Below are 48,589 nucleotides of genomic sequence, written 5' to 3' on the forward strand. Positions count from 1 at the left end.
GCGGTGCGCGGCGCCCGGTGCGCCGGACCCGCGCGCGGGCCGGGGCGGGCGGCGCCCGGTGCCGCTCAGCGGCGCCAGACCAGCAGCACCGCGCGGTCGTCGTTGACGTGCTTGGCCACGCTGTCGATCAGTCGGACCGCGGCGCCCGAGCGCCCGGCCACCGGGGTGGTGGCGACCAGCCGGTCGGCCTCGCCCATCAGCCGGTCCATGCCCTCGCCCAGGTCCCGGCCGGGGATCTCCACCATGCCGTCGGTGCACAGCATCAGCACGTCCCCGGGGCCCAAAGTACCGCGCACGCCTTCGAACTTGGCGCCGTCGTAGACGCCGAGCAGCGGGCCCTCGGCCTCCTTGACCTCCCAGTGCCCGGCCCCGGCGAGCCGGTGCATGCCGGGGAGGTGGCCGGCCGACAGGAGCTCGTACTCGCCGCTGTCCAGGTCGACGACCAGGTGGACGGCGGTGGCGAAGCCCTCGGCCCAGTCCTGGCGCAGCAGGTAGCCGTTGGCGGCGGGCAGGAAGTCGTGGGCGGGCAGCGAGCCGAGCAGTCCGCCGAAGGCGCCGGAGAGCAGCAGGGCGCGGCTGCCCGCGTCCATGCCCTTGCCGGAGACGTCGGCGAGGACGACCTCCAGCACCCGGCCGCCGGGGCCGGTGCGGGCGGCGACCATGAAGTCGCCGGAGAAGGACTGGCCGCCGGCCGGGCGCAGCGCGGTGTCGGTGTGCCAGCCGTCGGGCAGGCCCGGGACGCGGCCCTGCACCCGGATCCGCTCGCGCAGGTCGAACAGCATGGTGGAGCCGCCGCGCCAGGGCACGCCGATCCGGCGGCGGAACTGGGCGACCAGCAGCCCGGCGACGCCGACCGCGCCGACCACCAGGGCCGCGCCGGGGGTGACGCCGTGCCGGTAGGCCGCGGGGAGGTCGCCAGCCAGCTGCTCGCCGGTGTGCACCACGGACTCGGTGATCAGGCCGCCGGCCGCGACGGCGTACAGCAGCACCAGGGTGCCGGGGCGCAGCAGCAGGGCGCCGGCCAGGACCGGCAGCACCAGGGCGGTGGGCGGGGCCCAGTCGGGGGCGACGATGTTGAGCAGCACCAGCAGCGGGACGGCCAGGGCGAGCGCGGCGAACGCCCACCAGTCGGCGCCGTCGCCGCGGAAGTAGTCGACGCCGGTGCGGCGCAGCCTGCGCCGGGCCCGGTACAGCGCCGCGCGCAGCCGGGCCGTCACGGGTTCGCGGGACGGTCGGCCGCCCCGGCCCGTCGCACTGGGACGCGCGCTGCCGGCCATGGGGACCGACCTTATCCACCGCCGGTGCCCGCGTCGACGGCCCGGGTGGCACCGGGTGCAGCGGAGGCCGGGTTTCGGCCGCCCGGGACACGTCAGGGCGGTGGCGTCATCGGCTCGCCGGGCGCGGGAGCCGGTGGTGGGCAGGCGGCATGACGATCCGACACCCCGGACTGGGCGTCCGGCCGCTGCGCGCCGAGGAGTGGGACACCTGGTACCGGACGTTGGAGGTGGCCTTCGGCGGCGACCAGGAGCCTGCGCAGGAGCGGGAGCTGTGGCGGCGGCTGATCGGCGTGGAACGCACCCCGGCCCTCTGGTCGAACGGTCAACTGGTGGGCGGGGGCGGCTCGTTCGACTTCCGGCTGGTGGTGCCGGGCGGGGCGGTGGTGCCGGCGGCCGGGCTGGGAGGCCGTCCCGGTGCTGGACGTGCCGTCCGGGCGGGGCGGCTTCTCGCCGCTGCGGTGCGTGCCGGCCGAGGACCCGGGGAGCGGTGAACTGCTGGGCTGCGCCCGGTACGCGGTGAAGTCGGAGTGGACCGACCGGGGCGCGGCCGGGGTGGTGCGGGTGCGGGTGGTGCAGGCCGGACGGCCGTGGGTGGCGGTCCGGCTGTGGGAGTTCCTGCTGGACCTGGACCTGACCGAGCGGGTGGAGGCGGACGACCTGCCGGTGGACGACGCGCTGCTGCACCTGGTGCCGGACGTCCGGCACCTGCTGCCGCGGATCGTGGACGGGATGTACCTGCGGCTGGTGGACCTGCCGGCGGCGCTGGAGGCGCGCGGGTACCCGGCGGCGGTGGACGTGGTGCTGGGGGTGACCGACGCGTTCTGCCCGTGGAACGCGGGGCGCCGGCGGCTGACGGCGGCGCCGGTGGGCCGGTCTCCTGCGCGCGCACCGGCGATCCGGCCGAACTGGAGCTGGACGTCCGCGAGTTGGCCTCGATGCACCTGGGCGGCGGTTCGCTGGCGGCGCTGGCCGCGGCGGGCCTGGTGCGCGAGCTGCGGCCGGGGGCGCCGGGGCCGGCCTCGGCGGCGTTCCGCCCGGACCTGGAGCCCCGGCTGCCGCACGGCTTCTGAGCGCGGCCGGGCGGGGGCGCCCGGACGGACGCCCCCGTCGGCTCAGCCCTGCGGGTGGTGGGCCGGGATCGGCGGGAGTTCGCCGGTGGTCTCGTACTCGGACAGCATGTCGATCCGGCGGGTGTGCCGCGGCTCGCCGCTGTACGGGGTGTTGAGGAAGATCTCGACGAACTTGGTGGACTCCTCGACGGTGTGCATCCGGCCGCCGATCGAGATCACGTTGGCGTTGTTGTGCTCGCGGCCGAGGGCGGCGGTCTGCTCGCTCCAGGCGAGGGCGGCCCGGACGCCCTTGACCTTGTTGGCGGCGATCGCCTCGCCGTTGCCGGAGCCGCCGATCACCACGCCCAGCGCCTCGGGGTCGGCGGCGGTGCGCTCGGCCGCCCGGAGGCAGAACGGCGGGTAGTCGTCCTCGGCGTCGTAGATGTGCGGGCCGCAGTCGACCGGTTCGTGCCCGGCCCCCTTCAGCCACTCGACGAGGTGGTTCTTCAGTTCGTATCCGGCGTGGTCGGAGCCCAGGTAGACGCGCATGACCACGAGTGTGACATGCCGCCGGGCCCGCTCCCCGACAGGGGCGCGGGCCCGGCGGTGGTGACGCTGCGTCAGCGGCGGCCGAGCAGCTTCCAGGTGAGCGGCAGGGCGCCCATGGCGAGCGCCATCTTGAGCGCGTCGCCGACCAGGTAGGGGTAGAGCCCGAGGTGGGCGGCCTTCGCCAGCGGGACGTCCAGGGCGAAGGCCAGGTAGGGCACGCCGACGGCGTAGATGGTGAGGCTGCCGAGCGCCATCGCGCCGGCGGTGCGCAGCGGGCTGCGGTCGGCGCCGCGGCGGGCCAGCGCGCCGGTCAGCGCGGCGGCCAGCACGAAGCCGATCACGTAGCCGAGGGTGGCCAGGCCGGCGCCCGAGCTGCCCTCGGCGAACCAGGGCAGACCGGCCGCGCCGGCCGCCAGGTAGAGGCCGAGCGCGGCGGCGCCGCGGCGGGCGCCGAGCGCGGTGCCGACCAGCAGCGCGGCGAAGGTCTGGCCGGTCACCGGCACCGGCGAGCCGGGCACGGGCACCGAGAGCTGCGCGGCCAGGCCGGTGAGCGCGGCGCCGCCGGCCACCAGGGCGAGGTCGCGGGCGCGGGCGCCGAGCCGGGTGGAGGCCTGCGGCAGCAGGTCGGCGAGGACGGCGGTGGACGGTATCGGTGCGGCGATGGCCACGGCTGCTCCCGGGGTTTCGTTGGCTCAGGTGCGGTGATCACCTGTGAACCTACGTGCTGTCAGGCGCTTCGCGCCGCGTCGGCCGTGACAAAAGCGGACCGTCCCGGCTTGTCGGATCCGGCCTGTGACCGGGCCCTCATCCGTGCGCCGCGCAGCCGGCCGGGCACTGGCGGTCACGGCCGCGTCCGGATGGCGGTACCGCTTGGGCGGCCCGCATCCCTTGTCGAATAGTGGACAGACCCCCCTGAACCTGACCAATCAGTCGAACAGTCTGGAATCGCCGCATGCCCCGCACCCCCTCCCCCGAGACCGCGCCCGCCCGGGAGCCGGCCGCCGAGGACGCGGGCCTGTCCCACGGCCTCAAGCAGCGCCACCTGTCGATGATCGCGCTCGGCGGTGTGATCGGCGCCGGGCTGTTCGTCGGCTCCGGCTCCGGGATCGCCGCGGCCGGGCCGTCCGTGGTGCTGGACTTCGCCGCCTCCGGGCTGCTGGTGATGCTGGTGATGCGGATGCTCGGCGAGATGTCCGCCGCCCGCCCCGCCTCCGGCTCCTTCTCGGTGCACGCCGAGCGGGAGGTCGGCGGCTGGGCCGGGTTCACCGTGGGCTGGCTGTTCTGGGTGCTGCTGTGCGTGGGCGTCGCGGTCGAGGCGATCGGCGCGGCCGGGATCGTCTCCGGCTGGCTGCCCGGGGTGCCGTCCTGGGCCTGGGTGGCGGTCTTCATGGCCTTCTTCTGCCTGACCAACCTGGCCGCCGTCCGCAACTTCGGCGAGTTCGAGTTCTGGTTCGCCGCGATCAAGGTGCTGGCCATCACCGCTTTCCTGGTGATCGGCGTGCTGGCGGTCTGCGGCCTGCTGCCGGGCACCCCCGCGCCCGGGCTGAGCAACCTCACCGGCCACGGCGGCTTCCTCCCGAACGGGGCGAGCGGCCTGGTCACCGGCCTGCTGGCCTCGGTCTTCGCGTACGGCGGCCTGGAGACCGTCACCATCGCGGCCGCCGAGTCCGAGGACCCGCGGCGCAGCGTGGCGATCGCGGTGCGCACCGCGATGTGGCGGATCGCGCTGTTCTACGTCGGCTCGATGGCGGTGATCGTCACGCTGGTGCCGTGGGACGACCCGGCGGTGGTCAGGCCGGGCCCGTACGTGGCCGTGCTGGACGCGCTGAACATCCCGGGCGCGGCCCAGCTGATGAACGTGGTGGTGCTGATCGCGCTGCTGTCGGCGATGAACGCCAACATCTACGGCTCCTCGCGGATGGCGCACTCGCTGATCGCCCGCGGCCACGGCCCGCGCGGGCTGTCCCGGATCTCCGGGGGCGTGCCGCGCCGGGCGGTGCTGGCCTCCTGCGGGTTCGGGTTCCTGGCGGTGCTGCTGTCGTACTGGTGGCCGGAGACGGTCTTCTCCTGGCTGCTGAACATGGTGGGCGCGGCGGTGCTGGTGGTCTGGGGGTTCATCTGCGTCGCCCAGCTGCGGGCCAGGCGGCACCTGTCGGCGGCCGAACTCCCGGTCCGGATGTGGGCGTTCCCGTACCTGACCTACCTGGCGCTGGCGGCGATCCTGGCGGTGCTGGTGCTGATGACACTGGACTCCGCCAACCGCGTGCAGCTGTACTTCACGGCCGGGCTGACGCTGCTGCTGGCGGTGGTGGGCGCGCTGCGCGGGCGCCGGCCGGCCGCGCCCTGACGGGCCCCGGACGCGGCGGGGCCCCGCTCCCCCGGTGGGGGCGCGGGGCTCCGGCGGGCGGGCGGCTACTCGAAGGACGGGCCGGCGGTGCGGGTGCGCTTGATCTCGTAAAAGCCGGGGGTGGAGGCGACCAGGACGGTGCCGTCCCAGAGCCGGGCGGCGGCCTCGCCGCGCGGGGTGGGCGTGACGACCGGGCCGAAGAAGGCGACGCGGTCGCCGTCCGGGCCGTCGACGGCGATCACCGGGGTGCCGACGTCCTCGCCGACCAGGCCGATGCCCTCGGCGTGCGAGGCGCGCAGCGCGTCGTCGTGCGCGTCGGTGTCGGCGGCGTCGGCCAGCTCCTCGGGCAGGTTCGCGGCGCGCAGCGCGGCGACGATGGTCTCCCGGGTGTTGGGCAGGCCCTGGTTGTGGAAGCGGGTGCCGAGCTCGGTGTAGAGCGGGCCGAGCACCTTGTCGCCGTGCGCCTGCGCGGCGGCGATCAGGACCCGGACCGGGCCCCAGCCGGCGGCCAGCAGCTCCCGGTACTGCTCGGGCAGGTCGTCCCGGTTCTCGTTGAGGACGGACAGGCTCATCACGTGCCAGCGGGTGTCCACCGGGCGGAGCTTCTCGACCTCCAGCATCCAGCGGGAGGTCATCCAGGCCCAGGGGCAGATCGGGTCGAACCAGAAGTCGGCGATCTTGCGGGAGTCTGCGGTCGTCACTGACGGCGTCCTTCGGGGTCGGCGGTCGGGATTTGTTCCCCGGGTGCAAACGGCGGGCGGTCCGGGTTGATTCCTCCTCCAGTGCAATGGCACAGGCCGGACGACGTGAAAGGATGCCCCCGACGGAGTGCCATGAACACTCCGAAAACCGTGTGTTCCGTACAGAGGAGTACCGACGTGCCGGGCAAGAACCTGAGCCGTGAGGAGGCCCGCGACCGGGCCGCGATCATCCGGGTGGAGAGCTACCGCGTCCACCTGGACGTCAGTGCGGCGGCCGACCCCGGCCGGCCCACCTTCCGTTCCACCACCCGGATCTCCTTCGACTGCGCCGAGCCGGGCGCGAGCAGCTTCGCCGACCTGCTGGCCCCCGAGGTGGTCTCGGTCGAGCTGAACGGCCTCGCGCTGGACCCGGCCGAGGTGTTCGACGGCACCCGGGTGGCGCTGCCGGTGCTGGCCGCGCACAACGAGCTGACCGTGGTCGCCGAGTGCGCGTACAGCCGCACCGGCGAGGGGCTGCACCGCTTCGTCGACCCGGCGGACGGCGAGACCTACCTGTACACCCACTACGAACCGGCCGACGCCCGCCGGGTCTTCGCGAACTTCGAACAGCCCGACCTGAAGGCCCCGTTCACCTTCACCGTGACCGCCCCCGCCGCCTGGGACGTGTACGCCAACGCGGTGCACGAGGAGATCACCGACGAGGGCGCCGCCCGCACCTGGCGGTTCGCCCCGACCCGGCCGATCTCCACCTACCTGACCGCCGTGGTGGCCGGCCCGTACCACGTGGTGCGCGACCACTACACCCGCGAACTCGCCGACGGCACGGTGCTGGAGATCCCGCTGGCCGCCACCTGCCGGCGCTCGCTCGCCCCGTACTTCGACGCCGAGGAGATCCTCACCGTCACCAAGCAGGGCCTGGACTTCTTCCACCGGGAGTTCGACTACCCGTACCCGTTCGGCAAGTACGACCAGTGCTTCGTCCCCGAGTACAACATCGGCGCGATGGAGAACCCGGGCTGCGTGACCTTCCGCGAGGAGTTCGTCTTCCGCTCGAAGGTCACCGAGGCCGCCTACGAGTCCCGGGCCAACGTGGTCCTGCACGAGATGGCCCACATGTGGTTCGGCGACCTGGTCACCATGAAGTGGTGGGACGACCTGTGGCTGAAGGAGTCGTTCGCCGACTTCATGGGCTCCTACGCGCAGATCGGCGCCGGCACCCGGTACCGCTCCGCCTGGATCACCTTCGCCAACCGCCGCAAGGCGTGGGCGTACCGGCAGGACCAGTTCCCCACCACCCACCCGATCACCGCGGACATCCGCGACCTGGAGGACGCCAAGCTCAACTTCGACGGCATCACCTACGCCAAGGGCGCCTCCGTCCTCAAGCAGCTGGTGGCCTACGTCGGCCGGGACGCCTTCTTCGAGGGCGCCCGCGCCTACTTCCGCAAGCACGCCTTCGGGAACACCGTGCTGGACGACCTGCTGGACGCCCTGGAGGAGACCAGCGGCCGCGACCTGCGCAGCTGGTCCGCCGCCTGGCTGCAGACCTCCGGCGTCAACACCCTGGCCCCCGAGCTGACCCACGACGCCGATGGCCGGATCACCGAACTGGCGGTCCGCCAGGACGGCGCGCCGCTGCGCCCGCACCGGATCGCGGTCGGCCTGTACGACCTGGACGCGGACGGCGCGCTGCTGCGCACCGACCGCTACGAGCTGGACGTCGCCGGGGAGCGCACCGTGGTCGCCGCCGCCACCGGGCGGCCGGTGCCCGCGCTGGTGCTGGTCAACGACGACGACCTGACGTACTGCAAGGTCCGGTTCGACGACCGCTCGCTGGAGACCCTGCGCACCGGCCTCGGCGGCCTCGCCGACCAGGCGGGCCCCGACGCGCCGAGCCTGGCCCGGGCACTGGCCTGGTCCGCGGTATGGAACCTGACCCGGGACGGCCTGATGCCCACCCGCGACTACCTCGACCTGGTGCAGCGCTTCGCCGGCCGGGAGTCCGACGTCGGCGTGCTGCAGTCGCTGCACCAGCAGGCCGCCACCGCGCTGGCGCTGTACGCCGCCCCGGCCGGGCGCGCCCAGTACGGCACCGCGCTCGCCGAGTGCGCGCTGCGCGAGCTGTCGCGGGCCGTCCCCGGCAGCGACCACCAGCTGGCCTGGGCCCGGTTCCTGGCCGACACCGCCGAGCGCGCCGACCACCTGCGGCTGCTGCGCGGACTGCTCGACGGCACCGGCCGGATCGACGGCCTGAGCGTCGACCAGGAGCTGCGCTGGACGTTCTGGCTGGCGCTGGCCGCGCACGGGGAGGCCACCGGCGCGGAGCTGGCCGCCGAGCTGGAGCGCGACAACACCGCCAGCGGCCGCCGCCAGCAGACCCACTGCCTGGCCGCCCTGCCCACCCCGGGCGCCAAGGCCGCCGCCTGGACCGCCGTGGTCGACTCCGACGAACTGCCCAACGCCCTGGTGGAGGCCCGGATCGCGGGCTTCAACCAGCCCGGCCAGCGGGAGCTGACCGCCGCCTACGCCGAGCCGTACTTCGCCCTGCTGGAGTCGGTCTGGGCGGAGCGCTCGATCGAGATCGCGATGCGGATCGTCGGCGGCTTCTTCCCGCGCTACCAGACCACCCCGGAGACCCTGGCGGCCACCGACGCCTGGCTGGCCGCCCACCCGGACGCCGCCCCGGCGCTGCGCCGGCTGGTGCTGGAGTGCCGGGACGACCTGGCCCGGGCGCTGCGGGCCCAGGAGTGCGACGCCCGGTAAAGCCGCGTGGGGCAACTCCCTCCTCCGGAGAGGGAGTTGCCCCACGTGCGAGGGTGCTGCGACTACTTCAGGGTGGCCGAGGTCAGGCCCGCCTGGACCTGGCGCTGGAAGGACAGGTACACCACCAGCACCGGCAGCATCGCGATCGTCATGCCGGCGAACAGGCCGGGGAAGTCGCTGGCGTAGCCGGACTGCTGGGCCAGGTTCATCAGGCCCTGGGCCAGCATCGAGCGGTCCGGGTCGCTGCTGCTCTGCTGCTGCATCAGGGTGAGCGGCAGCAGGTACTGGTTCCACTGGCCGAGCACGTTGAAGATGAACACGCTGATCAGGCCGGACTTCGCCATCGGCACCATGACCTGGAAGAACGCCCGGCTGTGCGAGCAGCCGTCGATCATCGCGGCCTCGTGGACGGCGCTGGGCAGCGACCGGAAGAACGAGTGCAGGAAGAACACGGTGAACGGCAGCGAGTAGGCGGTGTAGACCAGGATCAGGCCGGCGTACTGGTTCAGCCCGAGCCACGGGATGACGGTGCCGAGGTTCTTCATCATGAAGAACAGCGGGACGAGCGCCAGGTAGACCGGGAACATCGCGCCGGCCACGAAGAAGTAGTAGATGAGCCGGTTGCCGCGGAACTCGTAGCGGGCCAGCACGTAGGCGGCCATCGAGCCGAGCAGCATGGTCAGCGTGAGCGACCCCGCCAGCACGATCACGGTGCTGACGAAGAAGTCGCCGATGCCCTTGTCCCAGGCGCGGGTGAAGGCGTCGAAGCCCCAGTGCGAGGGCCAGCTCCACGCGCTGTCGCCGATCTCGGCGTTGTTCTTGAACGAGCCGAGGATGATCCAGGCCAGCGGGCCGATGATCAGGACCGCCCACAGGGCCAGGAAGCCGTGCGAGAAGACGTTGAGGACTCCCCCGCCGTCGGCGAAGCGCTGCTCCTTGACGGGCTTGCGCGGCTTGTCGTTCCCGCCGTTGCGCTGGGCCGGGATGCCGGTGGTCGCGTCGGTGTTGGTGCTCATGCCGGGGACCTCAGAACTCGATCTTCTCGCGCCGGGTGACCCGGAGCGAGACGACGGACAGGACCAGGGTGATGAAGAAGATCACCACACCCATGGCGCAGGCGTAACCGGCCTTGCCGAAGGTGATGAAGTTGCGCATCAGCAAGGTCGCCATGATCTCGCTGTGGTGGTCCGGGCCACCGCCGTAGTACGCGCCGGGGGTCATCGTGGAGACCAGGGCGAAGGCGTCCATCGCGGCGATCGCGAGGTAGACCCAGGCGGTCTGGATGCTCTCCCAGAGCAGCGGCAGCGTGATCTTGAAGAAGGTGGTGCCGCGCTTGGCGCCGTCCAGCATGGCGGCCTCGTAGATGTCCTTCGGGATGCTCTGCATCGCGGCCGAGAACAGCACCAGGTAGAAGCCGACGCCGGACCAGACGATCACGCCCATGATGCACCACAGGCCGAAGGTCGGGTTGGATGCGAAGTCCCAGGGGTGCTGCTCGTCGACGATGCCGAGCGCGATCAGGACGCCGTTGAGCAGGCCGCCCTTGTCGGTCCGGTAGACGCCCTGGAAGAGCACCGACAGGATGGCGACCGAGAGCACCTGCGGGAAGAAGAAGACGACCTTGTAGAAGGCCGAGCCGCGCACGCCCTGCACGCCGCCGGTGCTGCTCTTGCCGCCCACGTTGAGCATGAAGGCGAAGAACAGCGCCAGCAGGATGGTGGCCAGCGGCAGCACGATCAGCAGCAGCAGGTTGTGCTGCAGCGCGCCGAGGAAGGCGCTGTCCTGGAACAGCTTGGTGTAGTTGTCCAGTCCGATGAAGTTCATCTCGGACGAGGCGCCGGACCAGTCGGTCAGCGAGTAACCGAAGGTCTGCAGGTAGGGCCAGATGACCAGAAGGATGTACAGCGCGACGGGAACCACGAGGAACCCGAAGATGAACGGTGTTTTACGGTGTCGCATGGGAGCTGCTCCTGTCCGCCGACAGCCTGTGGTCAGACAGGCCTGGAACTGCGGTGTCGCGTGGAACGGCCGGGGTCCGCGCGCGGACCCCGGCCTTGCGGTGTCAGGCCGTCGGCCTACCGGGGGGTCAGACCTTCTTGGCGGTCGCGGCCTTGCCGCGGGCGACCCAGTCCGCCGGGCTGATGCGCTTGTTGACCAGCTCGTTGGTGGCGTTCTCGACCTCGGCGTCGAACGCGGTCTGCAGGTCCTGGAAGCTGAAGCTGAAGGTGACGTCGCCGGCCGCCTTGACCGCCACCGCCGAGGACTTGGTGCCCGGCTTGAGCTGGACGTCGGCGTTGACGCCGTCCTTCAGGACGGTCAGCGAGTTCGCGGTGGCCACGAACTTGGAGGAGCCGTCCTTGGTCAGCATCATGCGCAGGAACTCAAGGCCGCCGCCCTTGTTCTTGGCCTTGCTCGGAACCATGAAGGGCTCGCCGGCGCCGGCCCACAGGGCGGTGGCGGGCAGCTTGTCGCCGGGCAGCGACGGGACCGGCAGGAAGGCCATGTCGAAGTCGGCCGGGGTGGAGTCCAGCATCTCGTTCTCCAGCCAGGAGCCGGACGGGATGAAGGCGGCCTTGCCCTGGCACCAGGCGGTCTGCGACTCGGTGTGGGTCATGCCGTTGGTGCCGGGGAGGAGGTAGTCACCCTCCATGATCTTGTTGAACGCGGTGACGCCGGCCAGCACCGCCGGGTCGTCCCAGGCGGACGCGTCACAGGCGTTGATCTTCTTGACCAGGTCCTGGCCGCCCTGCTTGGCGATCAGGCTGAAGATGATGTAGTTCGCGTAGTAGGGGTACTTGCCCTGGTGCGCGAACGGGGCGATGCCGGCGGCCTTGATGGTGCCGCAGAGGGTGATGAACTCGTCCCAGGTCTTCGGGACGGCCCAGCCCTTGTCCTTGAAGAGCTTGGCGGAGTACCACAGGCCGAACACGGTGTAGACGTAGTTCAGCGAGTACATCTTGCCGTTGATGGTGCCCTGCTCGATGGTGCCCGGCAGCAGCACGTCGCGGATCTTCTTGGTCGGGTCGTCCAGGTACGGGGCGTCCAGCAGCACCGTCAGGTCGGTCAGCTGGTCCGCACTGACCAGGACGTCCGCCTTCATGGCCTGGGCGCCGGAGTTGTCGAAGACGTCCGGCGGGCTGCCGGCGTTGAAGCGCGGCTGCAGCTTGCCGCTGATCTCCTGGGTGCCGAGGTGCGAGACGTTCGCACCGGCGTACGCCTTCTTGTAGGCGTCCTCGAAGACCTTGGCGTAGTCGTCGCCGTAGCCGCCCTTGAAGATCACGACGTCGAGCGCGTCGCTGGCCTTCACGCCGAACGGGTTCTTGTTGTCGCTCCCGAGCGTCGGGGAGGCACCCGACTTGCTGTCACTGCTGCCGGAACCGCCGGCGCAGGCCGCGAGCAGCGAGGTGCCGCCCGCCGCGAGGACGGTGATCGCGGCCGCACGCTTGAACAGGTCGCGACGGTTGTACTCAGTTGCAGAGCCCATGAGTGCCCTAACCCCTCAGTTCCAGAAGAAGCGGACCGGAGCTGACGACACGTCAACTCCCGTAGCCCGGAAGGTGCCCAGCGGCGAAGATGCCGGTCAGAGGCGGTGTGATGATGCTGCAAAGGTATAGTCCACTGTTCACCCAGCGGCAATAGTCAGCGGGTCTGATAACAAACCTGACAGTCGAACCGTTGTCGGCGATGCAGCATGTGCAATGTGCAGGAACCCTGAAAATTACGGGTCCGCGCCACCCTCCGGATCCGGATCACGCTCGTTCATGCTCGTCCGGACGCGAAAACGCGCAGCTTCGCGCGGTACGGTGGGCCGAACCGTACCGCGCGAAGCTGCGCGCGAGCCGCCCCCGCAGGGCGGTTGACGGCGGGTCAGTCGTCCCGGAGACCCTTGTCCAGGGCGGCGACCAGGGTGCCCCGGGCGTCGTCGTTGTCGAGCGACCAGGCCATCACGCCGCCCAGGTCGTTCTCCTCGACGTACCGGGCCTTGCCGGTCAGCAGCTCCGGGGTGTCGTACGTCCAGAACTCGGTGCCGTCGTACTTCCAGGTCGCCCCGTGCGCGCGGTCGGTGAAGACCGTGCCCGGCAGGTCCTTGATCTGGTTGTAGGGCAGGTTGCCGCCCCGGGCCAGGCCGGTGGCGGACTGGTACAGCCCGTTCTTCTTCGGGCCGGCCGGCACGCCCGTCCAGCCGTAGCCGTAGAACGGGACGCCCACCACGGCCTTCTTGGCGGGCAGGCCGCGGTCCAGGTAGGTCCGCACCACCCGGTCGACGCTCAGCTTCAGCCCGGAGGCGTCCGCCTTGTCGGTGTACAGGTTGGCGTCGTGGTTGGTCGGCCCCTGGGCCTCCCACGGACCGTGCAGGTCGTAGGTCATCAGGTTCAGCCAGTCCACCGACTTGGCGACCTTCTTGACCTCGATCTGGTCGATCTTCGACTCGCCGGCCGGGACCGCCGCGGTGAGCAGGTAGTGCGGGCCCTTCTTGCCGGACAGCGCGTCCAGCTGGCGGCGGAACTCCTGCATCAGCAGGGTGTAGTTCCTGCCGTCCTCGGGCCGCACCACGTTGCCGCCGTCACCGCCGCCGCCCGGGTACTCCCAGTCGATGTCGATGCCGTCGAACACCCCGGTGCCCGCGCCCGCGCCGCCCTCGGCGGAGCCCAGCTGCGGCAGGTTCCCCTTGAGGTACAGGTCGATGCAGGAGGAGACGAACTTCTTCCGCGAGGCGTCGGTGAGCGCCGCGTCCGAGAAGTACTTGGACCAGCTCCAGCCGCCCAGCGAGATCACCGCGCGCAGTTGCGGGTTCTCCGCCTTGAGCTTGCGGATCTGGTTGAAGTTGCCCTTGAGCGGCTGGTCGGCGGTGTCCGCGACGCCGTCCACCGACTCCTCGGCGCCCACCGGGCGCTGGTAGTCGGCCCAGGCGTCGCCCACCCCGGCCGCGTTGGCCTCGAAGCAGGTGCCGTCGGCGGAGACGTTGCCGAAGGCGTAGTTGATCACGGTCAGCTTGCCCGCCTGGCCGCTGGTCTGGACGTTCTTGGCGGAGAAGCCGCTGTAGATGCCCCACTGGGTGAAGTAGCCGACCCGCTGGCCCTCCAGCCGGTGGTTGCCCCCGCGGCCGTCGTTCCCGTGGGCCTGGGCGGCCGCCGGGGAGACGAGCAGGGCGCCGAGCGTGGCCGCGACGAGGAGTGCGGCGGAGCTGCGTCTGGTCATTCCGTGAATCTCTCCGATTCAGCGTCAATTGGTATGGACCATGTGCTGTGGAGAGGTTTAGTCCACTCGGAGGGCCCCGCACAAGGGGAACGGCAGGATCCGTGCCAAGGAACGGCAAAGGCCGCACCGCCCCGCGAGGGGCGATGCGGCCTTCCGGCAACGCTTCGGTCAGCCGATCAGGCTGCGCAGCACGTACTGCAGGATGCCGCCGTTGCGGTAGTAGTCCGCCTCGCCGGGGGTGTCGATGCGCACCACCGCGTCGAACTCGACGTCACCGGCCTTGACCTTGACGGTCTTCGGGGTGCGGCCCTCGTTCAGCTCGGTCACGCCGGTGAACTCGAAGGTCTCCTCGCCGGTCAGGCCCAGCGAGTCGGCGTTCTCGCCGGCCGGGAACTGCAGCGGCAGGACGCCCATGCCGATCAGGTTGGAGCGGTGGATGCGCTCGTAGGACTCGGCGATGACGGCCTTGACGCCGAGCAGCGCGGTGCCCTTGGCCGCCCAGTCGCGGGACGAGCCGGAGCCGTACTCCTTGCCCGCCAGGACGACCAGCGGGGTGCCGGCGGCCTGGTAGTTCTGCGAGGCGTCGTAGATGAACGACACCGGGCCGTCGGCCTGGGTGAAGTCGCGGGTGTAGCCGCCCTCGGTGCCCGGCGCGATCTGGTTGCGCAGGCGGATGTTGGCGAAGGTGCCGCGGATCATGACCTCGTGGTTGCCGCGGCGCGAGCCGTAGGAGTTGAAGTCACGCTTCTCCACACCGTGCTCGGTGAGGTACTGCGCCGCCGGGGTGCCCGGCTTGATGTTGCCGGCCGGGGAGATGTGGTCGGTGGTGACCGAGTCGCCCAGCTTGGCCAGCACGCGGGCGCCGGAGATGTCGGTCACCGGGCTCGGGGTGGTGGCCATGCCCTCGAAGTACGGGGGCTTGCGGACGTAGGTCGACTCCGCGTCCCACTCGAAGGTGTTGCCGGTCGGGACGGGGAGCGACTGCCAGCGGTGGTCACCGGCGAAGACGTCCTGGTAGCCCTTGTCGAACATGGCCTCGTCGATGGAGCCGGCGACCGTGTCGGCCACCTCCTGCTCCGACGGCCAGATGTCGGCGAGGAAGACGTCGTTGCCGTCGGCGTCCTGGCCCAGGGCGTCGCGGGTGATGTCGACGTTCATGTTGCCGGCCAGGGCGTAGGCGACCACCAGCGGCGGGGAGGCCAGGTAGTTCATCTTGACGTCCGGGTTGATCCGGCCCTCGAAGTTGCGGTTGCCGGAGAGCACCGAGACGACCGCGAGGTCCGACTCGTTCACCGCGGCGGAGACCTCCTCGGGCAGCGGGCCCGAGTTGCCGATGCAGGTGACGCAGCCGTAGCCGACCAGGTTGAAGCCCAGCTTCTCCATGTACGGGAGCAGGCCGGCCTTCTCGTAGTAGTCCATGACGACCTTGGAGCCGGGCGCCAGGGTGGTCTTGACCCAGGGCTTGACGTGCAGGCCCTTCTCTACGGCCTTCTTCGCCAGCAGGGCGGCGCCCAGCATGACGGAGGGGTTGGAGGTGTTGGTGCAGGAGGTGATCGAGGCGATCACGACCGCGCCGTTGTCGATCTCGTAGGTCGAGCCGTCGGGGGAGGTGACGGTGGTCGGCTTCGACGCCTCGGCCGAGTAGGTCGGCAGCGCCTCGGCGAACTTCTGCGCGGCCTCGGCCAGGACCACGCGGTCCTGCGGGCGCTTCGGGCCGGAGATCGACGGGACGACGGTGGAGACGTCCAGCTCCAGGTACTCGGAGTAGACCGGCTCGACCGACGGGTCGTGCCAGAGGCCCTGCTCCTTGGCGTACGCCTCGACCAGGGCGAGCTGCTGCTCGTCGCGGCCGGTGAGCTTCAGGTAGTTGATGGTCTCGGCGTCGATCGGGAAGATCGCGCAGGTCGAGCCGAACTCCGGCGACATGTTGCCGATGGTGGCGCGGTTCGCCAGCGGGATCGCGGTGACGCCCTCGCCGTAGAACTCGACGAACTTGCCGACCACACCGTGCTTGCGCAGCATCTCGGTGATGGTGAGCACCAGGTCGGTGGCGGTGGTGCCGGCCGGGAGCTGGCCGTTCAGCTTGAAGCCGACCACGCGCGGGATCAGCATCGAGACCGGCTGGCCGAGCATCGCGGCCTCGGCCTCGATGCCGCCGACGCCCCAGCCCAGCACGCCCAGGCCGTTGACCATGGTGGTGTGTGAGTCGGTGCCGACGCAGGTGTCGGGGTACGCCTGGCCGTTGCGGACCATGACGGTGCGGGCCAGGTGCTCGATGTTGACCTGGTGGACGATGCCGGTGCCGGGCGGGACGACCTTGAACTCGTCGAACGCGGTCTGGCCCCAGCGCAGGAACTGGTAGCGCTCCTTGTTGCGGCCGTACTCGATCTCGACGTTCTGGACGAAGGCGTCCGGGGTGCCGAACTTGTCGGCGATGACGGAGTGGTCGATGACCAGCTCGGCCGGCGCCAGCGGGTTGATCTTGGACGGGTCGCCGCCCAGCTCCTTCACGGCCTCGCGCATGGTGGCCAGGTCGACCACGCAGGGCACGCCGGTGAAGTCCTGCATGATCACGCGCGCCGGGGTGAACTGGATCTCCTCGGACGGCTCGGCCGTCGGGTCCCAGCCGCCGAGGGCGCGGATGTGGTCGGCGGTGATGTTGGCGCCGTCCTCGGTGCGGAGCAGGTTCTCCAGCAGGACCTTGAGGCTGTACGGCAGCCGCTCGGCACCCTCGACGGCGGAGAGCTTGAAGATCTCGTACGACTCGTCGCCCACCTGCAGCGAGCTGCGGGCGTCGAAGCTGTTCGCGGACACGACTGACTCCTTCTTGGTCCACCCGGTGATAAGGTAAGCCTTAGCTAACCTGACTGCCACCGCTTACCGCGCCGATGATGGAGGGCTGCGCCCCTCGGCAAGTATCTTGACGTCAAGATAAAGCGTAACGCGGAATGTATCTCGATGTCGAGATAAACCATAGTGCATGGGTTCCACCCACACTCCACCGGCTCGTCCCGGCACGGCACCGCGTCGCCGCGGCCTCCCCACCAGGGTGCACCTCCCCGCCCCCACGGGCACCCGAACGAACCCCGGCCGGGGTGCAACACGACCCCTCGGCCCGCGCGTCATGCTCCTCGGGAACGAATGCGGGTACGGACTCCGGCCCGGGCACGGCGGGGCTCCGGCCCGGCGGGGGCTCCGGCCCGGGTACGGCGGGGATCCGCCCCGGGCACGGATGGCGGGGGCTCCGGCCCTCCGCCCCGGGGGCGCGGTCGTCGCCGCCCTGCCCGCCGCGGCCCGGGAGATCGTGATCAAGACCGTGCAGGAGACCGTTCCGCCCGAATACGGCCAGGACGGCAGGTGGGAGGTCACCAGCACCGAACTCGGGAGCCCGCCGAAGGCCGCGCCCGCGAACGCCCCGGGGATCTCGTTCCTGTTCCGGCTGCACGGCGCCTCCGGGGCGGAGGTCGGCACCGTCGAACTGCTCGTCCAGCGCTCCTCGCTGTCCCCGGGGCTCCCGGCCATGGACTACGACTGCGACCGGCAGCCGGCCACCGACGGCTGCGACTCCGACTCCACGGGGCCCTCGGACTTCGAGGCCGTGACGGTCACCCTGCCCGGCGCGGACGGCCGCCCCGTCAGCTACCGGGCGGACCTGCTGGACCACAACGGCTTCCGGATCCTGGTGACCTCCACCGGGCTGACCGGCGGCCTCCCGCCGATCAGCCGGGCCACCGTCGGCAGACTCGCGCTGGAACTGCGCCGGAACCTCTTTCCCCCGAGACCACCACCCGGACGCCCGGGTGGGACGAACTCCTGAGCGCCACCGCCACGCCCAGCCGGTAGCGCGGAGGGCGGGGCCGGGGCGGACGCGGGGCGGGGCCGGGGCGGGGCCGGGGCGGGCGCGGGCGGGTACCCCGGCCACGGGGCGGCGGGCCCGGGCGGGCTACCGTGGGCGGGTGATCGTGGTGGACGCTTCCGCAGTGGTGCTGTCGCTCTCCGACCGGGGCCCCCGGGGCGAGGCTGCCCGGGCCGCGCTGGCCGCCGACCCCGAGTGGGTTGCGCCCGAGCACGTGGTGATCGAGGTGATGCAGTCGCTGCGCGGCCTGTACCTGGCGAAGCAGTTGACGGCCGACGAGGTCACCGACCTCACCCGCCGGCTGCCCGGACTGGCCATCCGCAAGGTCGAGGTGGCCCCGCTGCTCGGCCGGATCTGGGAGCTCAAGGACAACCTGACCCCGGACGACGCCGCCTACGTCGCGGTCGCCGAACGCTACGGCGCCCCGCTGGTCACCGCCGACCTGCGCCTGATGCGCGCCACCGGACCGCGCTGCGAGATCCGCGGCATCGCGGCGGCGGACTGACCCGCGGCCCGGCCACCACCCCGGCCACCGCCACCGCCGGGCGCCGTTCGAAGCCGGTTCCCGTACGGGTGACTGCGGGCGGCGGTGCGGCACGGCGGCGTGCGCGGCGGTGCGGGGACGGCCACGGTGTCGGGTGTTCCCTGACGGTCCGTCGGAAGGTCCGCGATGCCCCTGTCCTCCGCTGCCGGTGCGCTGATGGTGCCGCTCGCCCTGCTGCCGGTCGGCCCGCCCGGCGCGGTGGCCGCCTCCCCCGCTCCGGGTGCACCGGCCACCGCGGGCGCACCGGTCACCGCGGGCGCACCGGTCACCGCGGGCGCACCGGTCACCGCGGGCGCCGCCCGGGTGGTGGACGCCCGCTTCGACCGGGCGGACGGCTTCGTCCCGGCCCGGGCGGTCACCCACGCGCCCGACCTGGTGCCGTACGGCTCGCAGGTGCGGGTCACGGTCGGCCGGGCGGCCGGGCACACCTCCGTCACGGTGGAACTCGCCGGGGTGACCGGCCCGCGCGAGTTCCCAGCGCACGTGCACACCGGCTACTGCGGCGCCGACCCGGCGTCCTCCGGGCCGCACTACCAGCAGGTGGCGGGCTCGGACGCGGCCGACAACGAGGTGCGGACGACGGTGCGCACCGGCCCGGACGGGGCCGGGACCGCCACCGCGACCGTCCCCTGGGAGTTCCGGCCCGGCGAGGCGCACTCGCTGGTGCTGCACGCGGGCGCGCCCGCCGGACCGCACGCCCCGGCCGACCGGGCGGCCTGCGTGGACGTCGACTTCTGACACCCGGACGCCGAACGCCCGCCGGACTGGTGCGTCCGGCGGGCGTTCGGGTGCGGCGGGTACCGCGGGTGCGGGCGGGTGCGGCGGGTCAGGACCCGAGGGTCGCCACCATCACGGCCTTGATGGTGTGCAGGCGGTTCTCGGCCTGGTCGAAGACCACCGAGTGCGCGGACTCGAACAGCTCGTCGGTGCACTCCAGCTCGGACATGCCGGTGAGCTCGTGCATCTGGCGGCCGACCTCGGTGCCGAGGTCGTGGAACGCGGGCAGGCAGTGCAGGAACTTGACTGCCGGGTTCCCGGTGGCGCGCACGGTGTCCATCGAGACCTGGTAGGGCTTGAGCAGCGCGATCCGCTCGGCCCAGACCTCCTTGGGCTCGCCCATCGACACCCAGACGTCGGTGTAGAGGAAGTCCGCCCCGGCGACGCCGGCCGCCACGTCCTCGGTGAGGGTGATCCGGGCGCCGCTGGTCTCGGCCAGCACCTCGGCCGCCTTGCGGACCTCCTCGCTCGGCCAGAGCGAGGCCGGGGCGACGATCCGGATGTCCATGCCCAGCAGCGCGCCGGTGACCAGCACCGAGTTGCCCATGTTGAAGCGGGCGTCACCGAGGTAGACCAGGGCGGTCTCGTTCAGCGGCTTGCTGGAGTGCTCCTGGATGGTGAGCACGTCGGCCAGCAGCTGGGTGGGGTGCCACTCGTCGGTCAGGCCGTTCCAGACCGGGACGCCCGCGTGCGCGGCCAGTTCCTCGACGATCTCCTGCCCGTCGCCGCGGTACTCGATGCCGTCGAACATCCGGCCCAGCACCCGCGCGGTGTCCTTGATCGACTCCTTGTGCCCCATCTGCGACCCGGCCGGGTCCAGGTAGGTGGTGGAGGCGCCCTGGTCGTGGGCGGCCACCTCGAAGGCGCAGCGGGTGCGGGTGGAGGTCTTGGCGAAGATCAGCGCGATGTTCTTGCCGCGCAGCCGGGGCTGCTCGGTGCCCGCGTACTTGGCGGCCTTCAGCTGGGCCGCCAGGTCGACCAGGTGACGGAACTCCTGGGGAGTGAAGTCGAGCTCCTTGAGGAAGTGCCTGTTCCGGAGGTTGAACGCCATACCGGTCTCCTGGGTCGGTCAACGGACTGAAGTGGGAAGTGTATACGAGGAGTCGAATATTCATGCAACCATTCGACGGCCGACTATGGTCGGCCCATGGTCGGCCCATGGCCGGCTCGCGCCCGGCGCGGCCGGTGCGCGACCGCTGCGCGGACCGGGCACTGCCAGTGCACCCCCGGCGCGCGGTCGGGGCCACCGCAGGAAGGCTGCACCCGACCGCGCACCGGAGCTCCCGGACCGCCCGAACCGCCCGGACCGCCCGAACCGCCCGCAGCCTCCGACCCCGGGGTCAGAGCCGGGGGTCGACCGGCTCGGACTCCAGGGCCAGCACCGCGAACACCGCCTCGTGCACCCGCCAGAGCGGCTCTCCGGCCGCCAGCCGGTCCAGTGCCTCCAGGCCGAGGGCGTACTCGCGCAGGGCGAGCGAGCGCTTGTGGCCGAGCGAGCGCTGGCGCAGTCCGTCCAGGCGGCGGGTGTAGTCCGGGCCGTAGATGATCCGCAGGTAGTCGCGGCCGCGGACCTTCAGGCCGGGCTGGACCGGTCGCCCGGAGCCGTCGAGGTGCAGCGGCTCGACCGGCTTGACCACCATGCCCTCGCCGCCGGCCGCGGTCAGCTCCTCCCACCAGGCGACGGCGGCGGCCACCGAGGACTCGTCCCCGGTGTCGACCAGCAGCCGCCCGGTGCGGTGCAGCACCGGCGCGGCGCCGCCCGCCGCCGCGGCGAGCCGCCGGTCGGCGTCCACCAGCCGGTCGATCAGGGCGAGGTGCTCGGTGTGCGGGCGCAGCGCCAGGTTGGCGCCCTCGGCGGCGAGCAGCTGGAACGGGGCCAGCCGGATGCCGTCGAGGCCCTCGGTCGGCCAGCAGTAGCGCCGGTACGCCTCGGTGAAGGCGCGGGTGTCGGCGGCCTGCTCCCGCTGGCGGCCGGTCAGCTCCGCCACGTCCAGTCCGCGGGCGGCGGCCCGGGTGAGGGCGTCGAGCGCGACGGGCAGGGCGGCCCCGGCGGCCGCGCCGACGGCGGCGTACTGGCGGCGCAGCAGCTCGACCGCCTTGAGCGACCAGGGCATCAGTTCGGCGTCCAGCAGCAGCCAGCCGGTGTCGAGTTCGTCGAACAGGCCGGTGTGCTCGGCGGCGGCCCGGAGCCGGTCGAGGAGCGCTTCGGTGAGCGCGTCGTCGTTCAGGAAGGCACGGCCGGTCCTGGTCCAGATCGCGCCGGGGCCGGGCAGGCCGAAGCGCTTCTCCAGGGCGGCCCCGTCCCGGGCGACCAGGACGACGGCCCGCGAGCCCATGTGCTTCTCCTCGCAGACCACCTGCCGCACCCCGTCGTGCCGGTAGGCGAAGAACGCCTCCTCGGGGTGCTCCAGCAGGCCCTCGCGCCGGGAGGTCGGCGAGGGGGCCATGGTGGGCGGCAGGTAGGCGAGCAGCCGCGGGTCGAGCGCGAAGCGGCTCATCACCTCCAGCGCGGCGGCGGCGTTCTCCTCCCGGACGGTGACGTTGCCGAGCCGGGAGGTCTCCACCACCCGGCGGCCGGTCACGTCGGCCAGGTCGAGCGGGCGGCCCTCCCGGCCGCCGGGCGCGTCGGTGTGCACGGGGCGGACCGGTTCGTACCACTCCTGCTCGGCCGGGACGGAGACGACCTCCCGCTCCGGGTAGCGCAGCGCGGTCAGGCTGCCGCCGAACACGCAGCCGGTGTCCAGGCAGATGGTGTTGTTGAGGAAGCTCGCCACCGGCACCGGGGTGTGGCCGTAGACCACCAGGGCGCGGCCGCGGTACTCCTCGGCCCACGGGTAGCGCACCGGCAGGCCGTACTCGTCGGTCTCGCCGGTGGTGTCGCCGTACAGCGCGTGCGAGCGGACCCGGCCGGAGGCGCGGCCGTGGTACTTCTCCGGCAGGCCGGCGTGGCAGACCACCAGCGCGCCGCCGTCCAGCAGGTAGTGGCTGACCAGGCCGCTCATGAACGTCCGGACCCGGGCCCGGAACTCGTCGCTCTCCGCGGACAGCTGGTCGATCGACTCCTGCAGGCCGTGCGAGACGGTGACCTTGCGGCCGCCCATCCAGCGGCCGAGCTTGTTCTCGTGGTTGCCGGGGACGCAGAGGGCGTGGCCGGCCTCGACCATGCCCATCACCAGGCGCAGCACGCCCGGGGTGTCCGGACCGCGGTCGACCAGGTCGCCGACGAAGACCGCGGTGCGGCCCTCGGGGTGGGCGGCGTCCACCGCGCGGCCCTGCTCGTCGCGGGTGAGCTCGTAGCCGAGCCGGCCGAGCAGGGTCTCCAGCTCGGAGCGGCAGCCGTGGATGTCACCGACGACGTCGAACGGGCCGGTCAGGTGTCGCAGGTCGTTGTACCGCTTCTCCGGGACGATCTCGGCGTGCTCGATCTCCTCGACCCCGCGCAGCACGTGCACCTTGCGGAAGCCCTCGCGCTCCAGCCCGCGCAGCGAGCGGCGCAGGTCGCGCTGGTGGCGCTGGATCACCTGGGCGGGCAACTGCCGGTCCGGCCGGGCGCGGTTGCGTTCGGCGCACACCTCGGCCGGGACGTCGAGCACGATGGCGATCGGCAGCACGTGGTGCTCCCGGGCGATCGCGACCAGCGCCCGGCGGGCGTGGTCCTGGACGTTGGTGGCGTCGACCACGGTGCGCCGGCCCGCCGCGAGTCGCTTGCCGACGATGTAGTGCAGCACGTCGAAGGCGTCGGCGGAGGCGGCCTGGTCGTTCTCGTCGTCGGAGACCAGGCCCCGGCAGAAGTCGGAGGAGATCACCTCGGTGGGCTTGAAGTGCTCGCGGGCGAAGGTGGACTTGCCGGAGCCGGTGCTGCCGATCAGCACCACCAGCGAGACGTCGGTGACGGGCAGCCGGCGGCTGGCCCGGGCGGGGGTCGGCTCCGGGGTTTCGGTGGTCATCGGTGGGCGCTCCCTTCCGGGGCGAGGTCGTTCGACGGGGTGCCGGTGGCGGCAGCGGCGTCGGTGGCAGCGGTGTCGGTGGCAGCGGGTTCGGCGCCAGCGGGCTCGGCGGCGTCGGGCTCGGCGAGGCGGAAGTGCGCGAGCTGGGTGGGGGCGCCGACCTCGGGGTCGACCGGGCCGACCGGCTCCAGCTCGACGCGGTAGCCGTAACCGGCGGCGACCTGCTCCGCCCAGGCCGCGAACTCGGCCCGGCTCCACTCGAAGCGGTGGTCGTCGTGGCGCATCCGCCCGGCGGGCAGGGTCTCCCAGCGGACGTTGTACTCGGCGTTCGGGGTGGTGACCACGACCGCCGCGGGCCGGGCCGCGCCGAACACGGCGTACTCCAGCGCGGGCAGCCGGGGCAGGTCGAGGTGCTCGATCACCTCGCACAGCACCGCCGCGTCGTAGCCCTTCAGCCGGGCGTCGGTGTACGTCAGCGCGCCCTGGACCAGCTTGACCCGGCGGGCCGTCCGCTCCGGCAGCCGGTCCAGGTGGAGCCGGCGGGCGGCGATCGTCAGCGCCCGCGCGGACACGTCCACGCCGAGCACCTCGGTGACCCGCGGTTCCTTGAGCAGCGCGCCCACCAATTCGCCCTGCCCGCAGCCCAGGTCGAGCACCCGGGCCGCGCCGGTGCGGGCCAGCGCCGCCAGGATCGCCGTCCGCCGCTGCACGGCGAGCGGCACCCCGCGCTCGCGGTCGGCACCCTCGGCCCCGGCCCCGGTCTCGGTCTCGGCCCCGGTCTCGGCCACGGACCCGGCCTTGATCGCAGCTGCGGTCGCGACCTGGTCGGTCGGCCCGGTGGCACTCACCTCCTCCGCGGTCTCCGGGGCGCCCCGGGTCTCCGGAGCGTCCGGAACCTCCGGGACGTCCGGCACGGCGTTGTCGATCTCCTCGGCCTCGCGGTCGTCGGCCTCGGCCAGCCGGGCCAGCGCGAGGCGCTCCGTGGCCAGCCTGGTCAGCGACCAGCGGCGGGACAGGTAGCGGCGGACGATCAGGGCGCGTTCGGGGTGGTCGGCGAGCCAGCCCTGGCCGGCTGCGAGCAGTTTGTCGACCTCGTCGGGGGCCACCCAGTAGTGCTTGGCCCCGTCGAGGACGGGCAGCAGCACGTAGAGGTGCTGGAGCGCGTCGGCGAGCCGCCGGGTGCCGGTCAGTTCGAGCCGGACGTACCGGGAGTCGCCCCACTCGGGGAAGGACTCGTCCAGCGGGACGGGCCGCGCGTCGACCTGCCAGCCCAGTGGGGCGAACAGCCGCTCCACCAGCGCGGGACCGTCGCCCCCGGCCACCGGAACGGCGGGCAGCGCGATCCGCAGCGGCAGCTCCCGGCCCGGCAGTTCGGGCCGGTGCGCGCACTCGCCCTTCATCGCGGAGCGGTAGACCGTGCGCAGCGCCACCGCGAGCAGCGAGGAGGCGGCGTACGGGCGGTCGTTGACGTACTGGGCGAGCGCGAGGTCGGGCGAGCCGGAGCGGCCCTTGCCCCGGCCCTGGCGGAGCAGCGCGGCGGGGTCGACCTCCAGCAGCAGGGCGGCGGTGCACGCTTGCTCCCCGGCCTCGGGGTAGAAGACGTGCGCTGTGCCGTGCGCGGTGGCGAACCGCTGCACCTTGTCGGGGTGCTTGTGCAGCAGGAAGCCCAGGTCGGAGGCGGGGTTCTCGGCGGTGCCGGTAGTGGAGATCGATACGAACACCCGGCCGAGTATGTCCCGCGGACCCGTCCGGGAGCACCAGGTTTTGTCCGTCCGGTGAGCGTGTTGGTCAGCCCTCGCCCCGATTGGTTACGGTGCGGGATGTGACTGCTGAAACCTCCTCCCCCGCAAGCGGCGCGGTGGCCGCCGGCCTGGCGACCATCGCGGCCGACGGCACCGTCCTCGACACCTGGTTCCCCGCGCCCGAGCTGGCCGCCGCCCCGGGCCCGTCCGGCACCGTCCGGCTGAGCGCCGAGGAGGCCGAGAAGGCGCTCGGCCCCGGCGCCGCCGAGGCGCTCCGCACCGACGCCCGGCGCGGCGTCGAGGTGGTGGCGGTGCGCACCGTGATCTCCTCGCTGGAGGAGAAGCCGCTGGACGCGCACGACGTCTACCTGCGGCTGCACCTGCTCTCCGCCCGCCTGGTGAAGCCGCACGGCCAGAGCCTCGACGGCATCTTCGGCCTGCTGGCGAACGTCGCCTGGACCTCGATCGGCCCGACCCCGGTCGCCAACGTGGAGCAGGCCCGGCTGGCGGTGCGCGCCCAGGGCGGGCAGCTCGCCCTGTACGGCATCGACAAGTTCCCCCGGATGACCGACTACGTGGCGCCGGCCGGCGTCCGGATCGCCCACGCCGACCGGGTGCGCCTGGGCGCGCACCTGGCCGAGGGCACCACCGTGATGCACGAGGGCTTCGTCAACTTCAACGCGGGCACCCTGGGCACCTCGATGGTCGAGGGCCGGATCAGCGCGGGCGTGGTGGTCGGTGACCACAGCGACATCGGCGGCGGCGCCTCGATCATGGGCACCCTGTCCGGCGGCGGCAAGCAGGTCGTCTCGGTGGGCGAGCGCTGCCTGCTGGGCGCCAACGCGGGCATCGGCATCTCGCTGGGCAACGACTGCGTGGTCGAGGCGGGGCTGTACGTCACAGCCGGCACCCGGGTCACCGCGCCGGACGGCTCGGTGGCCAAGGCGGTGGAGCTGTCCGGCCAGGACAACCTGCTGTTCCGCCGCAACTCGCAGTCCGGCGCGGTCGAGGTGATCGCCCGCTCCGGTTCGTGGGGCGGTCTGAACGCGGATCTGCACTCGCACAACTGACCTCCTGTCAGGTGGTGTTCGTCCCGACGGCCGGTGTCCGCTCCCCAGCGGCCCGGCCGTCCGGCCTTCCCCGGCCCGGAACCGCTCCGGCGCCCGGGAGCACTCCGGTAGCCGGGAGCACTCCGCACCCGGGCCCGCACCCGGGCCCGCTCCGGGGTGCGACGACGCGGCCGAACGGGCGCCGCGCCGTAGCCGAGCGGGGGCGGCCCCCGCAAACTCGGCTCACCCCTGGGGCTGACCGGGCCTGCCGGTTGGACCTCAACGGGTGGTCCGGGGTGACCGTGCGCGGCGGGAACTCGTTGGACCGGCGGCGCCGACCCCCGGCGCTTCACACCGCACCACCGAGTTGAAGGGGCCCCCTCATGTCCGAGCCCTGGACCGAGCCGCCCACCGCGGACACCACCGCGGCCCCCGCCGCGGGCGATGCGCCCGCCCCCCCGAAGTCGTTGTTGGAGCAGATGCAGGACCTGCTCGCCTCGATCAACACCGACCTGGCCGGACTCGACTCCGACCTGCGCTCCTCGCCCGTCCGCGGCGGACAGGACACCCCGGCGGACGGCTCGCCCCGCACCTGAGCACCGCGCACCGCCGGGACCGGCGGGCCCAGCGGGACCACGAGCCTCGGCTCCTCCCGCCGGGCCGCGCCCGGCACCGCCGGCCCGGACGGTTCCTCCCCCCGGTCTCCGTCCCGGCCCCCGCCTCGTTCCCCTCCCCGCTCCTCCGCCGCCCCCGGTTCTCCGTCCGGGGCCCGCGCGCCCGTCAGCCTCCGCTGCTCGCGCAGGAGTTCGGCCACCAGGTCGCGGCACTCGGATCCGGCGTCCAGCCCGTCGATGCAGCTCCAGTACAGGCTCTCGGTGTCCGCCCCGCAGGCGAGCACCACCAGGCTCTCGTTCGCCTCCTCCAGCAGCAGGGCGAGTTCGGCCAGCACCGGATCCAGCTCGCCGAGCGCGCTGAACCGCTCGACCAGCGTCGGCCCGCTCCACTCCGGGTAGACGCCGACCGGGCCGCCGGGCAGTTCGTCCAGGCCGGGTTCGGGCGGTTGGCGCAGGCAGCTCGCGGTGTGCGCCCCGGCCTCGGAGAGCAACTGCCCGAGGGTGGCGAACGCCTCCCCGTCGTGGTCGGCGATCCGGGCCCCGACCGCTTCGGTGAGCAGCCCGGCCTGCCACGCCTCGTGCAGGATGTCCCCGGTCGTCCGGGCCTCGGCCAGGGCGTGCCGGACGGTCTTGATCAGTCGCAGTGCCTCCACGGTGGCTCCCCTCGTCGACTGCCGCCGTCCTTCGGCGGTCGGTCACGGGGATCAGCGTGCCGCCGCTCCCGGGGTGCTCCCAGCGGGTTCGGCGGGCCTGTGGAAAACCCGGCCCTGTGGAAAACCCGGGTCCCCCGGACGGGGGAATTCCGGATGATTTCCCCGCCCGCCGGGAACCCGGCCCACCGCCCCGGGGCGCTGCTCCCGGCGCACCGCTCCCAGCTCAGCGCCCCCGGGCACGGGGCACCGGGCACCGGGCACCGGGCACCGGTCTAGGGCACCGGGAACCTGCTCTCGTTGCGTTCGATCTTCTCCGCCAGTGCCCGCAGCGGATCCACCTCCAGCACGGTGCACAGTTGCAGCAGGTAGGCCAGCACGTCGGCCACCTCGTCCCGGACCCGGTGCGCCGACCGGGCGTCGGACATCACGTCGGCGGCCTGCTCGGGCGTCAACCACTGGAAGATCTCCAGCAGTTCGCCGGCCTCGACGGTCAGCGCCGAGGCCAGGTTCTTCGGGGTGTGGTACTGCTGCCAGCTCCGGGCGGCTGCGAACTCGGCCAGCCGTCGCTGCAGTTCGGGCACCGTCGGCCCGGCGTCCGGCACGGCCGGCTCCACTTCGTCGTTCATTCCCCCAGGTCTACCACCGCCCCCTCGCCGCGCACCGAGCCGTACCCCGCGCCCGGCACGCCGCCTTGCACCGCACCCTGCACGCCGCCCTGCGCCGGTCCCAGCGCCACGCCCTGCACGGACCCCTGCACCGGCACCCGGGCCGCGGGGTCGGTGCGGCGCAGCAGGCTGTGCCCGGTGGCCGGATCCCGTCGGCACTCGACCAGTTCGATGCCGTCCGCGCCGAGCGCCGGCCCCGGTTCCTGGAGCGTGGCGAGCAGCCGGATGTCGCCCTTGCCGGTGACCTCGCGGGCCAGCCGCAGCAGGGCGGCGATCTGGTCGGTGGCCAGGCCCGCCCCGAGGTCCTCGGCGAGCAGCACCAACTGCCGGTGCGCGTCCGGCACTTCGATGGCGGGGTCGACGTCGAGGACGGCGGCGCCGGTGAGCAGGACGGCGGCGAAGGCGAGCAGCCGCAGCATGCCGTCGGCGGCCTGGTCGGCGCCGGTGCGGCCGAGCACGCCCTCGTCGAAGACGGCGAGCAGCCGCTGCCGGTCGCCGTCGCCCCGGCGGGCCACGCCGAGGCCGAGCAGCGGGTGCGGGGCGGCGGCCTGGACGGCGCGCAGCAGGCGGGCCCAGCGGCGCGGGCACTCGTGCGCCAGCCGGTCGAGCACGGCGGAGATGTTGGCGGCGGTGCCGAGCAGCCGGGCCTGTGGTTCGGGCCGGCCCCAGCCGCGCATCGCGGCCGGCACGGGGTGCAGCGCGAACACCTCGCGCAGCGCGGTGAGCACCTGTTCGGAGGCGGCCAGCACTTTGCGTTCGCCGTTGGAGGATCCGGCGACCCGCAGCGGCAGTTGGGCGGTGATCAGGCTGCCGCTGGGCAGCGGGGCGCGGATGTCGCCCTGTCGGGAGTCGTTGTGCCAGGTGACGTTGACCCGGCCGCGGGTGAGGTCCTGTTCGCCGGTCTCCATCAGGGTGCGGTCGTCCAGGGTGAGGCATTCGCGGGCGACCCGAACCCGGCCGTCGGTGCGCACCACCACTTCGAGCCGGATCGTCCCGACGCAGGAGCGCACGGTGCAGCCCAGGATGATCGCGTTGCGCCCGTGCGGCACGCAGCCGATCATCCCGCCGCGCACCGGGACGGCGAGCGGTCCGCGCGGGCCGCCGACGCCGTCCAGCGAGGGCCTGATCTCCTCGCCGAGGGCGAGCCGGGAGAGCACGCTCAGCGCGTCCAGCGCGTTGGACTTGCCCGCCCCGGACGGCCCGTGCAGCACGGTCAGCGGCGACATCGGCAGGACGGCCCGCCGGTAGGACTTGAAGGAGGTCAGCCGCAGTTCTTCGACGGTGGGGCGCTTCACCGTCGGCTCGGACGCCGCGGGGAGGGGCGTCCGCCGCGTGTCGCGGGCGGCGGCGGACGGCAGGGGTGGGGCCAAGGGGGCTTCGCTGGTCACCCGGAGCACTCTAGATGCGCCCTGAGCTGGAGAAACGTCCCTCCTGACGCCCTTTCACCCCTTCGAGTCCCAACTGTCCCGGTCGTGGAACCCGGGCGTTCACTCGTACGCGGTGACCAGCACCGAGCCGGTGACCTCCACCGGCTCGGGCAGCGCCGCCAGCGCGGCGGCCAGGGCGGCCGGGTCGGTGTGCCAGGCGCTCGGGCCCATCCCGACCACGGCGGCGGCGTCCGCCCGCGACAGCTGCAGCGCGAACTCCACCTCGGTGCGCTCCACCGGGGCGAACCAGGGGCCGAGCTTCTCCGCGATCCGCCGGTCCTTGTCCTCGTCCACCGAGAGCAGGCCCAGCGCGCCCACCAGTTCCCGCAGGTGGCGGGAGGTCGGGGCGGCCACCAGCAGCCGTCCGCCGGGGCGCAGCACCCGCCGCATCTCGGGGCCGTTGCGCGGCGCGAACACGTTCAGCAGCACGTCCGCGGCGCCGTCCCGCAGCGGCAGCGGCCGCCAGGCGTCGCACACCACCGCGCCAATCTGCGGGTGCGCCTTGGCGGCGCGCCGCAGCGCGTACTTGGACAGGTCGAGCGCCGCGCCCGCCGCGCCCGGTCGGGCGTCCAGCACCCGGGCCAGGTAGTGGCCGGTGCCCGCGCCGAGGTCCGCGACCAGCCCGCTCTCCGCCGCGACCCCGGCCGCGGCCGCGGCCAGCGCCCGTTCCAGCGGGGCGTAGTGGCCGGCTGCCAGGAAGTCGCTGCGGGCCGCGACCATCTCGGCGGTGTCGGCGGTGCCCTGCTTGGCGTCCCCGGCCAGCAGGCTCACGTAGCCCTGCCGGGCCTGGTCGAAGCCGTGCCCGTTCGGGCAGCGCAGGGTGCGGGCGTCCAGCGCCAGCGGGCGGGCGCAGTGCGGGCAGACCAGGTAGGGCTCGATGTCCTGCAGCAACTCGCTCGCATCCTCGGCGCAGATCGTTCGGTGCCCCGGGGGCCGTCAGGGGCCGGGGGAACGTCGAGGGTATCCCGCCCGCGGGCGCCTCGTCGCTCTCCCGACCCCTGACGCGTCCGGCCCGTGCGGCGGGCGCGCCTCACTCCTCGCCGTCGTCGCCGACCTCTTCCTCCTCCGACTCGTCGACCACCCACATGCCCAGCCGCTCCGCCACGCCGGTGATGCCGAGCTTGCCCTCCCGGATCGCCCGGGCCAGGCTGCGCACCTCGCGCGCGGTGGTCGCCACCCGACAGCCGCTGGCCACCAGGTACGCGTAGGCCACGGCGGTGGCGAACAGCTCGTTGTTGCGCTCCAGCGCGGGGACCCGGATCAGCTGGTGCATCAGCGCCGCCGCCCGGTCCTGCGGTTCGGGGTAGACCGCGATGTCGAAGACCTCGGCCTGGTGCCTGGTGATCGCCGCGAGCAGCGATCCGTAGTCGGTGACCTGCGGGTCACCGGGCGTGTACTGCTCGGCGGTCATGAGCAGCCACGAGAGGTCGACCTCAAGCTTCAACGGCGCACGTCCTGGAGTTCGCCGGGCGACCCGAACTCGGCGAGGAACACCGCCTCGTGCTCCTTCATGAACTGCGCCGCGGCGTCCACGAAGTTGCGTCCGGCCTCGCCCATGTCCTGCTGCACCAGCCGTTCGATGTACTGGTTCATGCTGATCCCCTGCTGCTCCGCCCGCTCGCGGGCGATCTCGGCGGTGGTCGCGTCCACCCTGACGTTCAGCTGCTTCTTGGCCATCCTTCAACGCTAGCGCCGAGGTGCTAGCACAACAAGGGCGCAAACCGGCCGCTCCCCCACCTCCCACCATGTCCGCCCGCGCCCCCGCGAAAACCGGCCGACCGTCCCGATCCGGCGAGTCCCCCGCCCGGCGGGCGGAACGCCTCCACCAGTACGATGAGCGCCCCTCTCCAGGAACGGAGGCACCCGATGCGGTTCCCCAAGGCCGTGCGCTTCCTCGTCGGGCTGCTCGCCTACCTGCTCGGCGCCGCCGTCCTGCTCGCCCTCCTCGGCCGGACCGACCCGAACACCACGCTCGGCACCACCCTGCGCGCCGCGGGCGGCGGCCTGCTCGCCGCCCGCGCGATCGCCCTGCTCCGCCGCCGCACCCGCCCCGGCCCCCGCCAGGACGACTGACCCGCCGCACCTCACTCGGCGGGCTTCAGCCCCCGGACCACCTCGTTCAGGAAGCGGTCGACGACGGCATCCACGCTGCGGATGAACCCGGTCTCCTCCGCGCCCCGCCTGGTCCCCATTCCGGCCGGCAGGGTCAGCCGGAACGCCCGGACCTCCGCGCCGTCGGCGGGCACCAGCAGGCCGGGTTCGACCCGCAGCGCCCGCAGCAGCTCGCACGGACCGGGACCGCCGTCCGCGGTCAGCGCCTCGATCCGCAGTTCGGCCGGGGCCTCGGTGAGCTGCCGCAGCAGCCACTGGACCCTGGTGAGCGCCCTGGAGCGCTCGGCGGCGGCCACCTCAAGCGTGGTCTCGATCCGGCCGGTGCGCAGGTCGGCCTCCAGCACGATCGGCCCGGGCAGGCCGGGGACCGCCAGTTCGGAGCGCATCCGGCCGCCGGCCGCGAGTTCCTCCACCGCCCTCTCCCGGCGGACCGCCGGTTCGGTGCGCCGGCCACCGCGCAGCACCGGGGAGACCGGGACGCCGAGTTCGCCGCCCAGGCGCAGGCACAGCTGGCGGGTGAGGCGCTCCCAGTTCTCCACCACCCGCAGCGCGTTGCGGTCCCCGGCCCGCAGGGTGCCCTCGGAGATCGCGTTGCGGACGGTCACCCAGGCCGGGCCCATGTTCTGGAAGCCGTGGCAGCCGGAGTTCTCGTGCCGCAGGTAGTGCAGGAACTCGTTCAGCAGCCAGGCGTGCGCGGGGTTGACCACGCCGTCGTGGTGGCACAGCAGGTGCGCCTCGTGCGCCACCTCGGCCCAGGACAGGTGCCGCAGCGCGACCTTGCGGGCCCGGCGCCGGTCGACCGTCACCGGGGGCTCGCCCTCCAGCGCCAGGTCGTTGGAGAGGGTGATGACCGTCTCGTAGCCGTGCCGCTGGGCCACGTCGAGGTACGCCTGCACCTGTTCCGACTTGAGCGGGCTGCCACCGGTCTTGGTCTCCACCAGGGCGGTCCAGATCTTCCCGGCCCGGCTGACCCGGATCGTGCCGTCGGGGCGGACGGTGCTGTCGGCGTGCTTGAAGCTCGTCTCGGTGAAGGTCTGGACGGTGCCCGCCGGGGCGTTGAACATGGCGGTGATCCGGCGGCCGAACTCCGGCACCTCGGCCATCACCGCCAGCAGGGTGGAGGTGGCCCGGTTCTCCCGGTCCAGCTCGTTCTTCAGTCCGGCCACCGAGAACAGCCGGGCCTGCTTCCAGGACGGGTGGTCGGCGAGGTCGACCTTGGCGGCCTTCGGCAGGGTGACCCGCTTCTTGGCGGTGCGCACCGCGCGCTTCGGCGCGGTCGCGGCCGGCGGGGCAACGGCCGGTTCGGCGGCCGGCGCGGTCCCGGGGGTCGGTGCGGCACCGACGGCCGGTGCGCCCGGCTCGGCGGCCCGCTCGGCCTGCGCCGTCTCCTCCTCCTGGTCGACGTCGATGCCGAAGTCCCCGGCGAGGCCGCCGAGCCCGGACCGGTAGCCCTGGCCGACCGCGCGGAACTTCCACGCCCCGCCGCGCCGGTAGATCTCGCCGAAGACGAACGCGGTCTCCTCCCCGGCGTCGGGGATGTCGAAGGCCACCAGGGTGTCCCCGCCGCCGTCCAGCACGGCCAGCCGGAGTTCGGCGAGTTCGCCGAAGGTGGCCCCGGCGTAGCGGCTTGCCGCCAGGACCACCTGGTGCACCTCGGCGGGCAGCGCCGCGAGATCGAGCAGGATCCGGTCCTGGGTGCCGCTGCCGGTCGGCACCTTGCCCAGGAGCTGCACCGAACTGTCGGGCGTGGCAGGGCAGTTGTAGAAGAGGAAATCCGTCTCCCCGCGCACCTTGCCGTCCACGCCCAGCAGCAGCACCGACACGTCGGCGTCGCCCGCCCCGGTCGGATCGGTCCAGCTCAGGGCGACCGTCACCGGCCCCGGCTCGTCCCCCTCGGCGAACAGTTCGGCGTTGGCGCCCTTGGTCAACTGGTGCACGGCTTCCCCTCCTGAGCACGGCGAACGACGTGTGCGCAGCGTCACCATGCCCACACGTTCCGAGGATGCTACTCCTGCCGGATCTTCACGCCATCCCCTTGAACGGAGCCGGCCCCGGGAAACGCCGCACGGGCGCGGGAAGGGCTCCCGCGCCCGTGCGTGTGGTGCGCCGTCGGCCGTTACCGGACCGGCTCCAGGATGGCGACGCACTCGAAGTGCTGGGTCATCGGGAACAGGTCGAAGGCCCGCAGCGAGACCGGGCGGTAGCCGCCCTCGCGGAAGAAGGCCAGGTCGCGGGCGAGGGCGGCCGGGTCGCAGGCGACGTAGGCGATCCGGCGGGCCTCCAGGGAGCTGAGGTGGGCGACGGTGTCGCGGCCGGCGCCGGCGCGCGGGGGGTCGAGGACGATCAGGTCGGTGGAGGTGATGCCGGTGCGGGGCAGCAGGGTCTCGACCTTGTCGCACTCGATCCGGACGTGCTCCAGCGCGGCGAGGTTGTGCCGGGCGTCGGCCACCGCCTGCTTGCCGGACTCGATGCCGAGCACCGCGCCCTCCTCGCCGACCCGTTCGGCGAGCGCGCCCGCGAACAGGCCGACGCCGCAGTAGAGGTCGAGCGCGCTCTCGCCCCACTGCGGGTCGAGGCCGGTGAGGACGGCGTCGACCAGGGTCTCGGGGGCCTCGGGGTGGATCTGCCAGAAGCCGCCCTCGGAGACCCGCCAGGTGCGGCCGGCGGCGCGCTCGCGGACGAAGGTGCGGCCGTGGACGCGGTGGAAGAGGTCCTGGTCGTCGATCCGGGCGATGGAGGTCTCCCGGTCCAGTTCGACCAGCGGCAGCTGCTCGCCGGTCCGGGGCCGCAGGATCACCTGGCGGTCGGAGGAACCGGAGGAGGCGATCGCCTCGACGGAGGCCACGCCGGTCCAGTCCCGGGACTCGATGCCGAGTTCGGTGACGCCGGGCGCGGCGATCAGGCAGCGGTCGATCGGCTGGACGTCGTGCGAGCGGTGCTTGCGCAGGCCGACGCCGCCCTCCTCGTCCACCGCGTACTGGACCCGGGTGCGCCAGGCCGGGACCTCGCCCGCCGGGAGCTTGCCGCCGACCGGTTCGACCGAGCCGTCCCAGCGGGCCTCCTCGGGGGTGAGGCCGGCCAGCTTGGCGAGCTGCTCGGTGAGGACGGCGGCCTTGAGCTTGCGCTGCCCGCCGGGGGTGACGTGCTGCCAGTCGCAGCCGCCGCACTTGCCGGGGCCGGAGAACGGGCAGGGGGCCTCGATCCGGTCCTTGGACGCCTCCAGCACCTCGACCGCGTCGGCCCGCAGGAAACGGGAGGTGGTGGTGCCCTCGGTGACCAGTGCGACCACCCGCTCGCCGGGCAGCGCGTGCCGGACGAACAGCACCCGCCCCTCGTGCCGGGCCACGCAGTGGCCGCCGTGCGCGACCGGCCCGACCTCGACCTCGTAGCGCTCGCCGACCAGCGGGTCCCCGGAGGGCTGCCGCATCACCGGCTGCGCGGGCCGCAGCGCCTTGGTCGGGCGCACCGCGCCGGGCTTGCGCCCCTGCCGGGCCGGCTTCTTCTCGCCCTCGCCCCTCGGCCCGGCCTGCTTCGGCCCGGCCTGCTTCGGAGCCTTGTCCTTGGGCGCGGCCTTCGTCGCGGACTTCGCCGGAGCGTTCTTCGCCGGAGCGGCCTTCACAGGCTTCTCCGGGCGCTGCTCGCCGGGCACCGGCGGCAGGCTGCGGGCGGTGTTGCCCTCCCGGTCGGTGGCCTCCGGCCGGGCGGGCCGGCTGCTCCAGCGCGGGTGCGCGACCTGCCCCGGCTTGGCGCCGGACGTGCGGCCGGGGCGGCCCTGGCGACCGGAGGAGCGGGGCGGGTTGTTGCGGGTCACGGGGGTCGCTTCCTTACGGGAGACAGCGGGACACAGACGGGTGGAGCACCGTGCGGCGAACACGGCGGCCCGCGGCGGACCGGGAACGATCCGCCACGGGCCCATTGAAGGCCATCCGGAGACCGGACGGGCAGCGCGTGCGCTCAGTCGCGCGGCGCGGCGTCCGCCCCGCCGCCCGACCCGCCGGTCGGACCGGCGGACCCGGCGGAATCGGCCGGACCGCCAGCCCCCGGCCGCCGGCGCGGCTCGCCGCGGCGCACCGCACCGGGCGCGGACCACGCCTTGGGCGCCTTGCGCCGTTCCGAGGACTCCAACTGCCAGGGTACGGAGGTCACCATCACGCCGGGCTTGAACAGCAGGCGGCCCTTGAGCCGCAGCGCGCTCTGGTTGTGCAGCAGGTGCTCGTACCAGTGGCCGACCACGTACTCGGGGATGTAGACCGCGACCACGTCGCGCGGGCTGGAGCGGCGCAGGTTCTTGACGTACTCCAGCACCGGCCCGGTGACCTCGCGGTAGGGCGAGTCGAGGACCTTGAGCGGCACGTCCAGGCCGCGCTCCTCCCAGTCCTGGCGCAGCGCCGCGGTGTCCACCGGGTCGACGTTGACGGTGACGGCCTCCAGGGTCTGGGCGCGGGCCAGGCGGGCGTACGCGAGGGCGCGCAGCGCGGGCTTGTGGATCTTGGAGACCAGCACGATGGCGTGCACCCGGGTCGGCGGGGCGGCGTCGTCGGGCTCCTCGGCGGCCTTGAGCTCGGCGTTGACCCGGTCGTAGTGCCGGCGGATCGCCTTCATCACGACGAACAGCACGACCATCAGGGCGATCGCGATCCAGGCGTGGCCGATCTTGGTGGCGAGCACCACGATCAGCACGGCCATGGTCATCACCAGGCCGAAGGTGTTGATCGCCCGGCTGCGCTGCATGTGGGCGCGCTTCTTCGGGTCGGTCTCGGTGCGCAGCAGCCTGGTCCAGTGCCGGATCATGCCGGACTGGCTCATGTTGAAGGCCACGAAGACGCCGACGATGTACAGCTGGATCAGCCGGTTCGGGTCGGCGCCGAACGCCACGATGAACAGGATCGCCGCGCCGGCCAGCAGCACGATGCCGTTGGAGAAGGCGAGCCGGTCGCCGCGGGTGTGCAGCTGCCGGGGCAGGTAGCGGTCCTGGGCGAGGATCGAGCCGAGCACCGGGAAGCCGTTGAACGCGGTGTTGGCGGCCAGCACCAGGATCAGGCCGGTGGTGGCGGCGACGAAGTAGAAGCCGGGCGTGAAGTTGGAGAACACCGCTTCGGAGATCTGTGCCAGCACGGTCTTCTGGTGGTAGTTCTCCGGCGCGCCGATCAGCTGCTCGGCCGGGTTCTCGGCCATCTGCGTGCCGGTCAGGTGGGCCAGGTAGATGATGCCCATGAACATCGTCACAGCGATGGAGGCCATCATCAGCAGCGTGGTCGCCGCGTTCTTGCTCTTCGGCTTCCGGAAGGCCGGCACGCCGTTGGAGATCGCCTCCACGCCGGTCAGCGCGGCGCAGCCGGAGGAGAACGCCTTCAGCAGCAGGAACACCAGCGCGAACCCGGCCAGCGAACCGTTCCCGTCCGTCGCCGCCAGGTGGTACGAGGAGCTCTCTGCGGGCAGCGCGGCGCCGAACCCGAAGTGCCGGACCAGGCCGTACACCACCATGCCCATGACGCCGACCATGAACGCGTACGTCGGGACGGCGAACGCCGTGCCGGACTCGCGCACGCCGCGCAGGTTCATGCCCATCAGCAGGATGACCAGGAACACCGACAGCGTCATCTCGTGCCCGCGCAGCGCGGGCACCGCGGAGACCACGTTGGCCACGCCGGAGGTGGTCGACACCGCCACGGTGAGGATGTAGTCGACCATCAGCGCGCTCGCCACCACCAGGCCGGAGTTCGGCCCGTGGTTGACGGTGGCGACCTCGTAGTCGCCGCCGCCGCTGGGGTAGGCGTGCACGTTCTGCCGGTAGGAGGCGACCACCGCGAGCATCACGATGGCGACCACGACGCCGATCTGCCACGAGAAGTGGATGGCCGAGGCGCCGGCCAGCGACAGCGTCAACAGGATCTCCTCGGGCGCGTACGCGACGGAGGAGAGCGCGTCCGAGGCGAACACCGGCAGCGCGATGCGCTTGGGGAGGAGCGTCTCCCCAAGTTTGTCGCTGCGCAGCGCACGCCCGATCAGGATGCGTTTCGGTAGGTCAGCAGGCATAGGCACAACAAGGGATCGTAAGGGCTCCCGGTGGCACCGGATGCCTCGCGGGGCCACCTTGGTCGAGACTGTGTTCGGTGGACCGGCTAGCGTGTCGGCAGAAGGTTTTGCGGGCAACACCGAGTTGCCCCTCGCGTCGGATCACAGGCGCGGCCGACCAGCGGCCCCCGGAATCGGGTGCACGGAAGGACGATGAGCGGTGTTTACGCAGGTCATGACCCCAACGGACCGGGTGAGGTAGGCGCGTGCACATCGTCATCATGGGCTGCGGACGCGTGGGCTCCGCCCTCGCCAGAACGCTTGAGAAACAAGGTCACTCGGTCGCGGTCATCGACCAGGACCCGACCGCGTTCCGCCGGCTCGGCGCGGGCTTCAACGGCCGCCGGGTCACCGGCGTCGGCTTCGACCAGGACACCCTGAAGGAAGCCGGCATCGAGGAGGCGGGCGCCTTCGCCGCCGTCTCCAGCGGTGACAACTCGAACATCATCGCGGCCCGGGTGGCCCGCGAGAACTTCGGCGTCGAGCACGTCGCGGCCCGCATCTACGACCCGCGCCGCGCCGAGGTCTACCAGCGCCTGGGCATCCCGACCGTCGCAACCGTCCGCTGGACCGCCGACCAGATGCTGCGCCGGCTGCTGCCCAGCGGCGCCGAGCCGCTCTGGCAGGACCCGTCGGGCTCGGTGCAGCTCGCCGAGGTCGCGTTCGCCCCGGCCTGGATCGGCCACCGGCTCTCCGAGCTGGAGGAGGCCGCCGGCGTCCGGGTGGCGTTCGTCACCCGGGTCGGCGAGGGCACGCTGCCCACCCCGCAGATGGTGGTCCAGGAGGGCGACCTGGTGCACGTGATGCTGCGCCGCAACGAACTGACCGCGGTCGAGGCGGCGTTCGCGAAGGCCCCCGAGGAGGCTGGTCACTGATGCGCGTCGCCATCGCCGGAGCCGGAGCCGTCGGCCGTTCCATCGCCGGGGAGCTCCTGGAGAACGGCCACGAGGTCCTGCTGATCGACAAGAACCCGAACTCCATCTCGGTGGAGCGCGTCCCGCTCGCCGAGTGGCTGCTCGCCGACGCCTGCGAGATCACCTCGCTGGACGAGGCCGCGCTGCAGCGCTGCCACGTGGTGATCGCCGCCACCGGCGACGACAAGGTCAACCTGGTGGTGTCGCTGCTCGCCAAGACCGAGTACGGCGTGCCGCGGGTGGTCGCCCGGGTGAACAACCCGAAGAACGAGTGGCTGTACAACGAGTCCTGGGGCGTGGACGTCGCGGTCTCCACCCCGCGCCTGATGTCGGCGCTGGTCGAGGAGGCGGTGAGCGTCGGCGACCTGGTCCGCCTGATGCGCTTCTCGCAGGGCAACGCCAACCTGGTCGAGCTGACCCTGGCCGCGGACACCGACCTGGTCGGCACCCGGGTCGGCGACGTCGCCTGGCCGGTGGACACCGCGCTGGTCACCATCATCCGCGAGGGACGGGTGCTGGTCCCCGGCGGCAGCGACACCCTGGAGGCCGGTGACGAGCTGCTGTTCGTCGCCGCCCAGGAGCGCGAGGAGGAGCTGGAGACGCTGCTGGCCGGCTGACCCGCCCCCGCACGGCGAAGGGCCCCGCGCACCGCGCGGGGCCCTTCGTCACGTCCGGGAGGTCACTTCTCCGGCGCCTGCTCGTCCTCGTCCAGCTCCGCCTTGATCGGCGGCGGCGCGGTCAGCAGGATCCGCCAGGTCACGTACATCGCCAGCAGCAGCGGCGGGATGCCGAGGGCGACCTTCAGCCAGCCCAGCAGGTTGATGTTGTGGGTGAAGTACAGCGGGAACAGGATCACCGGCTTCAGGCCCATGATCAGCACCCAGGCCCAGGTCGCCTTGGTGTAGGCGGCCAGCCGGCCGGGGTTCTGCTTGCGCCAGGTGAACATCTCGCCGGTGATCGGGCCGAGCATCAGGCCGATCATCGGCCAGCGCACCAGCGCCGAGACGGCGAGCCCCGCGCAGTAGAGGACGTTCCACAGCAGGCCGGGCAGGTAGAAGTCCTCGGCCTTGCCGGTCTTCATCGAGATCCAGGCGCCGATCGCCACCCCGAACACGCCGGAGAAGGCGTGCTGGATGGTCTCCCGGCGGACCAGCCGGACCACCACGAACACCGCGCACAGCGCCAGCGCCGACCAGGCGGCGGCCGGCACCTTGTGGGTGATGTTGAACGCGATGATGTACACCAGGCCCGGCAGCGTCATGTCGATCATGCCGCGCACGCCGCCGAACGCCTTGAGCACCGTCTCGGCGGCCTCCTTCGAGGCGTCCCGCTCCGGCTCGGCCGCCGACCCGGCCGGCTCGTGCACCCCGGGACCGGACCGGTCGTCGTCCTGCGGGCCCTGCGGGCCGTGCGCGCTCACCCTGATCGCCTCGTTGCTCACGCGGTCTCGCTCCCGTGTCCCACCGGACGCAGCTCGTAGCGGGGGTTGAAGAGCACGCGGCGCCCGCGTGCGTGGCTGATCCGGCCACTGGCGATCAGGCGGCGGCCCGGCTCGATGCCCACGATCGAGCGTCGGCCCAGCCACACCACGTCCAGCGCCTCGGTGCCGTCGAACAGTTCGGCCTCCAGCGCGGGGACCCCCGCGCGCGGGCGCAGCGTGACGGTGCGCAGCGTGCCCGCGACGGTGACGATCTCGCGGTCGCCGCAGGCGGCGATCGGGGTGCAGCCCGCCTCCGCGGTGTCCTGCCGCAGCTCCTCGGCCTCCAGCTCCTCGGAGGAGGAGGTCAACCGGCTCAGCATGCGGCGGAAACGGCCTTGCGGCTGGTCGCCGATGTTGTCACCACTCATGCCGGAAGGGTACCGGTTCGCCGGTGCCGGGCGGCAGGGCCGCGCGTGGGGTGGATCACGGCCGGGTCACGGCTCGAAGCGGTACCCCATGCCCGGTTCGGTGATGAAGTGCCGGGGGTGCGAGGGGTCCGGCTCCAGCTTGCGGCGCAGCTGCGCCAGGTAGACCCGCAGGTAGTTGGTCTCCTTGCGGTAGGCCGGGCCCCACACCTCCTGGAGCAGCTGGGTCTGGCTGACCAGCCGTCCGGAGTTGCGCACCAGCACCTCCAGCAGGTGCCACTCGGTGGGGGTGAGCCGGACGTCCGCGCCCTGCCGGTTGACCTTCTTGGCGGCCAGGTCGACGGTGAAGCCCTCGGCGGCGATCACCGGCTCGCCCTCGGCGGTGACCGGTTCGGCCCGGCGGACGGCGGCCCGCATCCGGGCCAGCAGCTCGTCCATGCCGAACGGCTTGGTGACGTAGTCGTCGGCGCCGGCGTCCAGCGCCTCGACCTTCTCGTCGGAGGCGTGCCGGGCGGACAGCACGATGATCGGCACCCGGGTCCAGCCGCGCAGGCCGCGGATCACCTCGACGCCGTCCATGTCGGGCAGGCCCAGGTCGAGCACGACCACGTCGGGGTGGCGGGCGGCGGCCAGCTCCAGGGCGCCCGCGCCGTCGTGCGCGGAGTCCACCTCGTACTTCCGGGCCTTGAGGTTGATCACCAGGGCGCGGACGATCTGCGGTTCGTCGTCCACCACGAGGACCCGGGTCATGCGGAACCGGCCTTTCGTTCGTCTCGTGCGTCTCGTGCGTCTCGTACGTCTCTTGCGCCGGCGGGGTGCGCCGGGGCGGGGTGTGCCGGGGCGGCGGGCAGCGAGACCACCATGGTCAGCCCGCCGCCGGGGGTGTCCTCGGCGGTGACGGTGCCGTCCATCGCCTCGGCGAAGCCGCGGGCCACCGCCAGGCCGAGGCCGACCCCGGCGCCGCGCGGGGCGTCGCCATGCCGCTGGAACGGGGCGAAGATCCGCTCCCGGGCCTCCTCGGGGACGCCGGGGCCGCGGTCGACCACCCGCAGTTCGACCCGTCCGGCGCGCTCCAGCAGATCCGCCTTCACCAGGACGGGTGACCCGGGCGGCCCGTGCTTGACGGCGTTCTCCACCAGGTTGGCCAGCACCCGCTCCAGCAGCCCGGCGTCGGCCCGCACCATCGGCAGCGACTCCGCCACGTCGAGGCGCACGCTGCCGGGCGGGACGCCGCCGAGCACGAACGGCACCACCTCGTCCAGGTCGGTGGGCTGCAGCAGTGGGGTGACCGTGCCGGTCTGCAGCCGGCTCATGTCCAGCAGGTTGTTGATCAGGTGGTCGAGCCGGTCCGCGCCGGACTCGATCCCGGCCAGCAGTTCGGCCTCGTCCTCCGGGTCCCACTCGACGTCCTCGGCGCGCAGCGAGGACACCGCGGCCTTGATCCCGGCCAGCGGGGTGCGCAGGTCGTGCGAGACGGCGGCCAGCAGCGCGGTGCGGATCCGGTTGCCCTCCGCCTCCCGGCGGGCCGCGGCCGCCTCCCCCGCCAGCCGGCGGCGCTCCAGCAGCACGGCGGCCTGGTTGGCGAACGCGCCGAGCATCCGCCGGTCCCCGGCGGGCAGCACCCGGCCGCGCAGCACCAGCGCCAGGCGCTCGCCGACCGGAACGTCCACGTCGGCCCGCTCCGGCCCGGCGGGCGGACGCGGCCCGACCGAGGCCGCGGCCTGCCAGCCGCCGTGCGGGTCCGTACGCTCCAGCAGCGCCACCGCCTCCTGCTGGAAGGTCTCCCGGACCTGCTCCAGCAGCGCCGTCAGCACCCCCTCGCCGGTCGGCGCGCCGCGCAGCACGGTGCCCGCCAGCGCGGAGAGCGTCTGCGCCTCGGCCTGGGCGCGGGCCGCGACGTGGCTGCGCCGGGCCGCCAGGTCTACCACGGTGGCCACCGCGATGCCGACCGCCGCGAAGATCGCCACCGCGGCGATGTTCTCCGGCTGGGCGATGGTGAAGGTGTGCACGGGGGGCGCGAAGTAGTAGTTGAGCGCCGAGGAGGAGACCAGCGCGGAGGCGATCGCCGGGTACAGCCCGCCGACCAGCGCCGCGCACACCGTCAGCGACAGGAACAGCAGCATGTCGGTGGACAGCCCCGGCCCGTGCAGCCCGGTCAGTGCCAGCGCCAGCAGCGGCGGCCCGACCACCCCGATCACCCAGCCCGCGACCGTCCGGGTCCGGCCCAGGTCGGTCACCTTGCGGATCGGGATCCGGCCCCGGCCGCGCGCCGCGTGCTCGTGGTTGACCATGTGGACGTCGATGTCCCCGGAGTCCCGGGTCACCGTGTAGCCGACGCCCGGCCCGTACACGTACTGCCAGACCTTGCGGCGGCTGGTGCCGATCACGATCTGGGTGGCGTTGACGCCGCGCGCGAAGTCCAGCAGCCCGGCCGCCGGGTCGTCGCCGAGCACCGGGTGGAAGCTGCCACCGAGGCTCTCCACCAGGGCGCGCTGCTCGATCAGCGCCTGCGGGGAGGAGCCGGACAGGCCGTCGGAGCGCGAGATGTGCACCGCCAGCAGTTCGCCCGCGCTGTTGCGGGCCGCGATCCGGGCCGCCCGGCGGATCAGCGTGGCGCCCTCCGGGCCGCCGGTCAGGCCGACCACGATCCGCTCCCGGGCCTGCCAGGTGCCCTGGATGCCCTGCTCGGCCCGGTAGCGCTGCAGGTACTCGTCGACCCGGTCGGCCGTCCACAGCAGCGCCAGTTCGCGCAGCGCCGTCAGGTTGCCGGGCCGGAAGTAGTGCGCGAGCGCCGCGTCCACCTTGTCCGGCGCGTACACGTTGCCGTGCGCGAGGCGGCGGCGCAGCGCCTGCGGGGACATGTCGACCAGCTCGATCTGGTCGGCCCGGCGCACCACCTCGTCCGGCACGGTCTCCCGCTGCCGGACGCCGGTGATGCCCTCGACCACGTCCCCCAGCGACTCCAGGTGCTGGACGTTGACGGTGGAGATGACGTCGATCCCGGCCGCCAGCAGTTCCTCCACGTCCTGCCAGCGCTTGGCGTTGCGCGAGCCGGGCACGTTGGTGTGGGCCAGCTCGTCGACCAACGCGAGCGCCGGGTCTCGCGCCAGCACCGCGTCCAGGTCCAGCTCGGTGAACTCGGCGCCCCGGTGGGTCATCGTCCGGCGCGGGACGGTCTCCAGGCCCGCCAGCAGCTCGGCGGTGCGGGCCCGGCCGTGGGTCTCCACGAAGCCGACCACCACCTCGGCGCCCCGCTCGGCCCGGCGGTGCGCCTCGGCCAGCATCGCGTGGGTCTTGCCGACGCCCGGGGCCGCCCCGAGGTAGATCCGCAACCTGCCACGGGCCGTGTGCACCATGGCTCCGAGACTACGGGCAGAAATCGCACCATCCGCTGATCGGACCGCTCCCCGGCGGAGAATTGTCACTTTCTTGACGCCCCCGGCGGCCCGTGCACCAGAATGCCGGGGAACCGAACGATTCGAGGGGGAACCACCATGCGCGGACTCGTACTCGGCGGCGGCGGACTCGCCGGAATCTCCTGGGAGACCGGCCTGCTGCACGGCCTCGCCGAATCCGGGATCGACGTCCCCGGCACCGCCGACCACGTCCTCGGCACCTCCGCCGGGTCCACCGTCGCCGGACAGCTCGCCTCCGGCCTCCCGCTCGCCGAGCTCTACCGCCGGCAGACCGACCCGGAGCTGCAGAACCCCGAGATCACCCCGCCCGCCGAAGCCCTCGGCGCCCTCTTCGAAACCCTCGGCCGGCTGATCACCGAGATCGACGACCCCACCGAACTGCGCCGCCGGGTCGGCGCGCTCGCCCTCGCCGCCGACACCGTCCCCGCCGCCGACCGGCTCGCCGTCATCGCCGGACGCCTCCCGCGCCACGACTGGCCCGCCTGGCCGCTCACCGTCACCGCCGTCGACGCCGAGACCGGCGAACCCCGCACCTTCGACCGCCGCAGCGGCGTCCCGCTGGTCGACGCGGTCGCCGCCAGCTGCGCCGTCCCCGGCATCTGGCCCACCGTCGAGATCGACGGCCGCCGCTACATGGACGGCGGCGTCCGCAGCTCCAACAACGCCGACCTGATGACCGGGCAGCAGGCCGTCCTGGTGCTGGCTCCGATGACCGACCCGTTCCTCGCCCCCGAACTGGCCCTCCTCGAAACCACCGGCAAGGTGCTCGCCGTCACCCCCGACGAGGACTCGCTCGCCGCGGCCGGCCCCAACCCGCTCGACAACGCCGTCCGCACCCCCTCCGCCGAGGCCGGCCGGGCCCAGGGGCACCGGATCGCCGAGCAGGTCCGCGCGCTCTGGACCGCCTGAGCTCCTGACCGCCTGAGCTCCTGACGGTCTGAGCTCCTGACGGTCTGCCCCTCGGACGCTCCGAGGACCGGACGCCCCGAGAGCCGGAGAACCGGGCCGGGAACGACGACGGCCCGGGCGAGCCCACACGGTCGCCCGGACCCGCCCGCCGACTACTCGACGATCTTGCCGTCCCGCAACTCCAGGACCCGGTCGGCGAGCTCCATCAGCTGCGGGTCGTGCGTCGCCACCAGGGCCGTCACGCCCTCGCTGCGCACCACCGCCCGCAGCAGCTGCATGATCGCCAGCCCGGTGTCCGAGTCCAGCTGGCCGGTCGGCTCGTCCGCGATCAGCAGCGCCGGCTCGTTCGCCAGCGCCCGCGCCACCGCCACCCGCTGCTGCTGACCGCCCGACATCTCGGTCGGCCGCTGCTCCGCGTGCTCCGACAGGCCCACCATCGCCAGCAGCGTCCGGATCCGCTCCTCGCGCTCCTTCACCGCCACCTTGCGCAGCCGCATCGGCACCCCGACGTTCTCCGCCGCCGTCAGCACCGAGATCAGACCGAACGACTGGAACACGAAACCGATCCGGTCCCGCCGCAGCTCCAGCCGGCCCGCCTCGTCCAGGCCCGCCAGGTCCGTCCCGGCGATGCTGATCTTCCCGGAGGACGGCGTGTCCAGCCCGCCCACCAGGTTCAGCAGCGTCGTCTTGCCCGAACCCGACCGGCCGCGCAGCGCCGTCAACTCGCCCGCCCGCGCGGTGAACGACACCCCGCGCACCGCGTGCACCGCCCGATCGCCCTCGCCGAACGTCCGGTGCACGTCCTCCACGACCACCATCGCGCCGTCGCTCACCCCTGCACCTCTTCCTCGGCCCGCCACACCCCGATGTGGTCCTCTTCCAACGCCAGCCGCACCCGACGGCTGAGCTGCAGCGCCTCCGTGAAGTCCGGCGGCAGTTGCAACCGGCCCACCCGGTCCAGCACCGCGTACTCCACGCCCGGCTCGCCCCGCTCGGGACGCAGCACCTCCGTGGAGGTCCGCCCGTTGCGGATCCGCACGGTCCGGCGCACTTCCTGCGCCACCATAAGGTCATGGGTGACGATCAGCACCGTCACCCCCAGCTCCTCGTTCACCGAACGCAGCGCCGCGAAGATCTCCTCGCTGGTCGCGCTGTCCAGCTCGCCCGTCGGCTCGTCCGCCAGCAGCAGCGCCGGGGAGTTCGCGTTCGCCACCGCGATCGCCACCCGCTGCTGCTCACCGCCCGACATCTCGTCCGGCCGCCGGCCCGCCAGGTGCCCGATCCCCAGCAGCTCCAGCAGCTCCCCCGCCTGCCGCCGCCGGTCCCGCCGCGGCACGCTCGCGTACCCCATCGGCAGCATCACGTTCTCCACCGCCGTCAGGTACGGCAGCAGGTTGCGGGCCGTCTGCTGCCAGACGAAGCCGACCGTGCGGCGCCGGAAGTCCAGCCGCTCGCGCTTGCCCATCGCCAGCAGGTCGTGCCCCGCCACCCGGGCGCTGCCCGCCGTCGGCACGTCCAGCCCCGCGAGGATCCCCAGCAGCGTCGACTTGCCCGAACCCGAGGCGCCGACCAGCGCGATCAGCTCGCCCTCCTCGACCAGCAGGTCCAACCCCTGCAGGGCCTGCACCTCGACGCCCTCGGTCCGGTGGATGCGCACCAGGTTCTCGCACACCACCATGCCCTCCGCGGGAGGCGGTCCGCCCGCGGCCGCGCGCCTGCGCAACTCCTCGAAATCCGGCCCGGCCCCCACGCCCACGGTCTCGACCCCCACGCCATTCCCCTCCGGTCCGAACCGCACGGCTCGCCACGACCTGTCCCACCGGGACGCCACCGGACCGGTCGGCCGGGGCAGTCCCCTGTTCTGCCCCGGCCGGCCGGCCCGATGTTCCCCCGACGACCGGCGCCCTCACGGCGACGGTCTCAACACTCCAACGCGGCCCGGAGCAGACGGGTTGCATCGGATTCCGAACTTTTTCGAGCCGACCGCGCACCCGGCCGTCCCACCCGCCCCGCGGCTCCGCCCCGCCTTCTCGACCTGACTACGGTTCCGGTTCCGGCCGCGGGTCCGACTACGGCTACGGCCACGGCTCCGACTACGGCCACGACTACGGCTACGGCTACGGGGACTTCGACGGCGCCCCCGAGGCACCCGGTGACCCCGTCGTTCCGGGCGCCCCCAGCCCCTGGAACTCCGCCGCCGCGACCCGGAACGGGTACGACGCCCCGGACTCCGGCGTCACCCCGATCCCGCTCCGGTGCACCGCCATCACCGCCACCATCGACCCGCTGACGTGCACCGCGACCTCCTCGGCCGCCGTCGAGGACTGCCGCAGCCCCAGCGCCACCACCCCCGCGGCCCGCTCCCCCACCGTCCACCCCTCCGCCCGGCAGTCCTCGCCCGACAGCATCCGGTCCCCCACCGACCGGGCCACCGCCGACGTCGAGAACTCCAGCACGTACTGGTACGCCGTCGTCCCCGCCTCCCCGCCGTCCGTGTAGGTCTCCCCCCACACCCGCTCCGCCCCCGCAGTCGCCACCAGCCCCGGCACGCACCCGTCCGCGAACGCCCCCTCCAGCCCCGGGCCCGACGCCGTACCCGACGCCCCGGACGGCGATCCGGCCCGCCCGCCGCCGGCCTGCCCACCGTCGACCTGCCCACCGTCGACCGGGTGCGCACCGGCACCCGCACTGCCCGACGCACCGGGCGTGACCGAAACCAGCACCGACGCCGACGCCGACGCCGACGCGGATGCGCCGCCCGACGGCACCGGCGACCACGGGCCGTACCAGCCCGTCACCTTCGGCAGCCGCGCCGCCTCCAACACCAGCGCCCGCACCTCCGGTTCCGCCGACTCCAGCGCCGACAGCACCCACCCCGAAGCCGTCGGCAACGGCGGGAGCGAAGGCGACGGAGCGAACGTCAACGTGATCGACGCCTTCGGCAGCGGCAGCGCCGACCGCTCCACCGGCACCCCCGCCACCCCGTGCGCGGACCGCGGCGGCAGCACCGACGTCACCGTCCACAACGCCGTGACGCCCAGCACCCCGGCCCCGGCCACCGCACCAGCCCGACGCCGCTGCCGACGCCGCGCCCCGCGCCGGACCACCTCCGCGCTCTCCGGCGCCGGCACCTTCAGTGCCACGTCGCGCCGCAGCCCGTCGAACATCGCCTCCAGACGGACAGCACCGATCGCCGGACGGTCCTCCGCCTCGTCCACCTCCGGGAGTTCGGACCTAGACATGCGAACCGCAGTCCTCAGCCACCCGCACCCGGTCCCCCGTCAACTCCACAGCCTCCGGCCCCCCTTCCGCACCGCCGCCCCCCGTCGTCCGCTGCTCCCGCACGCCCTCCCGCACATCCTGCCGCTCAGCCGCGGCAGCCGCCCGAACCGGCCGCATCGGGGCGACCACCGGCTCCTCGACGACCGCCGCCGGCTCTTCCCCCAACAGCACCGCCAACGCCTGCCTCCCCCGGTGCAAGCGCGCTTTCACCGTCCCCACCGGCACCCCTTCGTCCGCGGCGATCTCCGCCACCGAACGCCCTCCCATGTGGTGCCACACCAACGCCGACCGCTGCGCCTCCGGCAACTTCCGCAGCGCCTCCACCAACGCCACCGTCTCCGGCCCCGGCCCCGGCCCCGGAACCGGGGACTGCTGCCCGTCCCCGTGCCGGATCCAGCTCTGCAACGCCGTCCGCGCCCGCCGCCACCGACTGATCGCGATCCGCTGCCCCGTCAACCGGACCCAGGCCACCGGATTCTCGTGCGACACCAGCCGCCCCCAGTGGTTCCACGCCCGCACGAACGCCTCCTGGGCGGCATCCTGCGCCTCGCCCAGATCGCCCGTCAGCGCGTACAGGTGCGCGACCAGTTGCCCGTACGCAGCCTCGTAGAACACCCGAAAGTCGCCGTCGCCCCGACCGGCTCTACCGCCGACCCCCTCGCCCTGCTCCACGACCATGACGCCACAGTGTGCCGTGCACCGCCCCACCCGGCAACACACACCCCCTCGTCTGCCCTTTCGGTCCCGCTCCCCTACTTCCCCGTTCCTTGTTCCTTCCGGTCCCGGAAATGCAGAAAGGGCCCCAGCCTGACGGCTGGAGCCCTTTCATGAATGATTGTTCGGCGGCGTCCTACTCTCCCACAGGGTCCCCCCTGCA

At 73.1% G+C, this 48,589-nt stretch carries 40 protein-coding genes and 1 pseudogene; 12 read left to right on the forward strand and 29 right to left on the reverse strand.

Features of this window, described 5'->3' with window-relative positions; all coding sequences use genetic code 11:
* Positions 1-65 precede the first annotated feature (65 nt).
* A complete protein-coding gene (locus tag ACWEO5_RS17780; RefSeq protein ID WP_452163255.1) occupies positions 66-1,277 on the reverse strand; it encodes a PP2C family protein-serine/threonine phosphatase in 1,212 nt (403 codons plus the stop codon).
* A 149-nt stretch (positions 1,278-1,426) separates the two neighbouring features.
* Between ACWEO5_RS17780 and ACWEO5_RS17785 the strand changes: the two genes are divergently transcribed.
* Positions 1,427-1,768: a GNAT family N-acetyltransferase gene (locus tag ACWEO5_RS17785; RefSeq protein WP_452163256.1), complete on the forward strand. Its 342-nt coding sequence runs from the start codon at positions 1,427-1,429 to the stop codon at positions 1,766-1,768.
* A pseudogene (locus ACWEO5_RS17790) lies at positions 1,701-2,347 on the forward strand (sterol carrier protein domain-containing protein). Before ACWEO5_RS17785 ends, ACWEO5_RS17790 begins: the two are co-directional and overlap by 68 nt.
* Positions 2,348-2,389: 42 nt before the next feature.
* Here ACWEO5_RS17790 and ACWEO5_RS17795 read toward each other — a convergent pair.
* On the reverse strand, positions 2,390-2,875 hold the full coding sequence (locus ACWEO5_RS17795) for a ribose-5-phosphate isomerase (protein ID WP_344550072.1): 486 nt from the start codon (positions 2,873-2,875) through the stop codon (positions 2,390-2,392).
* Positions 2,876-2,946: 71 nt separating this feature from the next.
* Entirely contained in the window at positions 2,947-3,543 is a 597-nt protein-coding gene (locus ACWEO5_RS17800; RefSeq protein ID WP_344550073.1) for a biotin transporter BioY, read from the reverse strand.
* A 284-nt stretch (positions 3,544-3,827) separates the two neighbouring features.
* Between ACWEO5_RS17800 and ACWEO5_RS17805 the strand changes: the two genes are divergently transcribed.
* Positions 3,828-5,222, forward strand: coding sequence for an amino acid permease (locus ACWEO5_RS17805; RefSeq protein ID WP_452163257.1), 1,395 nt, complete (start codon positions 3,828-3,830; stop codon positions 5,220-5,222).
* Positions 5,223-5,287: 65 nt separating this feature from the next.
* On the opposite strand, the gene ACWEO5_RS17810 is transcribed toward ACWEO5_RS17805, so the two are convergent.
* Complete coding sequence (locus ACWEO5_RS17810; protein ID WP_452163258.1) at positions 5,288-5,923, reverse strand: mycothiol-dependent nitroreductase Rv2466c family protein; 636 nt, start codon at positions 5,921-5,923, stop codon at positions 5,288-5,290.
* Positions 5,924-6,100: 177 nt separating this feature from the next.
* On the opposite strand from ACWEO5_RS17810, the gene pepN reads away from it, so the two are divergent.
* Complete coding sequence (gene pepN, locus ACWEO5_RS17815; RefSeq protein WP_452163259.1) at positions 6,101-8,686, forward strand: aminopeptidase N; 2,586 nt, start codon at positions 6,101-6,103, stop codon at positions 8,684-8,686.
* 62 nt (positions 8,687-8,748) lie between these two features.
* Here pepN and ACWEO5_RS17820 read toward each other — a convergent pair whose 3' ends face one another.
* From ACWEO5_RS17820 to acnA, 5 genes are all read right to left on the reverse strand, one after another.
* Positions 8,749-9,702 carry a carbohydrate ABC transporter permease gene (locus ACWEO5_RS17820; protein WP_452163260.1) on the reverse strand — a complete coding sequence of 318 codons (954 nt, stop codon included), beginning with the start codon at positions 9,700-9,702 and terminating at the stop codon, positions 8,749-8,751.
* A gap of 10 nt (positions 9,703-9,712) precedes the next feature.
* The gene (locus ACWEO5_RS17825) at positions 9,713-10,645 is read right to left on the reverse strand and encodes a carbohydrate ABC transporter permease (protein ID WP_344550077.1); all 933 of its coding nucleotides are present in this window, start codon (positions 10,643-10,645) and stop codon (positions 9,713-9,715) included.
* Between the two features lie 127 nt (positions 10,646-10,772).
* Positions 10,773-12,170 carry an N-acetylglucosamine/diacetylchitobiose ABC transporter substrate-binding protein gene (gene ngcE, locus ACWEO5_RS17830; protein WP_452163261.1) on the reverse strand — a complete coding sequence of 466 codons (1,398 nt, stop codon included), beginning with the start codon at positions 12,168-12,170 and terminating at the stop codon, positions 10,773-10,775.
* Positions 12,171-12,553: 383 nt separating this feature from the next.
* Positions 12,554-13,885 carry a glycoside hydrolase family 18 protein gene (locus ACWEO5_RS17835; protein ID WP_452163262.1) on the reverse strand — a complete coding sequence of 444 codons (1,332 nt, stop codon included), beginning with the start codon at positions 13,883-13,885 and terminating at the stop codon, positions 12,554-12,556.
* 168 nt (positions 13,886-14,053) lie between these two features.
* Positions 14,054-16,699, reverse strand: a complete 2,646-nt coding sequence (gene acnA / locus ACWEO5_RS17840; protein ID WP_452163263.1) for an aconitate hydratase AcnA — start codon at positions 16,697-16,699, stop codon at positions 14,054-14,056.
* A 418-nt stretch (positions 16,700-17,117) separates the two neighbouring features.
* Between acnA and ACWEO5_RS17845 the strand changes: the two genes are divergently transcribed.
* The 3 genes from ACWEO5_RS17845 (at position 17,118) to ACWEO5_RS17855 (ending at position 19,023) form a co-directional block, all read left to right on the forward strand.
* Positions 17,118-17,702 (forward strand): hypothetical protein, encoded by a 585-nt coding sequence (locus tag ACWEO5_RS17845; RefSeq protein ID WP_452163264.1) that lies wholly within the window; start codon positions 17,118-17,120, stop codon positions 17,700-17,702.
* Positions 17,703-17,841: 139 nt separating this feature from the next.
* A complete protein-coding gene (locus tag ACWEO5_RS17850) occupies positions 17,842-18,246 on the forward strand; it encodes a type II toxin-antitoxin system VapC family toxin (protein WP_452163265.1) in 405 nt (134 codons plus the stop codon).
* A gap of 165 nt (positions 18,247-18,411) precedes the next feature.
* Positions 18,412-19,023, forward strand: coding sequence for a superoxide dismutase family protein (locus tag ACWEO5_RS17855; protein WP_452163266.1), 612 nt, complete (start codon positions 18,412-18,414; stop codon positions 19,021-19,023).
* Between the two features lie 88 nt (positions 19,024-19,111).
* Here the strand turns inward: ACWEO5_RS17855 and argF are convergent, their stop codons facing one another.
* From argF to ACWEO5_RS17870, 3 genes are all read right to left on the reverse strand, one after another.
* Positions 19,112-20,113, reverse strand: a complete 1,002-nt coding sequence (gene argF, locus ACWEO5_RS17860) for an ornithine carbamoyltransferase (RefSeq protein WP_344550085.1) — start codon at positions 20,111-20,113, stop codon at positions 19,112-19,114.
* Positions 20,114-20,402: 289 nt separating this feature from the next.
* Complete coding sequence (locus tag ACWEO5_RS17865; RefSeq protein WP_452163267.1) at positions 20,403-23,009, reverse strand: polynucleotide kinase-phosphatase; 2,607 nt, start codon at positions 23,007-23,009, stop codon at positions 20,403-20,405.
* A complete protein-coding gene (locus tag ACWEO5_RS17870; RefSeq protein WP_452163268.1) occupies positions 23,006-24,730 on the reverse strand; it encodes a 3' terminal RNA ribose 2'-O-methyltransferase Hen1 in 1,725 nt (574 codons plus the stop codon). Before ACWEO5_RS17870 ends, ACWEO5_RS17865 begins: the two co-directional genes overlap by 4 nt.
* A 101-nt stretch (positions 24,731-24,831) precedes the next feature.
* On the opposite strand from ACWEO5_RS17870, the gene dapD reads away from it, so the two are divergent.
* Complete coding sequence (gene dapD, locus ACWEO5_RS17875) at positions 24,832-25,821, forward strand: 2,3,4,5-tetrahydropyridine-2,6-dicarboxylate N-succinyltransferase (RefSeq protein ID WP_452163269.1); 990 nt, start codon at positions 24,832-24,834, stop codon at positions 25,819-25,821.
* A gap of 328 nt (positions 25,822-26,149) precedes the next feature.
* Here the strand turns inward: dapD and ACWEO5_RS17880 are convergent, their stop codons facing one another.
* The 6 genes from ACWEO5_RS17880 to ACWEO5_RS17905 form a co-directional block, all read right to left on the reverse strand.
* Positions 26,150-27,067, reverse strand: coding sequence for a DUF6099 family protein (locus tag ACWEO5_RS17880; RefSeq protein WP_452163270.1), 918 nt, complete (start codon positions 27,065-27,067; stop codon positions 26,150-26,152).
* Positions 27,068-27,339: 272 nt separating this feature from the next.
* Entirely contained in the window at positions 27,340-27,693 is a 354-nt protein-coding gene (locus tag ACWEO5_RS17885; RefSeq protein ID WP_344550090.1) for a nucleotide pyrophosphohydrolase, read from the reverse strand.
* Positions 27,690-29,120 carry an AAA family ATPase gene (locus ACWEO5_RS17890; protein WP_452163271.1) on the reverse strand — a complete coding sequence of 477 codons (1,431 nt, stop codon included), beginning with the start codon at positions 29,118-29,120 and terminating at the stop codon, positions 27,690-27,692. The genes ACWEO5_RS17885 and ACWEO5_RS17890 overlap by 4 nt, the downstream gene beginning before the upstream one ends.
* A 99-nt stretch (positions 29,121-29,219) precedes the next feature.
* Positions 29,220-30,050, reverse strand: a complete 831-nt coding sequence (locus ACWEO5_RS17895) for a putative RNA methyltransferase (protein WP_452163272.1) — start codon at positions 30,048-30,050, stop codon at positions 29,220-29,222.
* 139 nt (positions 30,051-30,189) lie between these two features.
* A complete protein-coding gene (locus ACWEO5_RS17900) occupies positions 30,190-30,603 on the reverse strand; it encodes a hypothetical protein (RefSeq protein WP_033256814.1) in 414 nt (137 codons plus the stop codon).
* A complete protein-coding gene (locus ACWEO5_RS17905; RefSeq protein WP_344550095.1) occupies positions 30,600-30,836 on the reverse strand; it encodes a toxin-antitoxin system HicB family antitoxin in 237 nt (78 codons plus the stop codon). Before ACWEO5_RS17905 ends, ACWEO5_RS17900 begins: the two co-directional genes overlap by 4 nt.
* A 189-nt stretch (positions 30,837-31,025) precedes the next feature.
* On the opposite strand from ACWEO5_RS17905, the gene ACWEO5_RS17910 reads away from it, so the two are divergent.
* The gene (locus tag ACWEO5_RS17910) at positions 31,026-31,232 is read left to right on the forward strand and encodes a hypothetical protein (protein WP_452163273.1); all 207 of its coding nucleotides are present in this window, start codon (positions 31,026-31,028) and stop codon (positions 31,230-31,232) included.
* Between the two features lie 11 nt (positions 31,233-31,243).
* Here ACWEO5_RS17910 and ACWEO5_RS17915 read toward each other — a convergent pair whose 3' ends face one another.
* From ACWEO5_RS17915 to ACWEO5_RS17925, 3 genes are all read right to left on the reverse strand, one after another.
* Positions 31,244-33,208, reverse strand: a complete 1,965-nt coding sequence (locus tag ACWEO5_RS17915) for a TerD family protein (protein WP_452163274.1) — start codon at positions 33,206-33,208, stop codon at positions 31,244-31,246.
* A gap of 179 nt (positions 33,209-33,387) precedes the next feature.
* Positions 33,388-34,698 (reverse strand): class I SAM-dependent RNA methyltransferase, encoded by a 1,311-nt coding sequence (locus tag ACWEO5_RS17920; protein ID WP_452163282.1) that lies wholly within the window; start codon positions 34,696-34,698, stop codon positions 33,388-33,390.
* A gap of 527 nt (positions 34,699-35,225) precedes the next feature.
* Complete coding sequence (locus ACWEO5_RS17925) at positions 35,226-37,307, reverse strand: APC family permease (RefSeq protein ID WP_452163275.1); 2,082 nt, start codon at positions 37,305-37,307, stop codon at positions 35,226-35,228.
* A 245-nt stretch (positions 37,308-37,552) separates the two neighbouring features.
* On the opposite strand from ACWEO5_RS17925, the gene ACWEO5_RS17930 reads away from it, so the two are divergent.
* Together ACWEO5_RS17930 and ACWEO5_RS17935 are read left to right on the forward strand one after the other, a co-directional pair.
* Positions 37,553-38,221 carry a potassium channel family protein gene (locus ACWEO5_RS17930; protein WP_344550099.1) on the forward strand — a complete coding sequence of 223 codons (669 nt, stop codon included), beginning with the start codon at positions 37,553-37,555 and terminating at the stop codon, positions 38,219-38,221.
* Complete coding sequence (locus ACWEO5_RS17935) at positions 38,221-38,877, forward strand: NAD-binding protein (protein WP_030906692.1); 657 nt, start codon at positions 38,221-38,223, stop codon at positions 38,875-38,877. The genes ACWEO5_RS17930 and ACWEO5_RS17935 overlap by 1 nt, the downstream gene beginning before the upstream one ends.
* 62 nt (positions 38,878-38,939) lie before the next feature.
* Here the strand turns inward: ACWEO5_RS17935 and ACWEO5_RS17940 are convergent, their stop codons facing one another.
* From ACWEO5_RS17940 to ACWEO5_RS17955, 4 genes are all read right to left on the reverse strand, one after another.
* Positions 38,940-39,701: a DUF3159 domain-containing protein gene (locus ACWEO5_RS17940; protein ID WP_344550100.1), complete on the reverse strand. Its 762-nt coding sequence runs from the start codon at positions 39,699-39,701 to the stop codon at positions 38,940-38,942.
* Complete coding sequence (locus tag ACWEO5_RS17945; protein ID WP_344550101.1) at positions 39,698-40,108, reverse strand: OB-fold nucleic acid binding domain-containing protein; 411 nt, start codon at positions 40,106-40,108, stop codon at positions 39,698-39,700. The genes ACWEO5_RS17940 and ACWEO5_RS17945 overlap by 4 nt, the downstream gene beginning before the upstream one ends.
* A 66-nt stretch (positions 40,109-40,174) precedes the next feature.
* Entirely contained in the window at positions 40,175-40,855 is a 681-nt protein-coding gene (locus ACWEO5_RS17950; protein ID WP_452163276.1) for a response regulator, read from the reverse strand.
* Positions 40,852-43,461 carry an ATP-binding protein gene (locus tag ACWEO5_RS17955; RefSeq protein WP_452163277.1) on the reverse strand — a complete coding sequence of 870 codons (2,610 nt, stop codon included), beginning with the start codon at positions 43,459-43,461 and terminating at the stop codon, positions 40,852-40,854. Before ACWEO5_RS17955 ends, ACWEO5_RS17950 begins: the two co-directional genes overlap by 4 nt.
* A gap of 138 nt (positions 43,462-43,599) precedes the next feature.
* Between ACWEO5_RS17955 and ACWEO5_RS17960 the strand changes: the two genes are divergently transcribed.
* Entirely contained in the window at positions 43,600-44,430 is an 831-nt protein-coding gene (locus ACWEO5_RS17960; RefSeq protein WP_452163278.1) for a patatin-like phospholipase family protein, read from the forward strand.
* A 152-nt stretch (positions 44,431-44,582) separates the two neighbouring features.
* On the opposite strand, the gene ACWEO5_RS17965 is transcribed toward ACWEO5_RS17960, so the two are convergent.
* The 4 genes from ACWEO5_RS17965 to ACWEO5_RS17980 form a co-directional block, all read right to left on the reverse strand.
* The gene (locus tag ACWEO5_RS17965) at positions 44,583-45,248 is read right to left on the reverse strand and encodes an ABC transporter ATP-binding protein (protein ID WP_452163283.1); all 666 of its coding nucleotides are present in this window, start codon (positions 45,246-45,248) and stop codon (positions 44,583-44,585) included.
* Positions 45,249-45,259: 11 nt separating this feature from the next.
* Positions 45,260-46,201 (reverse strand): ABC transporter ATP-binding protein, encoded by a 942-nt coding sequence (locus ACWEO5_RS17970; protein ID WP_452163279.1) that lies wholly within the window; start codon positions 46,199-46,201, stop codon positions 45,260-45,262.
* A 346-nt stretch (positions 46,202-46,547) separates the two neighbouring features.
* Complete coding sequence (locus ACWEO5_RS17975) at positions 46,548-47,672, reverse strand: hypothetical protein (protein ID WP_452163280.1); 1,125 nt, start codon at positions 47,670-47,672, stop codon at positions 46,548-46,550.
* Entirely contained in the window at positions 47,665-48,390 is a 726-nt protein-coding gene (locus ACWEO5_RS17980) for a SigE family RNA polymerase sigma factor (protein ID WP_452163281.1), read from the reverse strand. Before ACWEO5_RS17980 ends, ACWEO5_RS17975 begins: the two co-directional genes overlap by 8 nt.
* Between the last annotated feature and the right edge of the window lie 199 nt (positions 48,391-48,589).

This window comes from Kitasatospora sp. NPDC004272 (assembly GCF_053603035.1).

What these genes read in the sequence shown, in the direction of transcription:
- ACWEO5_RS17780 (WP_452163255.1), bottom strand. Translation starts at nt 1,277, where the DNA reads ATGGCCGGCAGCGCGCGTCCCAGTGCGACGGGCCGGGGCGGCCGACCG.
- ACWEO5_RS17785 (WP_452163256.1), top strand. Translation starts at nt 1,427, where the DNA reads ATGACGATCCGACACCCCGGACTGGGCGTCCGGCCGCTGCGCGCCGAG.
- ACWEO5_RS17795 (WP_344550072.1), bottom strand. Translation starts at nt 2,875, where the DNA reads ATGCGCGTCTACCTGGGCTCCGACCACGCCGGATACGAACTGAAGAAC.
- ACWEO5_RS17805 (WP_452163257.1), top strand. Translation starts at nt 3,828, where the DNA reads ATGCCCCGCACCCCCTCCCCCGAGACCGCGCCCGCCCGGGAGCCGGCC.
- ACWEO5_RS17820 (WP_452163260.1), bottom strand. Translation starts at nt 9,702, where the DNA reads ATGAGCACCAACACCGACGCGACCACCGGCATCCCGGCCCAGCGCAAC.
- ACWEO5_RS17825 (WP_344550077.1), bottom strand. Translation starts at nt 10,645, where the DNA reads ATGCGACACCGTAAAACACCGTTCATCTTCGGGTTCCTCGTGGTTCCC.
- ngcE (WP_452163261.1), bottom strand. Translation starts at nt 12,170, where the DNA reads ATGGGCTCTGCAACTGAGTACAACCGTCGCGACCTGTTCAAGCGTGCG.
- ACWEO5_RS17835 (WP_452163262.1), bottom strand. Translation starts at nt 13,885, where the DNA reads ATGACCAGACGCAGCTCCGCCGCACTCCTCGTCGCGGCCACGCTCGGC.
- ACWEO5_RS17845 (WP_452163264.1), top strand. Translation starts at nt 17,118, where the DNA reads ATGGCGGGGGCTCCGGCCCTCCGCCCCGGGGGCGCGGTCGTCGCCGCC.
- ACWEO5_RS17855 (WP_452163266.1), top strand. Translation starts at nt 18,412, where the DNA reads ATGCCCCTGTCCTCCGCTGCCGGTGCGCTGATGGTGCCGCTCGCCCTG.
- argF (WP_344550085.1), bottom strand. Translation starts at nt 20,113, where the DNA reads ATGGCGTTCAACCTCCGGAACAGGCACTTCCTCAAGGAGCTCGACTTC.
- ACWEO5_RS17865 (WP_452163267.1), bottom strand. Translation starts at nt 23,009, where the DNA reads ATGACCACCGAAACCCCGGAGCCGACCCCCGCCCGGGCCAGCCGCCGG.
- ACWEO5_RS17885 (WP_344550090.1), bottom strand. Translation starts at nt 27,693, where the DNA reads ATGAACGACGAAGTGGAGCCGGCCGTGCCGGACGCCGGGCCGACGGTG.
- ACWEO5_RS17905 (WP_344550095.1), bottom strand. Translation starts at nt 30,836, where the DNA reads ATGGCCAAGAAGCAGCTGAACGTCAGGGTGGACGCGACCACCGCCGAG.
- ACWEO5_RS17910 (WP_452163273.1), top strand. Translation starts at nt 31,026, where the DNA reads ATGCGGTTCCCCAAGGCCGTGCGCTTCCTCGTCGGGCTGCTCGCCTAC.
- ACWEO5_RS17920 (WP_452163282.1), bottom strand. Translation starts at nt 34,698, where the DNA reads ATGCGGCAGCCCTCCGGGGACCCGCTGGTCGGCGAGCGCTACGAGGTC.
- ACWEO5_RS17925 (WP_452163275.1), bottom strand. Translation starts at nt 37,307, where the DNA reads ATGCCTGCTGACCTACCGAAACGCATCCTGATCGGGCGTGCGCTGCGC.
- ACWEO5_RS17935 (WP_030906692.1), top strand. Translation starts at nt 38,221, where the DNA reads ATGCGCGTCGCCATCGCCGGAGCCGGAGCCGTCGGCCGTTCCATCGCC.
- ACWEO5_RS17945 (WP_344550101.1), bottom strand. Translation starts at nt 40,108, where the DNA reads ATGAGTGGTGACAACATCGGCGACCAGCCGCAAGGCCGTTTCCGCCGC.
- ACWEO5_RS17950 (WP_452163276.1), bottom strand. Translation starts at nt 40,855, where the DNA reads ATGACCCGGGTCCTCGTGGTGGACGACGAACCGCAGATCGTCCGCGCC.
- ACWEO5_RS17955 (WP_452163277.1), bottom strand. Translation starts at nt 43,461, where the DNA reads ATGGTGCACACGGCCCGTGGCAGGTTGCGGATCTACCTCGGGGCGGCC.
- ACWEO5_RS17960 (WP_452163278.1), top strand. Translation starts at nt 43,600, where the DNA reads ATGCGCGGACTCGTACTCGGCGGCGGCGGACTCGCCGGAATCTCCTGG.
- ACWEO5_RS17965 (WP_452163283.1), bottom strand. Translation starts at nt 45,248, where the DNA reads ATGGTGGTCGTGGAGGACGTGCACCGGACGTTCGGCGAGGGCGATCGG.
- ACWEO5_RS17975 (WP_452163280.1), bottom strand. Translation starts at nt 47,672, where the DNA reads ATGTCTAGGTCCGAACTCCCGGAGGTGGACGAGGCGGAGGACCGTCCG.
- ACWEO5_RS17980 (WP_452163281.1), bottom strand. Translation starts at nt 48,390, where the DNA reads ATGGTCGTGGAGCAGGGCGAGGGGGTCGGCGGTAGAGCCGGTCGGGGC.